Annotated in this window: 37 protein-coding genes (1 of these 37 running past the window's edge); 24 read left to right on the plus strand and 13 right to left on the minus strand. The window is 67.9% G+C overall.

What is annotated here, in order from left to right; all coding sequences use genetic code 11:
* Positions 1-150: 150 nt before the first annotated feature.
* Positions 151-1,752, plus strand: a complete 1,602-nt coding sequence (locus KF833_18785; protein MBX3747361.1) for a DUF11 domain-containing protein — start codon at positions 151-153, stop codon at positions 1,750-1,752.
* Between the two features lie 377 nt (positions 1,753-2,129).
* Complete coding sequence (locus tag KF833_18790) at positions 2,130-4,352, plus strand: response regulator (protein ID MBX3747362.1); 2,223 nt, start codon at positions 2,130-2,132, stop codon at positions 4,350-4,352.
* A 54-nt stretch (positions 4,353-4,406) separates the two neighbouring features.
* Here KF833_18790 and KF833_18795 read toward each other — a convergent pair whose 3' ends face one another.
* A complete protein-coding gene (locus KF833_18795) occupies positions 4,407-6,167 on the minus strand; it encodes an amidohydrolase family protein (protein ID MBX3747363.1) in 1,761 nt (586 codons plus the stop codon).
* A 184-nt stretch (positions 6,168-6,351) separates the two neighbouring features.
* Here KF833_18795 and KF833_18800 point away from each other — a divergent pair, with 184 nt between their 5' ends.
* The 3 genes from KF833_18800 (at position 6,352) to KF833_18810 (ending at position 7,921) form a co-directional block, all read left to right on the plus strand.
* On the plus strand, positions 6,352-6,606 hold the full coding sequence (locus KF833_18800) for a DUF2191 domain-containing protein (GenBank protein MBX3747364.1): 255 nt from the start codon (positions 6,352-6,354) through the stop codon (positions 6,604-6,606).
* On the plus strand, positions 6,603-7,034 hold the full coding sequence (locus KF833_18805) for a PIN domain-containing protein (protein ID MBX3747365.1): 432 nt from the start codon (positions 6,603-6,605) through the stop codon (positions 7,032-7,034). The genes KF833_18800 and KF833_18805 overlap by 4 nt, the downstream gene beginning before the upstream one ends.
* Positions 7,035-7,411: 377 nt before the next feature.
* On the plus strand, positions 7,412-7,921 hold the full coding sequence (locus tag KF833_18810) for a methyltransferase domain-containing protein (protein ID MBX3747366.1): 510 nt from the start codon (positions 7,412-7,414) through the stop codon (positions 7,919-7,921).
* 31 nt (positions 7,922-7,952) lie between these two features.
* Here KF833_18810 and KF833_18815 read toward each other — a convergent pair whose 3' ends face one another.
* Positions 7,953-9,875, minus strand: a complete 1,923-nt coding sequence (locus KF833_18815; protein MBX3747367.1) for a YjhG/YagF family D-xylonate dehydratase — start codon at positions 9,873-9,875, stop codon at positions 7,953-7,955.
* A 218-nt stretch (positions 9,876-10,093) separates the two neighbouring features.
* On the opposite strand from KF833_18815, the gene KF833_18820 reads away from it, so the two are divergent.
* Positions 10,094-11,440, plus strand: a complete 1,347-nt coding sequence (locus KF833_18820; GenBank protein MBX3747368.1) for an arylsulfatase — start codon at positions 10,094-10,096, stop codon at positions 11,438-11,440.
* Positions 11,441-11,450: 10 nt separating this feature from the next.
* On the opposite strand, the gene KF833_18825 is transcribed toward KF833_18820, so the two are convergent.
* A complete protein-coding gene (locus tag KF833_18825; GenBank protein ID MBX3747369.1) occupies positions 11,451-12,386 on the minus strand; it encodes a metalloregulator ArsR/SmtB family transcription factor in 936 nt (311 codons plus the stop codon).
* Positions 12,387-12,496: 110 nt separating this feature from the next.
* Between KF833_18825 and metK the strand changes: the two genes are divergently transcribed.
* Together metK and ahcY are read left to right on the plus strand one after the other, a co-directional pair.
* Positions 12,497-13,678: a methionine adenosyltransferase gene (gene metK, locus KF833_18830; protein ID MBX3747370.1), complete on the plus strand. Its 1,182-nt coding sequence runs from the start codon at positions 12,497-12,499 to the stop codon at positions 13,676-13,678.
* 54 nt (positions 13,679-13,732) lie between these two features.
* Entirely contained in the window at positions 13,733-15,241 is a 1,509-nt protein-coding gene (gene ahcY / locus KF833_18835) for an adenosylhomocysteinase (GenBank protein ID MBX3747371.1), read from the plus strand.
* A gap of 183 nt (positions 15,242-15,424) precedes the next feature.
* On the opposite strand, the gene KF833_18840 is transcribed toward ahcY, so the two are convergent.
* Complete coding sequence (locus KF833_18840; GenBank protein MBX3747372.1) at positions 15,425-17,200, minus strand: DUF262 domain-containing protein; 1,776 nt, start codon at positions 17,198-17,200, stop codon at positions 15,425-15,427.
* Positions 17,201-17,261: 61 nt separating this feature from the next.
* Between KF833_18840 and KF833_18845 the strand changes: the two genes are divergently transcribed.
* Together KF833_18845 and KF833_18850 are read left to right on the plus strand one after the other, a co-directional pair.
* Positions 17,262-19,226, plus strand: a complete 1,965-nt coding sequence (locus KF833_18845) for a DUF1592 domain-containing protein (protein MBX3747373.1) — start codon at positions 17,262-17,264, stop codon at positions 19,224-19,226.
* A gap of 1 nt (position 19,227) precedes the next feature.
* The gene (locus KF833_18850) at positions 19,228-20,619 is read left to right on the plus strand and encodes a DUF1552 domain-containing protein (GenBank protein MBX3747374.1); all 1,392 of its coding nucleotides are present in this window, start codon (positions 19,228-19,230) and stop codon (positions 20,617-20,619) included.
* A 103-nt stretch (positions 20,620-20,722) separates the two neighbouring features.
* Here KF833_18850 and KF833_18855 read toward each other — a convergent pair whose 3' ends face one another.
* Complete coding sequence (locus KF833_18855; protein ID MBX3747375.1) at positions 20,723-21,289, minus strand: response regulator transcription factor; 567 nt, start codon at positions 21,287-21,289, stop codon at positions 20,723-20,725.
* Between the two features lie 137 nt (positions 21,290-21,426).
* On the minus strand, positions 21,427-22,668 hold the full coding sequence (locus KF833_18860) for an aldose 1-epimerase family protein (GenBank protein ID MBX3747376.1): 1,242 nt from the start codon (positions 22,666-22,668) through the stop codon (positions 21,427-21,429).
* A 287-nt stretch (positions 22,669-22,955) separates the two neighbouring features.
* On the opposite strand from KF833_18860, the gene KF833_18865 reads away from it, so the two are divergent.
* The 8 genes from KF833_18865 (at position 22,956) to KF833_18900 (ending at position 32,093) form a co-directional block, all read left to right on the plus strand.
* Positions 22,956-23,936, plus strand: a complete 981-nt coding sequence (locus tag KF833_18865) for a transposase (GenBank protein MBX3747377.1) — start codon at positions 22,956-22,958, stop codon at positions 23,934-23,936.
* A 342-nt stretch (positions 23,937-24,278) separates the two neighbouring features.
* Positions 24,279-25,868, plus strand: coding sequence for a glucose-6-phosphate isomerase (locus KF833_18870; GenBank protein MBX3747378.1), 1,590 nt, complete (start codon positions 24,279-24,281; stop codon positions 25,866-25,868).
* A 1-nt stretch (position 25,869) separates the two neighbouring features.
* Positions 25,870-26,367 carry an NUDIX domain-containing protein gene (locus tag KF833_18875; GenBank protein ID MBX3747379.1) on the plus strand — a complete coding sequence of 166 codons (498 nt, stop codon included), beginning with the start codon at positions 25,870-25,872 and terminating at the stop codon, positions 26,365-26,367.
* Positions 26,368-26,493: 126 nt separating this feature from the next.
* Positions 26,494-26,991, plus strand: coding sequence for a tRNA adenosine(34) deaminase TadA (gene tadA, locus KF833_18880; protein MBX3747380.1), 498 nt, complete (start codon positions 26,494-26,496; stop codon positions 26,989-26,991).
* 18 nt (positions 26,992-27,009) lie between these two features.
* Positions 27,010-27,471: a cyclic pyranopterin monophosphate synthase MoaC gene (moaC, locus tag KF833_18885; protein ID MBX3747381.1), complete on the plus strand. Its 462-nt coding sequence runs from the start codon at positions 27,010-27,012 to the stop codon at positions 27,469-27,471.
* 232 nt (positions 27,472-27,703) lie between these two features.
* Positions 27,704-28,450 (plus strand): ABC transporter ATP-binding protein, encoded by a 747-nt coding sequence (locus KF833_18890; GenBank protein MBX3747382.1) that lies wholly within the window; start codon positions 27,704-27,706, stop codon positions 28,448-28,450.
* A 50-nt stretch (positions 28,451-28,500) separates the two neighbouring features.
* A complete protein-coding gene (locus tag KF833_18895) occupies positions 28,501-31,002 on the plus strand; it encodes an FtsX-like permease family protein (protein MBX3747383.1) in 2,502 nt (833 codons plus the stop codon).
* Complete coding sequence (locus KF833_18900) at positions 30,999-32,093, plus strand: alpha/beta hydrolase (GenBank protein ID MBX3747384.1); 1,095 nt, start codon at positions 30,999-31,001, stop codon at positions 32,091-32,093. Before KF833_18895 ends, KF833_18900 begins: the two co-directional genes overlap by 4 nt.
* Before the next feature lie 22 nt (positions 32,094-32,115).
* Here the strand turns inward: KF833_18900 and KF833_18905 are convergent, their stop codons facing one another.
* From KF833_18905 to dnaB, 3 genes are read right to left on the minus strand one after another with little or no spacing between them, the layout of a single operon-like run.
* Positions 32,116-32,712, minus strand: a complete 597-nt coding sequence (locus KF833_18905; GenBank protein MBX3747385.1) for an OmpH family outer membrane protein — start codon at positions 32,710-32,712, stop codon at positions 32,116-32,118.
* Positions 32,713-32,726: 14 nt separating this feature from the next.
* A complete protein-coding gene (gene bamA, locus KF833_18910; protein ID MBX3747386.1) occupies positions 32,727-35,237 on the minus strand; it encodes an outer membrane protein assembly factor BamA in 2,511 nt (836 codons plus the stop codon).
* The gene (gene dnaB, locus KF833_18915; GenBank protein ID MBX3747387.1) at positions 35,224-36,828 is read right to left on the minus strand and encodes a replicative DNA helicase; all 1,605 of its coding nucleotides are present in this window, start codon (positions 36,826-36,828) and stop codon (positions 35,224-35,226) included. Before dnaB ends, bamA begins: the two co-directional genes overlap by 14 nt.
* Here dnaB and KF833_18920 point away from each other — a divergent pair.
* A complete protein-coding gene (locus tag KF833_18920) occupies positions 36,827-37,678 on the plus strand; it encodes a methylated-DNA--[protein]-cysteine S-methyltransferase (protein ID MBX3747388.1) in 852 nt (283 codons plus the stop codon). The two genes, dnaB and KF833_18920, sit on opposite strands and share 2 nt — an antisense overlap.
* Positions 37,679-37,826: 148 nt before the next feature.
* On the opposite strand, the gene amrA is transcribed toward KF833_18920, so the two are convergent.
* From amrA to KF833_18935, 3 genes are all read right to left on the minus strand, one after another.
* The gene (gene amrA, locus KF833_18925; GenBank protein ID MBX3747389.1) at positions 37,827-38,396 is read right to left on the minus strand and encodes an AmmeMemoRadiSam system protein A; all 570 of its coding nucleotides are present in this window, start codon (positions 38,394-38,396) and stop codon (positions 37,827-37,829) included.
* A 13-nt stretch (positions 38,397-38,409) separates the two neighbouring features.
* Positions 38,410-39,666 (minus strand): FAD-dependent monooxygenase, encoded by a 1,257-nt coding sequence (locus KF833_18930; GenBank protein ID MBX3747390.1) that lies wholly within the window; start codon positions 39,664-39,666, stop codon positions 38,410-38,412.
* A gap of 96 nt (positions 39,667-39,762) precedes the next feature.
* Positions 39,763-41,139, minus strand: coding sequence for a Gfo/Idh/MocA family oxidoreductase (locus tag KF833_18935; protein MBX3747391.1), 1,377 nt, complete (start codon positions 41,137-41,139; stop codon positions 39,763-39,765).
* A gap of 435 nt (positions 41,140-41,574) precedes the next feature.
* Between KF833_18935 and KF833_18940 the strand changes: the two genes are divergently transcribed.
* Both KF833_18940 and KF833_18945 read left to right on the plus strand, forming a co-directional pair.
* Complete coding sequence (locus KF833_18940; protein MBX3747392.1) at positions 41,575-44,607, plus strand: dehydrogenase; 3,033 nt, start codon at positions 41,575-41,577, stop codon at positions 44,605-44,607.
* Positions 44,608-44,680: 73 nt separating this feature from the next.
* Positions 44,681-49,915, plus strand: coding sequence for a ThuA domain-containing protein (locus KF833_18945; GenBank protein ID MBX3747393.1), 5,235 nt, complete (start codon positions 44,681-44,683; stop codon positions 49,913-49,915).
* 468 nt (positions 49,916-50,383) lie between these two features.
* Here the strand turns inward: KF833_18945 and KF833_18950 are convergent, their stop codons facing one another.
* Positions 50,384-54,142 carry a VCBS repeat-containing protein gene (locus KF833_18950; protein MBX3747394.1) on the minus strand — a complete coding sequence of 1,253 codons (3,759 nt, stop codon included), beginning with the start codon at positions 54,140-54,142 and terminating at the stop codon, positions 50,384-50,386.
* 399 nt (positions 54,143-54,541) lie between these two features.
* On the opposite strand from KF833_18950, the gene KF833_18955 reads away from it, so the two are divergent.
* The 3 genes in view from KF833_18955 to KF833_18965 are tightly spaced (at most 4 nt apart) and all read left to right on the plus strand, a layout consistent with a single transcriptional unit that may run on beyond the window.
* On the plus strand, positions 54,542-55,792 hold the full coding sequence (locus KF833_18955; GenBank protein ID MBX3747395.1) for a Gfo/Idh/MocA family oxidoreductase: 1,251 nt from the start codon (positions 54,542-54,544) through the stop codon (positions 55,790-55,792).
* A gap of 4 nt (positions 55,793-55,796) precedes the next feature.
* Positions 55,797-57,053, plus strand: coding sequence for a mandelate racemase (locus tag KF833_18960; protein ID MBX3747396.1), 1,257 nt, complete (start codon positions 55,797-55,799; stop codon positions 57,051-57,053).
* Positions 57,050-57,671 carry the 5' portion of a PmoA family protein gene (locus tag KF833_18965; protein ID MBX3747397.1) on the plus strand. Its footprint extends 374 nt past the window's final position, so only the first 622 of its 996 coding nucleotides appear in the window; the start codon lies at positions 57,050-57,052; its stop codon lies beyond the right edge, outside the window. The genes KF833_18960 and KF833_18965 overlap by 4 nt, the downstream gene beginning before the upstream one ends.

The raw sequence follows: 57,671 nt of genomic DNA on the forward strand, positions 1-57,671 counted from the left end.
TTGAGCCATCCCAACGGCTTGACACCCGGCCCCGCGCGGACATAGTGCCCTCCGAGTTAACGGTCTCGGGCCCTCGTTTCAGGGCTGTTCATTCGTAGATCGAACCTTACCCAGCAACCTATGCAAGCGCATCTCAAGCCACTGTCCCTAATGGCGATGCTCACGGCAGCTCTGGTCATTACCGGATGCTGTTCCACGACCACCGCCAAGTCTCCCTCCACCCGGGCCCACACCTCCACGACACCCGCACCAGCGCCGCGTCCGGCCGCAACGGCGGAGCCAGCCCGGCCCGCACCGCCGCCCGCTGTCCGGCCGGCTGGCGGCTTCGGTCCGTCCCACAGCACCTTCGAGGAGGGCGGCATCCGCTACATCCGCGGCTCCATGGCCTTTCCCACCGGCGTGCGCGAAACCAGCGGCCTGCTCCTCGAAAAGGTGGTCCCCGCCGAAGTCATGCTCGGCCAGCCCTTCAGCTACGAGTACAAGGTCATCAACCTGACCGATTTCCCCCTGGCCGAAGTGACGGTCATGGACCAGGTGACGGACAATTTCCAGGCCAGTGACTCCTCCCCGCGCGCCGATTCCGTCGCCGGCGGCATTGCCACCTGGCGCATCGGCCAGCTCGGGCCCCGCGAGACCAAGACCATCAAGGTGACCGGTTCCGCCTCCACCGAAACCACCATCCGCACCTGCGGCTGGGCCACCTACAGCCCGATCCTCTGCGAGGAAATCCGCGTCGTGAAGCCCGCCATCGAACTCGCCAAGACGATGCCGGCCGAAGTCCTCCAGTGCGATCCCATCCCGGTTCGCCTCGTGGTCCGCAACTCCGGCAGCAGCACCCTCACCGGCGTGCGCGTGACCGACAGCCTGCCCTCGGGCCTGACCACCGACGCCGGCCAGTCCAACGTCTCGTTCGATGCCGGCACGCTCGCCCCCGGCCAGTCCCGAGAGTTCACCTTCAATGCCCGCGCTTCGCGCACCGGCAACTTCACCAACCCGGCCAAGGTCACCAGCGCCCAGAATGTCGAGGCGGAAGCCCAGGCCTCCGTCCGCGTCGTGAAGCCGGTCCTCACCATCGCCTGCGAGGCGCCTGACCGCGCCATCTTCGGCCGCAACTTCGACGTCTGCCTCACCGTCCGCAACACCGGTGACGCCCCGTCCGCCAATACCGTCGTGTCGCTCGCCCTGGGCGGCGCTCGCGTCGTCAGCGCCACCGACGGCGGTGCCGCCTCCGGCGCCAACGTGACCTGGAACCTCGGAACCCTGGCCGCCGGCGCCACCAAGCGCGTCTGCGTCACCCTGGTCTCCGACCCCGGCACCACCCTCAACTTCGCCGCCAACGCCCAGGGCGTTTGCGCCGATCCTGTCAGCACCACCTGCCGCACCGAGGTCGTCGGCGTCCCGGGTATCCTCCTCGAAGTGGTGGATGATCCCGATCCGATCCTCGTCGGCTCGACCACCACCTACTCCATCCGCGTCCTCAACCAGGGCAACTCGCCGATCACCAACGTCCGCATCGTCGGCCGCACGGATCCCGATTCCCAGGAAGCGGTCTCCGGCACCGGATCGACCCCGGTCAACCTCGTCCCCGGCGGGGTCGAAATGGGCAACGTCGCCATCCTCGGACCCAAACAGCAGGTCGAGTGGAAGGTCGTCGTCCGCGCCACCGCGGTCGAGAACGCCCTCTTCGAGGTGCGCCTGGTAAGCGACCAGCTCCGCGAGGTCATGGAACTCGAATCGACCAACCAGTACTAGGGTCGGTCGATCATTGACGGTCCGCGAGGCGGGCTGGCCGAAAGGTCAGCCCGCCTTTCTCTTGCCCCTCCCCGGTTCGAACGGTGCATCCGGGAGTTGTGGGTGGAGGCGCGAACTCCGCCAGGCCGCGCTTCGGAGGGCCGAGTTCCACGAGGCCGCAACGGCATGGAGCGTTGGGTTGAGGACTCGCAGAGCTCGTCCCTCCGATTCGCCGCCTTCTCACCCACAACTCCGGGATGCACCGCGATCCGAAGGGCAGACGATATCGGGATTGAGCTTTTCCAGCCGGACCGCTAGACCGCAGGAAGGTCGGTCCGGTTGGAAGCATCTCTCGCCCGTGGCCGGAAGCGCTTCGCCTGCCGAAGCCCGACTACGCCATGCCCGCCGATGTCATCGGGTCCGCGCCTCGCTCCGCCGCCTCCGGCGCGGATCATCCAGGCCATTCCCATCCGCAAGCACTCCTCCGCGATCGGGTTCGCCGCGCCGCCGAAGACAGCCTGGGTGCCTGCCTGCCCACCCTCTGGATCGTCCTGGCCGTCGTCTATGCCGCCTTTACGGCCGCCCACCTCTGGTTCCTTCCCGAGCCCATCCGGAGATACCTCGCACTCCTCGCCACGGCCACCTCGCTCGCCTTCGCCCTCGCCGCAACCCTGTCACGCCGCCGACCGCTGGCGCACCAGTGGATCACCCCTCTGGGCGGACTGACCGCCCTGATCCTCTGGTTCAACAGCTCGGTTCACCTCGGCCTGACCGGCCAGCCCCACGACACCACCAACCTCATCGTCGTCCTCATCGGGACCGCCATGGTCCTGCTCAACCGGCCCTGGTTCTTCATCATCGCCTCACTCAGTGCCGCCGCCTGGATCGCGGCCGCCCTCATCCATTCCGACCGCGAACTCTGGGCTCACTTCGGCTTCGCCCTCTTCTCTTCCGCAACCCTGGCGGTGGTCATGCTCTACGCCCGCCTCCGCGACCTCGAACGGATCGAAGGCCTGCGCTCCCTCGACGCCCGTCATCAGGCCAAGCTCGAACTCGCCCTCCAGGATACCCGGCACCAGCTCGCCTCCATCTGGCAGAACTCCCGCGATGGCATGGCCATCACCGACGCCACCGGCCACATCCTCTCCGTCAATCACGCCGCTGCCGCCGCCATCGGCCTCGATGAATCCCAACTCGCCGGCAAACCCTGGTACTCCGTCCTCCACCCGGCCCCGGAACCCGGCGCAGCCGCTCAGGCCTATGCCCGCCTGCTCGCCCAACCCACCGCCGCCCCCGCCGACGAATGCGAGATCTCCCTCCCCGAAGGTCGCCGCCTCTGGGTCAGCCTCAGTCACCTCGCCCTGCCCCAAAGCGACGGCCCCCCCCACCTGCTGACCCTCATCCGCAATGTGACCCGCCGCCGGCAGATCGAGGAGGAACGGCGCACCCTGGAACGGCGCATGGACGAAGCCCAGCGCCTCGAAAGCCTCGGCGTCCTCGCCGGCGGCATCGCCCACGACTTCAACAACCTCCTGACCGTCATCCTCGGCAGCCTCGATCTCATCCGCACCGAAACGACCTCCCCGCCCGTCCTCGCCCTCGTGGACCGCGCCCGCACCGCGACCCAACACGCCGCCTCCCTCTGCAGCCAGATGCTCGCCTACGCCGGTCGCGGCCGCATCGTGGTCCTCGATGCCGACCTCAATACCGCCGTCCGCGAAACCGTCTCCCTCGTCACCCCCTCCACCCCTAAATCCATCCGCTTCCACCTGGACCTCGCCCACGCCCTCCCCGCACTTCGCGCCGACATCTCCCAGCTTCGCCAGGTCCTCATGAACCTCGCGCTCAATGCCATCGAGGCCCTCGGCTCCCAGCCAGGCCTCATTCGCTGGACCACCCGCCTGGCCACACCCCCTGACTTCACCAACCTCTCCCAACCCCCTCCCCCATCCCCCTCCGGCGAATTCCTCTGCCTCGAAGTCACGGACAACGGCTGCGGCATGGATTCCAGCACCCTCGCCCGCATCTTCGATCCGTTCTTCACCACCAAGTTCACCGGACGCGGCCTCGGCCTCGCCGCCGTCCAGGGGATGGTCCGAAGCCATTCCGGCGCCCTCTGCGTCACCAGCCAGCCCGGTGTCGGCAGCACCTTCCGTCTCCTCTTCCCCGCCCTCCCCTCCGCCACTCCCACCGTCCCCCAGGTCTCCCCCGCACCCCAAGCCCCTTCCCCCAACCACCCTCCGCCCTCCCCGCCAACCATCCTGGTCGTCGATGACGAACCCTTCATCCGGGAACTCATCGCCCTCCAGTTGCGACGCATGCGTTGCCGCGTCCTCGATGCCCCCGAAGGCCAGGCCGCCCTCAACCTGCTGCGTCATCACCCCGACCCCATTCACCTCGTCCTGCTCGACCTCACCATGCCCGGCATGGACGGAGCCCAGACCCTCCGTGAACTCCGCCAGCTCCCCGACCCGCCCCCGGTCATCCTCATGAGCGGTTACACCGCGGACGAAATCCAGGGCCGCTTCGCCCAGGACGGCCTCGCCGGTTACCTCCACAAGCCATTCGCCTCCGACGACCTCGCCGCCCAGATCCGCCGTGCGCTGCCCTGCCTCTCCTAAGAGCCTGTCTGCAAACCGGAAGGGGCCCTGCGACGAGGGGTTTTCAGACAGGCTCTAATCCTCGAACTCAAGAATCCCGAACCGCTCCGGCACGTGAAACGTCCGCGCCAGTGTCGGACGCCACGCCAGAAATCCGTCGTTCGCGTAATCGCACCGGTACAGGTTGATCCGCCAGCGCGTCCCCCCCTCCGGCAACCGCTCCGCCAGCGACCGCAGCGGAATCCTCATCACCGCGGTCCACCGCTTCCCCGCCTCATCCACCCGCACTTCCGTCTCAAACCCGCTGCTCCATGCAAAATCCCGTTCCGGCAGGTTCAACCGCAGATCCAGCTTCATCCCGTTCGGCGCCACCTGAAACTCCGTGTAGCGCCGCGGTTCCGACGCGTCCGTGCCAATGAAGGCCTCCACCACGTCCCGCTCCCACAACCCGATCCGTTCGATCCCCGGCTCCGCCGGCTCAAACACGGTCAGGCGCGTGTACGGCGACTCGAACCGCAGATACAGGTCCTCCGATGTCCACAGGGCCCGCACCTCCGTGGACAGCTCCGCACGGGCTCCCGCATCCAGCGAGTTCTGATCCATCCATACCGCGCGGGCCTGCTCCCACGCCGCGTCCGTCGGTTTCCCGTCCCCGCCCGCTCCCCCCCGAAGCCGCCGCGCCCGCAGGACCGGCTCAGGCAGAAACCGCGCCAGCAGGCGCCGCGCATTGTCGAAGTACACCTTCCGCAGCACCTCCGGCGGCAACCCGATCCCGCTGATCGTCCAGTCCCCCTGGATCGGCGTCATGTGCGCGAAGTCCCGGTCCCACGTCTCCAGCCAGCGCCAGTGCTTCCCGAAAAAATCCACCGCATCGTCATCCGTCGGACGCTCGTCGTCCCCGCTGCTCCCCAGGATCAGCTTGTTGTGCACCTGGAAGTCCGTCGCGAACACGATCCGGTCCGCGTGCTTCCGAAACAGCCGGTGCACCCGCTCCGGCGGATGGCGCCCGATCTCGGGGATCCGCGCCGCCAGGTCCGCGAGCATGTTGGGTCGCGCATCCAGCTTCCGCTCCACCCAGTCCAGATCCTCCGCGTTGTTGGCGAAATGCACGCACACAAATGTCGTCCCCGGATGCCTCGCAATCACCCGGTCCAAAGCCTCCAGCAACGCCTCCCGTGGCGGATACACCGCCGCATCCCCGAACCACCACGGCCGGTGATCCCTCAACTCCTTCCACCGCTCGTTGGTCTCGTTGAACGGATCCCAGAAGGCCTTCGGGTCCGCCACGTGAATGCTCACCGGCATCCCCAGCTCCCCGCAACGCCGCCACACCGGGTCCAGCTTCGGATCGTCAATCCGGATCAATTCCCCCTTCCCATCCCTCAAATACAACCCCAGCCGCTTGAACTCCTTCAGCCCCGCCGCCCCCAACCGGTGCGCCTCCTCCACCTGCCGCGCCCCCCGTTCCCCGAAATCCGCCTCGTCCCATCCCGTGTAATCGAGCTGGAAGTACAGCACGAACCGCCCGGGAGCCAGCCGGTCGGCCAGGGCCTTGTTCCGCTCGAACGCCGACGCCCCCCCATCCCGCGGCGTCACCGTCCCACCCGACAGGTTCGCCGCCACTCCCACACCCACCCGGTCCAGAATCCGTACCGCACGCTCCAGGTGCTCGGGCGTGGACGTGACGTGCTGATGCAGATCCACCATACGCCCCGCAGCCCGCCACGCCTCCGCCTCGGGCCGGTTCGGCGACGCCGCCTCGCCATGCGCGGAAAGGGACCCGATCCAGGACAATGCCAGACCCGACACCGCCACGAGGCTCAACAAGGGATGCACCCCGCGAGCAAACCCCGGCCACCCCCCGGGGGCAAGCTCGCCGCCTCCTCACCCGAAACTCGGGGAGGCATCGGACCCAATGCCCGGCCCGCCCGTTGTCTGGCGACGTTTCACCCGGCGTGACGATGGTTGATGTCTTGACATCAATTAACCTGGCATCAGCTTTCCCGACATGCGTACCACCTTGACCCTCGACGATGATGTCGCCGCCATTCTCCGGCGCGAAGCCGATCGCAAGGGGCTTTCCTTCAAAGAGTTGGTCAATGCCGCTTTGCGTCGTGGTCTTGCCCCGGAGCACGACGACGCCGTCGCGCCGCGCGTGGTCACCCGGCCTCATGCCTTCGGCTTCAAGGCGGGGATCGACCTCGACAAGCTGAACCAGCTCGTGGACGAACTGGAGGCGGAAGACTTTGCCGCCCGCCAACGCCGGGCGCGATGATTCTTCCCGACATCAACCTGCTCATCCACGCCCACAACCTGGAGTCTCCCCGCCACGAGGGCGCACGGCAGTGGTGGGACGATGCTCTCGCGGGAACGGTGGGGATCGGTCTGGCTTGGGTCACCCTCCTGGGTTTCATCCGAATCTGCACCCACCGCGGCATCCTCCTCCGACCGATGACCCCGGCCGGGGCCTGTTCGCGGGTCCGCGAGTGGCTCACCCTGCCGCATGTGCATCTGGCGCTGCCCGCCCAGGGCCATTTCGAACGTCTGAGTGCCCACCTGTCCCAGCTCGGCACCGCCGGCAACCTGACCACCGACGCCCACCTGGCAACCCTGGCGATGGAACGCGGCTACGTGCTTTGCACCACCGACAGCGATTTCGTGCGCTTCCCGGGCCTGAAGTGGCGCAATCCCCTCGAACCCTGATCCAGGGTGACCACGCGTCTGCCGCATGGGTCGAACACCGCGATCGACCGCGCCAGGTGGGCGCCGGGCCCCAGAACCACACGCCTCGGCGGAGGGGGCCTGCCCCATGCGGTCCGCCATGGCCTTCCCAATCGATCGTTGCCGTGCGCGAGGCGTCCCAGGATGCCCATCGGTGCGGGGATCGGGATTGTTTCGGGTCCGACCCTCGATTATCACCGGGCCGTCGCCGACGCGATCCGCCGCCCGTGAATTCCCTCGCCTACCTCCGCGCTCCGACCAGCCGCCCCTTGGGAGGCCCCGGATGGTGGCGCTTCTTCCGGGATTGGTGGCTGTTCCTGCGCGAGGGCTGGTCGGACCCGCGATCGATCGGATCCGTGATGCCCAGTTCCCCGGTGCTGGCCCGACGCATGGCCGCCATGACGATCTGGGACGAACGGACGTGGATTCTCGAACTGGGGGCCGGGACGGGCGTGGTCACGCAAGCCCTCCTGGCGCGGGGCGCTCCGGCCCAACGACTGCTGGCGATCGAGCGATCCGAAGCCCTCGCCGTCCACCTCCGGCGTCGTTTCCCCCAGGTGCGCGTGGTCTGCGGGGATGCCGCGTCCCTGCGGCGACTCGTCCAGAAGGCCGCCCCCCGCGCCCACCGTTTCGCCGTCGTCTCGAGCCTCCCTTTCCGAAGCCTGCCGCCCCCGGTGGGCGAGGCCATTCGCGCCGAGATCGCCGCCCTGCTGGCGACGGGAGGCCAATGGACCCAGTTCACCTACGCCGTGACCCGCAGGGAGGTGCCGGCGGGTTTCATCCGGCAGTCCTCGAGCAAGGTCTGGATCAACGTGCCTCCCGCCCGCGTGGACGTCTTCGCCGCCCATCCCACTGTCCACCCCGCGTAGCCTTCCCCTCGCCGACCCACCGTCCCCCGGGTCAACCCAGCCGCGCGAGAATCGCCTCGGTATCGAAAACGCACCCGCCCCAGGTCCCGCCGCTGACCGCCTGCAGCGCCGCCCAAAGCCGTGTGTCGTCCGGCAGGAGCGGGTGCGGAGCCAGCTCGGGATGAGGCGACCGGCTTTCCAGTTCCACCGCCCCCCGCTCCGCGCCCCACCGTTCCGAACCCGACCCGACCAGATCCACCCGCCCGTCCATCGACGCGGTGTCCAGTTCCACCCGGACGATGTCGCCGTCGCGCAATTTCCCGATCGGGCCGCCGGCCAGGGCTTCCGGCCCGATATGGCCGAGGCAGGCCCCGGTGCTGACACCCGAAAATCGCGCGTCGGTGATCAACGCAATCCGGCGCCCGATGGGAAGGTGCTTGAGGGCGCTGGTCAGTTGGTAAGTCTCCTCCATCCCCGTTCCGATCGGGCCGCAACCGATCAGCGCCAGCACCTCGCCGGGCCGCAGCAATCCCTCCTTGATGGCGCGAATGGCGCTCCGTTCCGAGGTGAAGACCCGGGCCGGCCCTTCCAGAAGGTAACGACCCTGCCCATCAAACAACGACGGGTCGATGGCGGTGGCTTTCACCACCGACCCGTCCGGCGCCAGATTGCCCCGCGGAAACAACAGCGTGCTCACCAGCCCCGCGGCCCGTGCCCGCTCGGGCGGCAGAATGACATCATCGGGATCCACCCCATCCGCCTCCGCCAATCGATCCCGGAACCGACGCCGACGCTCGCTGCGTTCCCATGCGTCGAGCACGCAATCCCACGTGACGCCCTCGACGGTCAGGACACCCGTGTCCACGCAGCCGAGCCGCCGTAGATGCAGCATCACCTCCGGAACCCCGCCCGCGAGGAAGACCCGGACGGTCGGATGGTGAACGGGCCCGTTGGGAAGAACGCTGACCAGTCGGGGAACCCGTCGGTTGATCGCGATCCAGTCCCCAACGGTGGGACGCGGCAATCCCGCCGCGTGGGCGATCGCCGGCAGGTGCAGGAGCAGATTCGTGGATCCCCCAAACGCCGCATGCAACGCCATCGCATTGCGCAACCCACCCTCGGTGAGAATGTCGCGTCCCCGCAACCCGCGCCGTTCCAGCGCCACCACCAGACGGGCGGCCCGCGTCGCAAGGTCATACCATACCGGTTCCCCGGAAGGCGCCAGCGCACTGTGGGCCGGCGCGAGACCCAACCCCTCCGCCACCACCTGCGCCGTGGCGGCCGTCCCGAGAAACTGACACCCGCCCCCGGGCGATGCGCACGCGCGGCATCCCAGGTCGGACGCCTCTTCCAACGTGAGCGCCCCATGGACAAACCGCGCACCGATGGTCTGGATGGTGCCCGCATCCTCTCCCTGCTCCGGCGGCAATGTCACCCCACCGGGAACCAGCACCACCGGGAGTTCCCGCATCGCCGCCAGCGCCATCGTCATTGCCGGCAACCCCTTGTCGCAGGTCGCCACGCCGATCACCCCCGACCGCGTGGGCAACGAACGGATCAGCCTTCGGAACACCTGGGCCGCGTCGTTGCGATAGGCCAGACTGTCGAACATCCCCACCGTCCCCTGCGTGCGCCCGTCACAGGGATCCGAGCACGCCGCGGCGAACGGGATCGCCCCGCCCCGCCGAAGTTCCTCGGCCGCCGCCCGCACCTGCAGTCCGATCTCCCAGTGGCCCGTGTGGAACCCCAGCGCAATGGGCCGCCCATCCTCCCCCCGCAGCCCGCCCTGGGTGCTCAGAATCAGAAACTCCTTCCTCCCCAGTTCCCGCGGATCCCAGCCCATGCCCGCATCCTGACTCCACCCGAACAGATCCCCGCTGGGCCGTTCCCGCAGAAGTTCCGGAGTCAGCGGCAACGTCCCTCCCGGACCCGACGCCCGGGTGCGAACCTGGAAGAGATCGTCCCGCCCGGGCAGAAAGGGGTCGCCATGGTCGCTCACGCCGCCGACCCAACCAGATCCGTCCCCCCGACGAAACGCCGAAGTCCACACCCATCCTTGAGCCCGCCATCCCCTGCGTTAGCCTGCATCGCACCGCCCCCACTCCCATCGTGAAATCCCTCCTCCCACTCCTCGCATGCCTCGGCCTCGGCGGCCTTGCCCACGCCGCCGAACGCCCCAACCTGATCTGGATCATGGCCGACGACCTCGGGTACGGGGAACTCGGCTGCTACGGACAGGAACTCATCCGCACCCCCCGGCTCGACCGCATGGCCGCCGAAGGGATCCGCTTCACCCAGTTCTACGCGGGAGCCACCGTCTGCGCGCCGTCCCGCTCCGTGCTCATGACCGGCCAGCACCACGGGCGAACCCGCGTCCGCGGCAACGCGGGACGCGACAACCCCGAGGCCCAGGCCCTCCGCGCCGAAGATGTCACCGTCGCCGCCGCCCTGCGCCAGGCCGGTTACGCCACCGCCCTGATCGGCAAATGGGGCCTCGGCGATGTCGGAGCCGCCGATTCCGGACTGCCCGGCAAACAAGGCTTCGAGACCTTCTTCGGCTACCTCAACCAGCGCCACGCCCATAATCACTTCCCCGACTTCCTCTGGCGTGACGAGCAGCGGATCGCCCTGCCCAATGTCGTCACCCCCGTCGGAGGCGACGGCGCCGGCTACGCCACGGAGGCCGTCCTCTTCGCCGATGACCTGTTCGCCGACGAAGCCCTCAAGTTCGTCGCCCTCCACCCCAACCGCCCGTTCTTCCTCTACTGGAGTCTCATCACGCCCCACGCCAACAACGAGCGCACCCGGGAACTCGGAGACGGCGCCCACGTGCCCGACTACGGTCCCTACGCCCTCGAAGACTGGTCCCCCCAGGACCGCGGCCACGCCGCCATGATTACCCGCCTCGATTCCTACGTCGGCCGCCTCCTCGATCACCTCCGCCTCCTCGGCCTCGACCGCAATACCCTCGTCCTCTTCACCAGCGACAACGGCCCCCACAACGAAAGCCGCCACAATCCCGAACGCTTCCGCCCGTCAGGCCCCTTCTCCGGCCTCAAACGCAGCCTCACCGATGGCGGCATCCGCGTTCCCACCCTCGCCTGGTGGCCCGGCCGCATCCACCCCGGCACCGTCAGCGACCACGTCGCCTACTTCGGCGACTGGTTCGCCACCGCCGCCGAACTCGCAGGCGCCCCCGTCCCGGATGGACTCGACTCGATCAGCTTCGTCCCCACCCTGCTCGGCCGACCGGAACAGCAACGACGCCACGAATTCCTCTACTGGGAGTTCCACGAAGGCGGCTTCACCCAGGCCGCCCTTCACCAGGGCCGCTGGAAAGGCATCCGCTCCGACCACCCGGACGCCCCGGTCCGCGTCTTCGATCTCCACACCGACCCTGCCGAACGTACCGACGTCGGCGACCGGCACCCGCTCATTCGCGCCGCCCTCGACGCCTACCTGCGCTCCGCCCGCCTCGAATCCGACGACTGGCCCGCCCGCTGGCGCCGTCCCGCCCCGCCTTCCCTCCAGCCCGGTTGAAGCCCCGCCATCAAGGCCCCTTGACCCCTGAAGCCAGCAGCGTCTCGAAATGCGGCGCCTCCTCCTCCCGCGCCACCACCGAAACCTCCACCCCCGTGAACCCCGCCTCCTCCAGCCATCGGTTCAGATCGCTCTCCGCAAACCCCAGCCAGCGGTCCCCATACAGTTCGTGCGCCTGCTCGAACCCGTGCTGCCGCAGGTCGAGTATCATCGCCTGACCCCGCGGCCGCAGAATCCGGTGCGCCGACCGCAACGCCCGCTGCGGATCCCCGGCGTGATGCAACGCCTGACTCAGGACCACCAGGTCCACACTCGCCTCCGGGATCGGCGGATCCTCCAGATCCCCCAACCGAAACTCCAGATTCCGGATCCCCGCCTGCTGCGCCTTCGCCGCCCCAAACGCAATGATCCGCTCCGAGTTGTCCACCGCAATCACCCGCCGGCACCGCAACGCCAGCAGTTCGCTCAACAACCCCTCCCCCGCCCCCAGATCCGCCACCGTCAGCGGCGGCAGCAACCGAAGCAGCATCTGCCCGAACGCCTGCCACGACCGCCCCGGTCCGTAGCTCCGGTCGAACCGTCCCGCCACCTGGTTGAAAAACAACCGCGCCTGGTCCTCCCGCAATGCCAGCACCCGCCGCAGATTGATCAGGTCCGCCCCGTGCTCCCGCAACTCCCCCGCCCCCTGCAACGCCAGCTCCACCTGCACCCGCAGCGGCGTGCCCTCATGCCGCGCCAGTCGGTAAAACGCCCGCTTCCCTTCCCGGCGCGATTGCACCAGCCCCGCCTCCTGGAGCTGCGCCAGATGCGTCGAAATCCGCGACTGCACCAGCGTGGTGATCTCCTGCAATTCGTGCACCGACAGCTCGGCCCGCGACAGCACCGCCAGGATGCGCAATCGGGTCGGATCGGCGAGCGCCCGCAGGCTCTTCAGGGTGGGTCCCATGAACGGCAACTCAAAATCGCGTTTGACGCGTCGTTCAACTTTCGTATCGTCGCATCCGGATACGTTAATATGTCCTCCAAGCCCCGCGGTCAACGCCAACCCATTTCCGCATGAGCAAGCGCTTCATCTTTTCCTCCGAATCCGTCGGTGAAGGTCATCCCGACAAAGTCTGCGATACCATCTCCGATGCCGTCCTCGACGCTTGCCTCGCCCAGGATCGCTCCAGCCGCGTCGCCTGCGAAACCTTCGTCAAAAGCAATATCGTCGTCGTCGGCGGTGAAATCACCACCCGCGCCAAGTTCGATTACAACGCCGTCGTCCGCGACGCCATCCGCAGCATCGGCTACACCCACGACGACGACGTCTTCCACGCCGACCACGTCTTCCTCAACAACTACCTGACCCGCCAGAGCCCGGACATCTCCCAGGGCGTCGATGCCAAGGCGGCCAAGGGCAAGAAGAAGGCCGAGCAGGGCGCCGGCGACCAGGGCCTCATGTTTGGCTACGCCTGCGACGAGACCGACGAACTGATGCCTTCCCCCATCATGTTCGCCCATCGCCTCGGCCGGAAACTGACCGCCATCCGCAAGGCCGGCCGCCTCGCCCCCTGGCTCCGCCCCGACGCCAAAACCCAGGTCTCCGTCGTGTACGAGGACGACCGTCCGGTCGCCATCTCCAACGTCGTCATCTCCACCCAGCACGCCGCCAGCGTCGAGCACGGCGAGATCGAGGAGTTCTGCATCGAGGAGGTCATTCGCAAGGTCCTCCCCAAAGACCTGCTCACCCGCAACACCAGCTTCCTCATCAATCCCACCGGGCGCTTCGTCATCGGCGGTCCCCAGGGCGACAGCGGCCTGACCGGGCGCAAGATCATCGTGGACACCTACGGCGGCTGGGGCCGCCACGGCGGCGGCGCCTTCTCCGGCAAGGACCCCTCCAAGGTCGATCGCAGCGCCGCCTACATGGGCCGCTATGTCGCCAAGAACATCGTCGCCGCCGGCCTCGCCGCCCGCTGCGAAGTCCAGTTCGCCTACGCCATCGGCTATCCCGATCCCGTCAGCGTGTACGTCAACACCTTCGGCACCGCCAGGGATGGCCTCACCGATGAGGTCATCACCGAGGCCGTCCAGGAGGTCTTCAGCTTCAAACCGGCCGACATCGTCAAACACCTCAACCTCCTCCGGCCCATCTACAGCAAGACCACCAACTACGGTCACTTCGGCAAGGATGACCCCGATCTGACCTGGGAACGCACCGACAAGGTCAAGGCCCTCCAGAAGGCCGTCCGCTGATCCTTCGGGCGCTTCTCCATCCACACTCTGCCTGCTTCTCCGATCCCCACTCCCATGGCCAAGCCCAAATCCAAACTGAAACCCGCCGCCGCCGCCGCCCTCGCCGAGGTCGCCGCCGCCACCGAAAACCTCCGGCGCTATACGGCCCTCACCCCGTCCGGCTCCGACTACATCGTCAAGGACATCGCCCTCGCCGAATGGGGCCGCAAGGAGATCGCCGTCGCCGAACATGAAATGCCCGGCCTCATGGCGGTCCGGAAAAAGTACGCCCGCCAGAAACCCCTCAAGGGCGTCCGCGTCACCGGCTCCCTCCACATGACCATCCAGACCGCGGTGCTCATCCAGACGCTCACCGCACTGGGCGCCTCGGTCCGCTGGGCCTCCTGCAACATCTTCTCCACCCAGGACCACGCCGCCGCCGCGGTGGCCGACGACGGCGTGCCGGTCTTCGCCTGGAAGGGCGAGACCCTCGAGGAGTACTGGGAACTGACCCTCAAGGCGGTCCTGTTCCCCGGCGACAAGGGCCCGCAACTGGTGGTGGACGACGGCGGCGACGTCACCCTCCTCATCCACAAAGGCTACGAACTCGAACAGGGCAGCCGCTGGGCCTACGAACCCGCGGACAATCACGAGGTCTCCGTCGTCAAGGCCCTCCTCCGACGCGTGGCCGAGGAGAAGCCCGGCGTCTGGACCCGCATCGCCAAGGACTGGCGCGGCGTCTCCGAGGAAACCACCACCGGCGTCCATCGCCTCTACCAGCTCGCCGAACGCGGACAGCTCCTGGTCCCCGCCATCAACGTCAACGACTCGGTGACCAAGTCGAAGTTCGACAACCTCTACGGCTGCCGTGAATCCCTCGCCGACGGACTCAAGCGCGCCACCGACGTCATGATTGCCGGCAAGGTCGCCGTCGTCTGCGGCTACGGCGATGTCGGCAAGGGCAGCGCCCATTCCCTCCGCGCCTACGGCGCCCGCGTCATCGTCACCGAAATCGATCCCATCAACGCCCTCCAGGCCGCCATGGAAGGCTTCGAGGTCAATACCGTCGAATCCACCCTCGGCACCGGCGACATCTACGTCACCACCACCGGCAACCGCGACATCATCACCGTGGACCACATGCTCCGCATGAAGGACCAGGCGATCGTCTGCAACATCGGACACTTCGACAACGAGATCCAAGTGGACGCCCTCAAGCACCGCAAGGGGGTCCGGGTCGAGACCATCAAGCCCCAGTACGATCGCTACTGGCTGCCCAACGGACGCAGCCTCTACCTCCTCGCCGACGGCCGCCTGGTCAATCTCGGCTGCGCCACCGGGCATCCCAGCTTCGTGATGTCCAACTCGTTCACCAACCAGACCCTCGCCCAGATCGATCTCTGGGAGAACAAGGACAAGTACGAGCGGACCGTCTATCGCCTCCCCAAGAAACTCGACGAGGAGGTCGCCCGCCTTCACCTCGACAAGATCGGCGTCAAACTCACCCGCCTCAGCAAGGATCAGGCCGACTACCTGGGCGTTTCCGTGGACGGCCCCTACAAGCCCGAACACTACCGGTACTGACTGCACGCCGCCGCCCTCCGATTTCGCAGCCAAGGCTTCCCATTCCGGAGGGACGAGCTCCGCGAGTCCTCGTCCGATCGCACCACTCCCTTGCGGCCTCGTGGAACTCGGCCCTCCGATTCCGCAGCCAGGCTTCGCATTTCGGAGGGACGAGCTCCGCGAGTCCCCGCCTCGCCCCGGCCGTCACAGCCGCCAGACCGCCGTCGCCATCCGGGCCATCGCCGCCTGGCGACGCTCGATTGCCTCCGGGGTCCATTCGCCCTCCGCAAGATCCCGGGTCGAAGGATACCGGCTCTGGCGATAGATGCGGAGCTTGTCCGCGAACGGGCGATTCGCGCACTCCCGGGAGTTGAGGCGCGACTCCAGCAAGAGGTAGTTGCCCAGACGGTTGACATACCGTTCGTGCAGGTCTTCCGGGAAATCCTCCTGCCACTCTGGGGCCGGTTGATCCGGAAGCACATGCTCGACCGTCGAGGAACCCCCTTCCGCATCGTCCTCCCAGCCATGTGCGTGCCGCTCCAAGGCCAGCAGGATGTGGCGAACCAGTCGCGCCCTGCGGCCGGTCGGGATGGAACGTTTGGCGAATGCCTCCCTGAACTCATCGTCCGTCACGTAGATCCCCTGGAGGCCGTCCCGGATCTGCTCGGCACTCGTGAGCCGGCCTTCGTGAACGGCCAGAGCCACCGTGTTATAGACCTGCTCAAGACGGTTGGTGCTGCGCTGACTGATGGCGTTGTACCGAAACGAGATGATGCCGCAGTATCGAAGCACCTTGCCCAGCACCTCGCCGGGAAGCCTTCGCCAGACCGCAAACGCCAGGGGCCGGTACTGGAGCACCCCGTAGAGTCCCAGGTCATGCACGGGCTTCCTGCCCCCAGGTATCTCCTCCCACAGCGGGTGAGTCGAATCCTCCAGCGCCGCGCTCAGAAGTGCGGACCGCTGCAACTCGCGCAGAAGCTCGAACACATCGGGCGCCCGCGTCACCTCCGCCCGAATGGCCTGGTACACGCGCTGCTGGCGCACCATCGAACGGGTGCTGTTCACATGATGCCTCAGGAACTCGGCGATCTCCCGTGCAGGGATGCGCTCCGTGATCGCCTCCCATCCATGCCGGGCCTGCGTCACTCCGCCATCCCCCGCCGCATGAACGATCGAAAACAGGTAGTTCTTCACCAGGTCACCGGCCGTCAGTTCCAGACCCCGGGAATTGAGTGTTTCGAATACCGTGTAGGCCCCGACATCGTCCTGGACCAGAACCTGAATGAACAGCAGCCGCGGCCCGATCACCTCGTAAATGAAATTGGCCAGCCGGGCTCCGTCCCGACCCTCCAGCAACCAGACGCGCAACCGGTCCCGAAAGTAAACCATGGCGTTCCAGAGCGGCTTCTCCGTGGGCGGAAGCGCCGCGACGCTGGGAGGAGTCTGCAGCTCGAGCAAGGTGCCTTCGAAAAACCGACGATTGGCATGATTCAAAGTCAGCTTCGCCGTGGTCTGCAGCGTCACCGGATGCGCCGCTCCAAGGAACGCCGTTCTCAAGAGTCCCAGCCGCTGTTCATTGGCGTCCGCATCGACCCCCGCCAGAATGAGTTCCCTCAGACAATGTAGAGCTGCGACGACCAGCACGCTCAGCGTGGCCAGCCGTTGCTGGCCGTCGATCACCCTGAAATCGTCGGTTCGCTCTTCCTTCAGCACCAAGGCCCCCATGTAGTGCTGGCGACCGGTCGTCTCGACCTCGCACAAGTCGGCCCACAGGTCCTCCCACTGATCCTCGGTCCAGGAGTAATCCCTCTGATAGCATGGCACTTCGTAGCGTTTTCCGTTGGCCAGAAGCGTCCGCAGATTGATCGTGCTCGTTCCCAGCAGATCCCGTTGCAGCATGGCGGGAGAATACCCACCGCCCCATGCCCACGCACCCATTTCCACCGCGGCCTCCTCCACCCCGAAATCGATCGCCAACAAGGGTGGACAAACGGGCGCCGACGCGGTTTAACCTCCCCGGGTGATCCAGCCGCGCCAGACCATGACGCTCGGAGCCGTCCTCGGGACCCTGCTGTCCCTGGCGATCCCGGTCGTCGTGGTCGCGGATCAGGCGGAGACCTACACCAGGGAAATCCGGCCCATTCTCGAACGGCGCTGCTTCGACTGCCACGGGCCGGACAAGGCCACCGCGGACCTCAACCTCGCGGTGTTCGAGGATTACCCCTCGGTGATCGCCCTGCCCGAGGTCTGGCAGCATGTGTTCGAACGGGTCCAGGCCTTCGAAATGCCGCCCAAGCGGTCCGGCGAACTGCCCTTCCACGAGCATCAGAAGCTGATGGGCTGGCTGCGCCGCCTCCCCCGTCCCGAGGAGTTCGATTGCGATCAGATCGCCTCTGACCGAACCGCCAACTTCTACCGGGGCTACGTCATGAGCCGCCGGCTCAACCGCGACGAATACCTCAACACCCTGCGCGATCTGCTCGGGATCGAGGTCCCGGTCGGCCACCTGCTCCCCGCCGACGGCGGCGGGGGCGAGGGCTTCGATACCACGGGCAATGCCCTCTTCCTTTCCCCCATCCACATCGAACGCTACCTGCAGGCCGCGGAAGTCGCCCTCGCCACCCTCCTCCCCGACAGCCCCGCCCCCGGCGCCAGCCCGGTGGTCGCAAGCCCAGGGGTCGCCAGCCAGATCGACGAAGCCCGGCAGGCCCTGCTGGCACCGCATCCCGGTCTCGAACTCCTGCCCGCCCGCGCCGCGGCCCGCGAGATCGTGTCCTCCTTCGCCCGGCGCGCCTTCCGCCGCCCCGTGAACCCCGGGGAAGTCGATCGGCTCCTCACCCTTTTCGACCGCGTCTGGTCACGCGGCGAAGGCTATCTCCCCGCCGTCCGGCTCGCCCTGCAAGGCGTCCTGATCTCCCCCCACTTCCTCTTCCTCGCCGAACCCGAACCCCCGGGCGGCGGCGTCCATCCCCTCGACGCCGTCCCCCTCGCCAGCAAGCTTTCCTACTTCCTCTGGTCCTCCATGCCCGATGAGCGCCTCCTTTCCCTCGCGGAATCGGGGGCCCTCCTGGAAACCAATGCCTACCGCGCAGAAATCCACCGGATGCTGGCCGATCCCAGGTCCCGCGCGCTCGGCGAACGCTTCGCCCTCCAGTGGCTGGATGTGGACCGCCTCGGTCACGAGATCCGCCCCGATCCAACCCGGTACCCCGAATTCACCGACGCCCTCGCCGCGAGCATGCGCGGCGAAGTGGTGGCCTTCGTTCATCACCTGTTCCGGGAAAACCGCTCCCTCCTCGAATTGATCGACAGCGATTACACCCTCGCGGATGAACGTCTCGCCCGCCTCTATGGCCTCTCCGGCGTGGCCGGCGAGGAAATGCGTCCGGTCGCCCTCGAGGGTCGCGAACGCGGCGGCATCCTCGGCATGGCCGCCATTCATGCCCTCACTTCCTACCCGCTCCGTACCAGCCCGGTGCTGCGGGGCCGCTGGGTCCTCGAATCCCTCCTCGGCGACCGCGTGCCGCCCCCGCCCCCGGATGTCCCCGCCCTGGACGAACCAGACGAGGCCGGGACGACGGAGGCGGTCAGCATCCGCCAGCAACTCGAAGTCCACCGCGTGAAGGCCGAGTGCGCCGCCTGCCACGACAAGATGGATCCCCTGGGCTTCGGCCTCGAAAACTTCGACGTCCTCGGCCGCTGGCGCGAAACCGACCGCGGCCTGCCGGTGGACGCCCGGGGCACCCTCCCCAGTGGCGAGGAATACGACGGTCCGGCCGGTCTCCGCGAAGTCCTGATGGCCCGCAAGGACGCCATCCTCCGCCACCTCGCCCGCAAACTCACCGGGTTCGCCTACGGACGCGACCTCAACCGGTTCGATCAATGCGTCGTGGACCGCGCCATGGACGCCCTCGCCGCCAACGAATACCGCGCCGCAACCCTGGTGGAAGCCATCGCCTTCAGTTACCCCTTCCGAAATCGATTCTATCCCAAGGAGACCCCCTGACATGAACATCCTTCGTTCCTCCCTGATTCCCCGTCGGACCTTCCTGCGCGGCGCAGGCGTCGCCTTGGGGCTTCCCCTCCTCAATGCCATGGGGCGCCTCCTCCCCAACCCCTCGCCCACCGCCGCCGCCTCCGGCAGCGTCGCCCCCGCGGTGCGCGCCCCCGTCCGCATGGCCTGCATCTACTTCCCCAACGGCGTCTGGGAAAAGGACTGGTTCCCCGAGGCCGCCGGCCGCGACTACGCCATGACCGCCGCCCTCGAACCGCTGGCGGCGCACCGGGATCAACTCCTTGTCTTCTCCGGCCTCGACAAGAAACACAGCCACGGCGGCGACGGACACTACGCCAAGACGGCCAATTACCTCACCGGCCTCCACGTCCGCAAAACCGCCGGCAAGGACATCCATGTCGGCGGCGCCTCGATTGACCAGCTCTGCGCCCAGCGCCTGGGCCGCCTCACCCCCCTGCCGTCCATGGAACTCGCCGTGGACCCCGTGATCTCCGGCATCGATTCCGTGGTGGGCTACACCCGCCTTTACGGCAGCTACATCTCCTGGCGTTCCCCCAGCATGCCGGTCGCCCGCGAGATCAATCCCCGCCTCGCCTACGAACGCCTCTTCGGCGTCCTCCGCGCCCGGCAGGGCGCCGCCGATGCCCAACGCCAGGAAGACCGCAAGGCCCTTCTCGATCTGGTGCTCGAAGACGCCAGCACCCTCCGAGGCCGCCTCGGCCGCGACGATCAGCACAAGCTCGACGAGTATCTCGATGCCGTGCGCGATGTCGAACGGCGCCTCGACTTCTTCGCCCGCCCAGACCCGCGCGCCTGGCGGCCCGAGACCGAACCCGGCGAGGATATCGCGCCGCCCAAGGGCGCCCCGGGCGACCATCAGGAACACGTCCGCCTGATGCTCGACCTCATCGCCCTGGCCTTCTGGACCGATGCCACCCGCATCAGCACCTTCATGTTCGCCAACGATGTCTCGGGCAAGAACTTCGGCCAGCTCATCCCCGGCACCGGCGGCTCCCATCACGAGTTCAGTCATCACCAGTCCAAGGCCGACAAGTACGAGCCGTATTCGAAGATCAACCGCTGGCACAACGAGCAGCTCGCCTACCTGCTGGACAAGCTGGGCTCCATTCGCGAAGGCGAAAGCACCCTGCTCGACAACAGCATGGTGCTGTTCGGTTCCAGCATGTCCGACGGCAACCGGCACGACCCCTCCAATCTGCCCATCCTCCTCGCCGGCCGGGCCGGGGGACGCATCGACAGCGGACGTCACCTCGCCTTCCCCAAGGGAACCCCGCTCTGCAATCTCTACGTCTCCATGCTCGATCGCATGGGCACCCCCGTGGACGCCTTTGGTGACAGCACCGAAGCCATGAAGATCGGATAGGCGCCGCGCTCCGCGCCTCCACATCCTCCGGATCAGCCAGCTCACCGTCCCTCGTCACATCCCGGGGATCCGAAGCGGCGGACCTCAGGTTTCCGTCGCGATTTCAGAGGGCCCCGGATTCGGCATCGACGGACGTGGCATGGCCTCCGTTGTTGAACCTGTGTTCGACCAGCACGGATACCTCGATCGCCCGCACCGTCGGTAACGGGTTCATCGATGGCAGAGGCACCCCGATGTCCGACATCCCCGGCGCCCTCAAGAGTTCGGCCAGCCTGCAAGCCACCATCGGCGGAAAGAACCCCTCCCCCCGATGCACCGCGAAAATGCCCGCCGCCAGAGGTCCGTACCCTGCCCCCTTCAACGCGTACCCATCCAGCCCAGCGCCAATCGCCTCCCGTACCCGCTGGTCGTCATGGAACTCCGCAAAAGCCAGCACCCGGATGGCACGGTGCCGCAGCCTGACCACACGGATGAACTCGACGCCGCTCATGCCGCACAGGTTGAGATCGAGGACCACCACATCCGGCCGGTCCGCCGGCCACCGCGCCAGCGCCTCCTCACCCGTCCCGTAGGCCCCGGCCAGTCGAAGCTCCGCGGAACGTCGTATCATCCCAACCAGGGACGCCCGTGTGGAAATGTCGCCCTCGATGACGGTTACACGGATGCTCATGGAATTCCCAAGCCTAGGAAACCCCAACGCTCGCCGGGAATCGGGGAAATGACGTATAAACGTCGTATCCGAACCCGACGTGGCCTGCGAAGACGTCCGCCCGACAACCGCCGTTGCCAGGCCCCGTGCGGCCCCCTTTACGGCAGCCGGAACGGCTCCCGTTCGATAACCGGTTCGCGCCCCCCCTGAATCCGTCGCACCTCCCCGCTGGCCCGGGCCACGTCGTCCCGCGACAGCAGCACGGTCAGGTCGAATCCGAGGGTGCGGCTCTGCCCTGCCTTCAATCGCGGCACCCTGCCGGAAAGTCGTTCAATCCGCCGGTTGTATGGGTAACTCGTCCCCGGCTCGATCCCGGTCACATACCCTTCCTCCACCGCCGCAGTGTTCTTCCACAGGGTGAAATGCGGCAGCGCCTCGACCGAAAATGCCATCGCCACGCCACGGTCACCCCGGGCGTTCTGCAACATCACCAGCGATCGTCCCGTCGCATCCGCCGCCGGATCGAGGCAATACACCTCCTCCACAAACCCCCGCGTCGGCCCCGCGTACTCCGCATAGCCCTCCACCGCCTTCGCCGCGTGCGCGTTGAAGGGCGTCACCCGGCGCACCGCCCCTGAAAACCGCGCCCCCTTCTCCAGCAGGGGCGCCCCGAAATTGCAGTGGTAAATCATCTGGTACTCCTGGTCGTGCGCCCCACGGTTGGTCAGCGTGTCCTCGACCCGCAGCGACGGAATCCCCGGATCCGTGGCAATCTCGGTCCACAACTCGAGCTTGGGACCGTGAAACATCCGCTCATCCACCCGCCCCCGGACCCGGATCCGGTAGGGCGGAGCGGTATCGACCAGCACCTCCACCTCACTGGCCGGGATGTTGGCAATCCGCCCATGCAGCGTGAGCTGCATCTCCGCCCGGGCGCCGGTGTTGTCGACGAACTCGTCCCGCCCCGGATGTCCCGCCCACTCCACCCCGCAGCGGACCATCCATTCATTGAACCCCTCCAGCCAGCCCAACCCCCCGCGTTGCTCCAGATTGATATACTGGGGATGCACCACCTCACGAACCGGGGATTCCCAGCCCAACCGCACGTCTCCGGCCGTGGCTTCCAGAATCCCCATCCCCCGCGTTGGGACGACCGTGAACGTCAGGGCCCCGTTGTCCACCACGATGACCTCCACCCCGTCCTGACGCCCCCCCCTCAAGGTAAGCTTCCGGACGCTCCAGGGCGTCGGCGCCCCCAGGTCGCGATGGGTCATCGTCCAATGCTCCGTCCGGATCCCCCGGGCAACGCTGGTGATCACCTGACGGAACGGTTCCGCAGCGGAGGCACTGGGCGCGGCAAGGGCAGCAAGCATCGAAAGGAGGCAGAGTCGGTGTTTCATGACGGTGGCCGGCAATTCCCGGATCAGGGGGACCCGCCCATCCTGCCGACCCCTCGGGGCTCCTGCAACCCGGGCATCTCCTGGCAACCCCGCGCATCTTGGAGTTGCGGGGTGAGGAGTCAGCGAATCGGAGGGACGAACTCCGCGAATCCATAACCCGAAGCACCCCACCGTTGCGGCCTCAGGGAACTCGGCCCTCCGAGGCCACGCTTCTCAGCAGAAAGCGGCAGGTTCTTTCTGTTGACTATTGACGAAAGTCTAATAGCCAGTCACTTTTTGATTACACCATGAGAACTCCTCGCATCAAAGCCGATCCCTCCCTTCCTGCCGTGTATCACTGCATGTCCCGCGTCGCCGGCCGCCTCCCTCTCCTCGACGACTCCGCCAAGCACAAGCTCCTCAATATCCTCCACCACCTCGCCCGATTCTGCGACATCGACATCATCACCTTCTGCATGATGTCCAACCACTTCCACCTCCTCATCCGTGTCCCGCCCAAACCCCTCCCCGACTCCATCCCTGACCCGGTTCTCCTCGCCAAACTCGAGGACTTCTACGGCCCAAAGGCCACCCTTCCCTCCCTCGCCCGCGCCGCCCTCAACAAAGGCCAACCCATCCCCGACGACATCCGCCAGGCTGTCCTCTCCCGCATCGCCGACCTCTCCATCTTCCTTCAGGAGTTCAAACAACGCTTCTCCCGCTGGTACAACCGCCGTCACGACCGCTCCGGCTACCTCTGGGGCGAACGCTTCCGGAGTGTTCTGGTGGAAGACTGTCCCAGCACCCTCCGCGCCATCGCCGCCTACATCGACCTCAACCCCGTCCGCGCCGGCCTGGTCAACGATCCCAAGGACTACCGCTTCTGCGGCTACGCCGCCGCCCTCACCGGCGACAAGGTCATCCGCCGCGGAATCATGGGCTTTCTGGGCGCAACCGACTGGAGCGCGGCGTCAGCAGAATATCGCCTGGCGCTTTATGTGATTGGCGGGACGTCGGGGCGCAGCGACAAGCGGGTGCTGGACCCGGAGGCGATCCGGGCGGAGCTGGCGCGGGGCGGGGAGTTGCCGCTGGGTCAGATCCTGCGGTTGCGGATCCGGCACATGACGGACGGGGTGATCCTGGGCTCGAAGGAGTTCGTGAACCAGATGTGGGAGCGGCACCGGGACAAGTTCGGGAAGCGACGCAAGAGCGGCGCGCGGATCATTCGGGGCGCTCCGATCCCGGGGCTTCGAGTCTTGCGCGATCTCCGCGTGGATGCGATCGGGTGACTTGCCGAATCGGGGCGACTTACCAGGTGTGGCGATGGGCGCCCCAAGGAGCGTAGGGGGAGACGCACCGACGGTGCCCGTTTTCCTGGCGGGATCGCCCACGGCCCAACCCCCTGCATCCCGGAGTTGTGGGGAGGGGAGGGAACTTCGCCAAGCATCGCTTCGGAGGGCCGAGTTCCACGAGGCCGCAACGGTGTGGAGCGTTGGGTTGAGGACTCGCGGAGCTCGTCCCTCCGATTCGCTGCCTCCTCACCCACAACTCCGGGATGCACCGGGCTCAACCGGCCCGGCGCAACTCGGCGTGACCGCGCGGCCCCGTCCTGATAGCGTGCGACTCGCACGATGAAGCCGACGCCTTCGCAACGCTGGACCCGGTTCCAGGCGCGTTACCACGAGTTCCCCGCCTGCGGGTTGAGCGTGGACCTCAGCCGGTTGGATTTCGACGACGGCTTCCTGCCGCAAATGGCCCGGCCGATGACCAAGGCCATCGAGGCGATGCGGTGGCTGGAGGCCGGCGAAGAAGCCAATCCCGACGAGGGTCGCATGGTCGGCCATTACTGGCTGCGCCACCCTGCCCTCGCGCCCTCGCCCGAACTGCGCGAAGCCATCGCCGCCGCCATCGAGGACGTCGCCACCTTCGCCGAATCGATCCACGAGGAACGCCTCGTCGGCGAGCGCGGCTCGTTCCAGCAGGCACTCGTGATCGGCATCGGCGGCTCCGCGCTCGGCCCGCAATTCGTTGCGGGCGCCCTGGGCCACCCGATGCGCGACAAACTGGCCGTCCACTTCATGGACAACACCGACCCCGATGGCATCGACCGTCTTCTGGGCCGGCTCTTTCCCAGCCTTGGCCGCACCCTGGTGGTGGTGATTTCCAAGTCCGGCACCACCCCCGAGACGCGGAACGGCATGGTCGAGACCGAGGCTGCCTACCGCCGGGCCGGACTTGCCTTCGCCCGCCACGCCGTGGCCATCACCCTGTTCGACGAGGAGGCCAGCGCCCTCTACCGCAGGGCCCGCGCAGAACGATGGCTGGCCACCTTCCCCATGTGGGACTGGGTGGGCGGACGAACCAGCGTCACGTCCGCCGTCGGCCTCCTCCCGGCCGCCTTGCAGGGGATCGACACCGCCGGGCTCCTCGCCGGCGCCAAAGCCTGCGACGAAACCACCCGCGCCACCGATCCCCTCGCCAATCCCGCCGCACTCCTCGCGCTCGGCTGGTACCACGCCGGCGAGGGACGCGGCACGCGGGACATGGTGGTGCTTCCCTACAAGGACCGCCTCGAACTCTTCTCGCGCTACCTCCAGCAACTGGTCATGGAATCCCTCGGCAAGGAACTCGACCTCTCCGGACGCATCGTCCACCAGGGGATTGCCGTGTACGGCAACAAGGGCTCCACCGATCAGCACGCCTACATCCAGCAGTTGCGCGACGGGCCCAACGATTTCTTCGCCGTCTTCATCCGTGTCCTGCGCGCCCGCACCGGCGATTCGGTCGAAGTCGAACCCGGCGTCACCTCGGGGGATTATCTGAACGGTTTCCTCCTCGGCACCCGCTCGGCCCTCCACGAGCGCGAACGACAGTCCATCACCCTTTCCGTCCCCGAGCTGACGCCGTTCGCCGTCGGCGTGCTCATCGCCCTTTTCGAGCGCGCCGTCGGCCTCTACGCGCAACTGGTCCAGATCAACGCCTACCACCAACCCGGCGTGCAGGCGGGCAAGAAGGCCGCCGACACCGTCCTCAAACTTCAGGCCCGCATCCTCGCCCACCTGCGCCGCCATCCCGGCCAGGCCTTTGATGCCGGGGCCCTCGCTTCCGCCGCGGAGTCCGACGATCCGGAAACCGTCTTCCTCCTCGCCCAGCACCTCGCGGCCAATGTCCCGGGCATCCGCCGCACCGGCACCGGCACCTCGGCGACCTTCGCGGCCTGACATGGGCCTCCCCTACCGCGTCTCCACCCTCCTGTACGCATTCGATTCCGAAGACCGGGTCCTCCTTCTCGAACGGACCCGGGAACCGAACCGCGGCCTTTGGAGCCCGCCCGGGGGCAAGGTCGAGATCGATCGTGGCGAATCCCCCTTCGCCGGTGCCTGCCGCGAAGCGCGTGAGGAACTGGGCCTTCACCTCCAGCCTTCCGACCTCCACCTCACCGGCATCGTCAGCGAGGCCGGCTACGAGGGCACCGCCCACTGGCTGATGTTCCTGTTCGAAATCCGTCCCCGACTCCAACGCCAGCCCCCCGACTTCGCGGAAGGCCGTTTCGCCCTCCACCCCTTCTCCGCCCTCGCCGAACTTCCCCTGCCCGTCACCGACCGCGAGGCCCTCTGGCCATGGTTCCTTGCCCACCGCGGCGGCTTCTTCGCCGCCCACTGCCGCTGCAACGCCGACGGCCGTCACCACTGGCGCCTCGAGGACTCCCGGTCTCCCTGAACGGGAAGCGGGGTCAGATCTCTGAATTTGACATTTCATCGAGCGCCGCCCCGCCCTGCGGCCAATTGTCAAATTCAGAGATGTGACCCCGTTGCTTCGGTTTCCCCGGTCGTTTCTGCTGGCGGGGTGCCGTCCGAGCCCATCATCGATCTGGAGAGCGACCATTACCTGATGGGGGAGGCGTTGCGTCAGGCCATGAAGGCCTTCGAGGCCGGTGAAGTGCCGGTCGGGGCGGTGATCGTTCGCGACGGGCGCATCGTGGGCCGCGCGTTCAACCAGGTGGAACTGCTCAAGGATGCGACCGCCCACGCGGAGATGCTGGCCATCACCCAGGCCGAAGCCGCGGTGGGCGACTGGCGCCTCAACGACTGCACGCTCTACGTGACCAAGGAACCCTGCCCGATGTGCGCCGGGGCCATGGTCCACGCACGGCTCGGCCGCGTGGTTTTCGGCGCTCCCGATCCCAAGGGCGGATGCGCCGGCGGGGTCATCGATCTCCTCCGGTTTCCGTCCTTCAACCATCGCTGCGTCGTCACCGCGGAGGTCCGCGCCGACGAGTGCCGGGCCCTGCTGCGCGAGTTCTTCCTCCAGCGGCGCGCCCTGAAGGACGCCGGAGCCGGCTGACCCCCCCCTTCCGATCCCATGAGCGAATTCTCCCATCTCGACGCCGAGGGCCAGGTCCGCATGGTGGACATCTCCGAAAAGCCGCCCGTGCGCCGCGAAGCCGTCGCGACCGGCGCCATCCGGTTGTGCCCCGAGACCCTGGCACGAATCGAGTCCCATGACGTGGCCAAGGGAAACGTGCTCGCCACGGCCCGCATCGCCGGCATCCAGGCCGCCAAACGCACCAGCGAACTGATCCCGCTCTGTCATCCGCTCTCCCTCACCCACTGCGATCTCGCCTTCGAAATCCCGCCCTCCCGCGACCGTATTGCCATTACGGCCACCACCCGGACCACCGGCCGGACCGGGGTGGAAATGGAAGCCCTGACCGCCGTGGCGGTGGCGGCGCTGACCGTGTACGACATGTGCAAGGCCGTGGATCCCGCCATGACCATCGGCGACATCCGCCTCCTCGAAAAATCCAAGCGCCAGGTCGCGTGATCATCGCCGGTGCATCCCGAAGTTGTGGGTAAGGTGCGGACTTCGCGAAGCGTCGCTCCGGAGGGCCGAGTTCCATGAGGCCACAACGGTGTGGGACGTTGGGTTGAGGACTCGCGGAGCTCGTCCCTCCGATGTGCTGCCTCCTCATCCACGACTCCGGGATGCACGTGATCATCGCCTGCGGGTGGATGGGGGTTTGACCGTGGATTGGAGTTCTTCATCTTGGCGGCCCATGAAGGACCGGGACGGGGAATGGATTCTCGAGGCGGAGGGGTTGACCAAGACCTATCGGAGTGGCGAACGGTCGCTGGATGTGTTGCGGGAGGTGAGTTTCCGGCTGGGGGCGGGCGAGACGATGGCGATCGTGGGGCCTTCGGGGTCGGGGAAGACCACGCTGCTCGGATTGTGCGCGGGGCTGGATGCGCCGACGCGGGGGCGGGTTCGGCTGGCCGGGATGGACCTGGGATCGTTGGACGAGGACGGCCGGGCGCGGGCGCGCAATCTGAATACCGGCTTCGTGTTTCAGAGCTTCCAGCTCATTCCCACACTGACGGCGTTGGAGAACGTGATGGTTCCGATGGAACTGCGGGGGGAGCGGGGCGGGGAGAAGGCGGCCCGGCGGTGGCTGGAGGAGGTCGGCCTGGGCGAGCGGTTGCAGCATTATCCCGCGCAATTGTCGGGCGGGGAACAGCAGCGGGTGGCGATCGCCCGGGCGTTTGTCACGCGGCCGAAGGTGCTGTTTGCCGACGAACCGACCGGCAATCTGGACACCGACACCGGACACCGGATCGTCGAGCGGCTGTTCGACCTGAACACGGCGGCCGGGACGGCCCTGGTGCTGGTGACCCACGATCTGGAACTGGCGGGCCGGACACGGCGCATCCTGCGCCTGCGCGGCGGGGAGGTGGTGGAGGACACGGCACGCGTGGCGGCGGCGGGGGACGGGAGGGGTGACATGACGAAAGGGGTGGCGGTTTGAGCCAGGCGACAGGCCGGGGCGGGGGGGTGGGATGGGCGTTCGTGCTGCGGATGGCGTGGCGGGACAGCCGGGCGAGCCGGCGCCGGTTGCTGCTCTTCACGCTGTGCATGGTGGTGGGGATCGCGGGCCTGGTGGCGGTGGGGTCGTTCGGGCGTTCGCTGGAACGGTCGGTGGAGGAACAGGCGAAGGCGCTGCTGGGGGCGGACCTGGCCCTGGGATCCCGGATTCGGTTCGGCGAGGATCACGAGGCGTTCTTCGCAACCGTGGGGGGCGAACAGTCCCGGGAGGTCACGTTCACGACCATGGTGGTCTTCCCGGGAGCCGGGACCCGGCTGGCGCAGGTGCGGGCTGTCCAGGGGGAGTTCCCGTTTTATGGCCGTCTGGAAACCGAGCCGGAGGCGGCGGCATCCCGGTTTCGCGAAGCGGGCGGCGGAGTGCTGGTCGAGGAGTCGCTCCTGCTCCAATTCGGGGTCGGGGTGGGGGACGAGGTGCGGATCGGGGAATGGCGGACGCGGGTGGCGGGGGCGTTGCAGCGGGTGCCGGGGGAGACGGTGGTCTTCGCGACGATTGCGCCGCGGGTGTACCTGCGGATGGAGGATCTCGAGGCGACGGGGTTGCTGCAGACCGGGAGCCTGGCGCGGTACCGGGTGCATTTCCGGCTTCCGGAGAATTTCGATGTGCCGGCCTGGGTTGAAGGGGCGCGGGACCGGATCGACGCGCTGCGGTTGAGCGTGGCGACAGTGGAGGAGCGCAAGGAGGACCTTGGGCGCTCGATGCGGAACCTGGAGGGATTTCTGAGTCTGGTGGGATTTGTGGCGTTGCTGCTGGGCGGGGTGGGCATGGCCAGCGCGATCCAGACGCATGTGCGCCAGAAGCTGCCGACGGTGGCGATCCTGCGGTGCCTGGGATGCCCGGTGTGGACGGCGTTTGCGGTGTATCTGCTCCAGGGGCTCGGGGTGGGCCTGCTGGGGGCCGGCCTGGGGGCGGGGCTGGGCACGGCGATCCAGCATGCGCTGCCGTGGGCGGTGGCCGACTGGGTCCCCTTCGAGGTGAACGTCCGGACGTCGTGGGTGGCGGTGGGCGAGGCGACGGCGATGGGCTTCGTGGTGTGCCTGTTGTTCGCGCTCCTGCCGCTGGCGGCGGTGCGCCGGGTGTCACCGCTGGCGGTCCTGCGGGTGGCATTCGAGACGCGACGGGGCCGGGATGGCTTGCAGTGGGGGGTGCTGGGCCTGCTGGGGTTGGCGGTGGTGCTGTTTTCACTGGCCCACACGCCGCGCTGGCAGGAGGGGTTGGGATTTGCGGGAGGGCTGGCGGTGGCGTTCGGAACGCTGGCCCTGGCGGCCCGGGGGGTGGTGGCCTGGGCGCGACGCTGGCGCCTGGCACGATGGCCGTTCGTGGTGCGTCAAGGGCTGGCGAGCATCCATCGTCCCAACAACCGGACGCCCCTGCTGGTGATGTCGCTTGGGCTGGGGACGTTCCTGCTGCTGACGCTGCACCTGGCCCAGGCCAATCTGCTGCGGGAGCTGGTGTCGGGCACGGAGGACGGGCGGGCCAATGCGATCCTGTTCGATGTGCAGTCCGACCAGGTCGAGGGGGTTTCGGGGCTGGTGCGGGAACTGGGATTGCCGGTGATCGACGAGGCGCCGATCGTGACCATGCGGTTGCGGACGATTGCGGGGAGGCCCGTGGACGAGATCCTGGCCGACCCCGGGACTTCAGCCCCGCGATGGGCCTTGCGGCGGGAGTTTCGGAGCACGCGTGCCGACCGGTTGCGGGAAAGCGAGCGGGTGGTGGCGGGGGAGTGGGTGGCGACGGCGGATCCGCTGGCGGAACCGGTGCCGGTGTCGGTGGAAGCCGGCATTGCCAAGGAACTGGGGGTGGGCCTGGGTGACGAGCTGGAGTGGGACATCCAGGGGGTGCCGATGCGCACGCGGGTGGCGAGCCTGCGGGAGGTGGACTGGCGGCGGGTGCAGCCGAATTTCTTCGTGGTGTTCCCGCACGGGCCGCTGGACGAGGCCCCGGCGTTCCATGTGCTGGTGACGCGCGTCGAGACCGCCGAGGCATCGGCACGACTGCAGCGGACGGTGGTGGAACGGTATCCGAACGTGTCGGCGATCGACATCACCCTGGTGCTGCGGACGCTCGACCAGGTGCTCGACAAGATCGCCTTTGCCATCCGGTTCATGGCGTTGTTCACGGTGGTGACGGGTCTTCTGGTGCTGGTGGCGACGGTGTTGAGCGGGCGTTACCAGCGGGCGCGGGAGAGCATCCTGCTGCGGGTGCTGGGGGCGTCGCGCCGGCAGATCCAGCGGGTGTTGTGGGTGGAGTACGCGGCGTTGGGATTGCTGGCTTCGCTGACGGGGGTGGTGCTGGCGCTGGCGGGGTCGGCAGCCCTGGCGTGGTGGGTGTTCCGCGTGCCGTTCTCGCCCTCCCCGTGGGCGACCCTGGCGACGGTGGGCATTGTGGTGGGATTGACGGTGCTGACCGGATTGCTGGCGAGCCGGGGTGTCACCACGCATCCGCCGCTGGAGATCCTGCGAGATGAAGGATGAAGGCGCCGGCCGGAGGACAGGGATGGCGGGGATGGGTGGGACTGGGGCTGGCGGCGTGGGCCGGGGCGGGGTGCAGTCCGTCAGGAATTCTCGCCCGACAGATGGTGAAGGCGCCGAACCGGGTGCCGGAGTGGGTGAAGCCGGAGGGGCGGGTGGGCCTGCGCTGGCCGGCGGGGACGATGGGGCGGTTTCCCTCGGGGACGGCGGTGGTGGGTGAGCCGGCGGTGGCATTGCACTGGCGGATGGTGGAGCCCGCGGACTACGGGTTGGAGGTGGTTCCGGAGGCGAGGAAGCCGGGGGATCCTCCGGCGGATGACTTCACGATACGCTTGCGGTTGCCGGGAGGGGGATTGCCAGCCGCCCGGGAGGCCATCGGGACGGCCTTTGTGGTGCACGGGTACGGGGTGGATTCGGCCTCGATGTTTCCCTGGGCCCTGGCCCTGGCGGAGGCGGGGTGGAGGACGGTGCTGGTTGATCTGCGGGGGCACGGCCGATCCGGAGGGCGACGGGTGTACCTGGGCACCCTCGAGGCGGAGGACCTGCGGGGGCTGAGGCGGCACCTCGAGGCGGAGGGGCGGGTGACCGGGCCTTACGTGGTGGTCGGGCACTCGATGGGGGCCTCGATCGGACTGCGCTGGCAGGCGATCGATCCGGAGGTGCGGGCGACGGTCGCGTTCGGGCCCATGGCCGAGTTTGCGCCGTCCGCCGAGCGGGTGCGGGCGGAGTACGCCCAATGGGTGCCGCGCGGCTGGATGCGGCGGGCGACCGCGAAGTTGCCCGGGGTGCTGGGGATCGAGCCGGAGGTCCTGGACACGCTCCCGGCGGTGCGGAAAAGCGCGGTGCGCGCCTATCTGGTGGCGGGGGCCGGGGATGCGGTGACACCGCCGGAGGAAAGCGCACGACTACGTCCGTGGCTGGCGCCGGGCAGCGAGTTTCTGATCGTGGGACAGGTCACCCACGAGACCCTTCCGTACGCCTTCGACCAGCACGGGGCGCGGGTGCTCGCGTGGCTGGCGAAGTGGGGTGCCGGACCAGGGACAGGAACAGGACCAGGGACGGGGACGCGGGATGGGACCGCGGGACCGGAGTGACGGGCGGGAAACGGGGGACGGACTAACGGAGGGCGCCGGCGGGGGCGTTGGCGTTGAGCTGACGGAGAATCTCGTCGGTCATGTCGTTCTCGCCGCTGGTGTAGAGGACGATGGGCGTTTCGTTGCGGCTGATGGCGGCGGTGTCGAGGACGAGGGTGTAGCCGGCGGCCTTGGAGCGGGCGACGATGGTTTCGCGGATCTCCTTGAGGATCTGATCGCGCATGCGGGTGCGCTTCTCGATGAGCGATTCCTGGGACTGGCGCCGGTAGGTTTCGACCTGCTGTTCGAGCTGCTTGATCTCGATGAGCTTGTCCTCGGCGGCCTTGCGGCGGCGCTGACGCTCCTCGACGGAGATGGCGGCATCATTGGCGGCTTCCGAGCGCTGTTTGTAGTCCTCGTTGGCCTTCCGGTAGTCCTCGAGCATGTCGCGGACGTTCTTTTCCAGGCCCGCGGCGTCCTCCTTGATGCGCACGTCGGCCTCCTTGGTCTTGTAGTAGCCCTCGAAAACCTTTCGGAGATCGACGATGCCAAGGCGGAAGGCCTGGGCATGGACGACGGCGGGGACGGCGGCCAGAACGGCGGCGGCGAGGAGGAGGGACTTCAGGCGGTGCATCTTCACGGGGGATATTGCGGTCAGAATTCGCGGTGGTAGCCAACGCCAAACTGGAACCGGCCGCTGCCGCGGTCGTTGTAGTCTTCGGCGGTGAGGGGGAAGGCGTAATCGAGGCGGAGGGGCCCGATGGGAAGGTTGAGGCGGATGCCGATGCCCCAACTGTCGTTGTAAGCGTGCTTCGAGGGGGTGCGAAGGTCGAAGCTGTACGGGTCGTAATAGACCATGCCGATGTCGTAGAACGCGGCGAAGCGGACGCGTTCAATGACGGGGATGGAATATTCGACGGAACCGAACCAGTAGGTGCTGCCGCCGATGGGTTCGTTGTTTTCGTCCACGGGCCCGACATCGCGGTAGCGGAAGCCGCGGAGGGTGTAGAGGCCGCCGAGGAAGAACCGGTCGAAGAGGGGAACGCGGGGACTGTCGCCGTAGGCTTCGGAGACGCCGATACGGCCGAGGATCTCGATGATGTGGCCCTCGTCGAAGCCGGGGAAGTACTGGGCGCCGCGCATCTCGAGGCGATAGAAATCGGTGTCGCCGCCGAAGACCCCGCCGGCGACTTCGCCGATGAGTTCGATGCGCTGGCCGCGATTGGCGAGGATGGCGCTGTTGCGGGTGTCGAAGACGAGTGAGCCGGTGACCTTGGAGACGAGGCGGCGGCCCTCCTCCTGGGCGAGTTCGGGGGAGACGCGGGGTCGCCCGGTGACGATGCTGGAGCCGTGGCCGGGGCCCTCCTCGCGGAACACGGGGGCGAGGAGATCGGCGTCGTTGAAGTCCAGCTTGACGCTTTCGATGGTGTAGGCGATGCCGGCGCGGAAGAACTCGCCATACCGGAAGAGGTCGCCGAGGCTCTTGGTGAGGCCGATGCGGGCGCCGGTGCGGGTTTCGTCGTAGAGGGAGCTGAGGAACTGGAAGTCGCGGTGGTACAGATCGACTTCGAGGGCGAGCCGCTGGTTGAGGAACCAGGGTTCGATGAAGGTGATGAGGTAATCCTGGCGCCGGGTGCCGACCTGGGCGCGGAGGCGGAGTTTCTGGCCGCCGCCGGTGAAATAGGGGGGATTGCCGATGTCGAAGTTGCCCTGGCTCATCTCGACGAAGCCGACGAGGTTATCGACCGAACTGAAGCCGGCGCCGATGCTGAAGTTGCCGGTGTTCTGTTCCTCGACCCCGATGACGAGATTGCGGCGGGTGGGGACCTCGGTGTCCTCGGGCCGGGCGTCCACCTTGGAGAAGTACTGGAGCTGGTAGAGGCGGTTGGTGCTGATCTTGACGCGGACGGTGTTGAAGATCTCGCCGGGAGCGACGGCCAGTTCGCGGCGGATGACGCGGTCCTTGGTCTTGGTGTTGCCCTTGATCTCGATCTTCTCGATGTAGGACTGGGTGCCTTCGGTGATGCGGTAGGCGAGGTCGATCGTATTGTCCGCGGTGTTGGGGATGCGGACGGCCTCGAGGGTGGAGGGGAACTGGACGTCGATGTAGCCGCGGGCGCCGTAGAAATCCTCGATCAGCTCGATGTCGCGCGTGTGTTCGCGGGGTTTGAAGGTCTCGCCCGGGGTGAGGTTGAGGCCGGTGAGGGAGCGGGTGCCTTCGCGGCGGCGGAGGCCCGAGAGGATGTCGTTGGTGGAGAAGAGCTGGTTGCCCTCGAAGGTGAGGCTGCCGACCTGGTAGGGGCGGCCCTCCTCGATGACGAAATCGACTTCGAGGCGTTTGGGGTCGATTTCACGGACATCGATGTCCTGGAGTTCGAAGTCGATGTAGCCCTCGTTGCGGTAGAAGTCGTTGAGCCGCTCGCGATCCTCCTCGATGACCTCCTCCTTGAGGCGCCCGCTGCCGGTGAGCCAGGAGAAGGCCCAGCGGCGACGGGTCTTCACGACCTTGCGGAGCTTTCGTTCCTTGAACTCGGCATGACCGGGGAACTGGACGCGGTGGATGCGCTGCTTGGGGCTCTCCTCGATCTCGAAGGTGACGGTCCCGCGTCCGGCGTTTTCGTCGATGTTGAGGACATGGCGGACCCGGGTCTTGAGGTAGCCGGACTTCTCGTAGGTCTTCTGGATTTCCTGGGCGTCGCGGAAGAGCTGGGCCTCGTCGAGGGGCTGGCCGACCTTGGAGAGGACCTTCTTGGAGACCTTCCTGGTGCTGAAGCGATCGTTCCCGTCGTAGCGGATGTCGCTGAGGGTGGGGCGGGCCTGGACGAAATAGACCAGGGCGACGCCGTCGCCTTCGGGGGTGATCGCCTGGGTGACGCGGATATTGAAGAAGTAGCCGGTGGCGTAGAGGTTCCGGACGTCGTCGTCGATGTTGAGCTTGGAGTAGGGGTCGCCGGCCTTGACGCGGATGTTGGCACGGACGAGGTCGTCACTGACGGCGCGGGGCCCCATGTGACGGACCTCGATGGATTGGATGGTGGGTTCGGGGGGGCGTTCGGCCTGTCGGTCAGCCTGACCCAAGGATGCGGGACCCAGCCACGCCGCTGCGAGGGACAGCGGCAGGCAGAGTAACGCGCGGCATTGCCCCAGCCAGCTACGAGGGAACATCGTCTGGGCCGACCTTGGCAGCGGGTTTGAAGCGAGTAAACCTTTTAAGGAACACGAGCGGAACGTCCCCGGTGGGGCCATTGCGCTGTTTGGCGACGAGGAGGGAGATGGGAACGCCGCCGGGTTCGTCCCGGGGGACACTTTCCTCCTCGTCATTGCCGCTGGGTTTGTAGAGGAGGCCGACGAGGTCGGCGTCCTGCTCGATGGCGCCGGATTCGCGGAGGTCGGAGAGCTTGGGTTTGCGGGCCTTGTCCTTCTCGATTTCGCGGTTGAGCTGGGCGAGGACGATGATGGGAATCTCGAGTTCCTTGGCGAGGGCCTTGATGCCGGAGGAGATCTCGGAGATTTCCTGCTGGCGGTTGTCCTTGCCGCGGCGGGTTTCGGAATTGAGGAGCTGGAGGTAATCGACGACGAGGAGTTTGATCTGGTGCTGCTGCCACATGCGGCGGGCGCGGGCGCGGAGCTGGAGGATGGAGAGGCCCGAGGTGTCGTCGATGACGAGGGGGGCGCCGGCGATCTCCCCGGCGGCCTGGGTGAGGCGGGGGAAGTCGCGTTCGGCGAGGAATCCTTCGCGGACATCGCGGAGGTTGACCTCGGCACGGGAGCACATCATGCGGAGGACGAGGGATTCGGCGGTCATTTCCAGGCTGAAGACGCCGACGGGGAGTTTGAGGTCGATGGCCACGTGCTCGGCCATGTTCATGGCGAGGGAGGTCTTGCCCATGCTGGGGCGGGCGGCGATGACGATCATTTCGCCGGGGTGCAGGCCGGACGTCATCTTGTCCAGGTCGGAGAATCCGGTTCCGACGCCGCTGAGCATGCCCTGGCGGGCGTGGAGTTCCTCGATGGTGTTGATGGCGGTGTTGACGAGGTCCTTGATGGCGCGGGTTTCGGGGCGTTCGCGTTCCTCGTTGATGCGGAGGATGTCGCGTTCGACCTCGTCGAGGAGGGCGGGGACATCGCCTTCGCATTCGTACACCCGGTTGATGACCGCGGTGCAGGTCTGGAGCATGCGGCGCAGGAGATGCTTCTCGAGGACGATTTCGAGGTAGTAGGCGAGGTTGGCGGCGGAAGGGACGGCGTCGGCGAGCTGGTTGAGGTAGGTGAGACCGCCGACGGCATCGAGCTGGCCGACATCGCGGAGGCGCTGCTGGACGGTGATGAGGTCGATGGGTTCCCGGTCGTCGTACATCTTCACCATGAGGGCGTAGATGGTCTGGTGACGGAGGTCGTAGAAGGCCTCGGCACCGGGCCGGAACGAGCGGAGGCATTCACCGAGGGCCTCGTTGGGGGCGAGGAAGATGCAGCCGAGGATGCCGCGTTCGGCGTCGGGGGCGTAGGGCGGCAGACGTTCCACCCGTGGGGGTTCGGAGCCCGGCCGGGTGCGGCGGGGGGCGCGGAGGTCGGGCGGAGGTTCGGGGTTGCGGGCGGGATCCACGGAGTCGAGCACGGGACAAGGAGGCAACCACGGTTGGGCGGGTTCGCCAATGCCGGGATACGGGAGGTTATCGAGAGGGGTGTGAATAAGTCGCGGAAGGGGCGGCAAGAATCGGGTGGGCGGGGGGTGGGCCCGGAGGCAGCCTGAGGGCATGAGTGCATACGAACGGATCGCCGGGGTGGTGCGGTACCTCGAGGCGAACCGGGCTGCCCAGCCCGACCTCGCCACCCTGGCGCGGGAGGCGGGGTTGAGTCCCTCGCGGTTCCACCGGCTGTTCGTGGCCTGGGCGGGGGTGACGCCGAAGGAGTTCCTGGAGTGCCTGACGGTGGCCGAGGTGAAGCGAAGGTTGCGGGCGGGAGAGGACGTCCTGCGGGCCGCGCTGGAATCGGGGATGTCGGGACCGGGCCGGGCGCACGACTTGTGCGTGCGGTTGGAGGCGGCGTCACCGGGGGAATGGAAATCGGGAGGGGCGGGTTGGACGGTGGTGGCGGGGATGGCGGAGAGTCCGTTCGGGCGGTGCCTGATCGCAGAGGGACCGCGAGGGGTATGCCATCTGACCTTCCCTGGACGGGAGGAGGAGGCTGGGGAATGGGCGCGGTTGGAGGCCACCTGGCCGGCGGCGAACGTGCTCCAGGACGACGGGGTGGCGTCGGGCTGGGTGGAGCGGATCTTCCGGCGGGAGGGGGATGGCCGTGCGGGGACGGCAGGCGTGCGGGCGTACGTCCGGGGCTCCGAGTTTCAGGTGCGGGTCTGGCGGGCGCTGCTGGAGATCCCGGCGGGGGCGCTGGTGACCTACGGGCAACTGGCAGCGCGGGTGGGCTGCGCGGGCGCGGCGCGGGCGGTGGGGAGTGCGGTGGGACGCAATCCGCTGGGCTATCTGATCCCGTGCCACCGGGTGATCCGCGGAACCGGGGTGGTGGGGGAATACCGGTGGGGCCGGGAACGCAAGGTGGCGATGCTGATGCGGGAGACGGGCGGCAGGCTTGGCGGAGTGGCGGGCTGAGAGGGAGGAGCTGCATGTCGATCTCCCGAGCTCCTCGACGTTCTTCGTGGGAAGGAAGCGGGTGAACGGGTTCAGCGGAACGCCGGGCCCACTCCGACCCTTTCCCAATCCGCGGCCGGAGGCGCACGCGATCCGAACGCGGCGGCGGCTATTCGGAGAATTTCTGGACGGTGAACCGCTGGATACGGGCGGGTTCCATGGCGCCGATGCCCCCTTTGCGACGGGCGATGGCGAGCTGGCGGTCCACCGTGTCGATGCCCTCGACGTCCGGCAGCAGGGCGCCGCGGCGTCCGTCCTCGGTGGACACCACGATGCCGAAGCGATGGGGATCGAGGATGGCGAGGTCGGACACGGGTTCGAGGGGTTGAAGGACGCTGACTTCGAACCGGAGATCGGGCATTTCGGCGAGGGTGACCGGGCTGAAGCGCGAGTCCGAGAAGGCGGCCTCCCGGGCCAGGCGCCAGGTTTCCTCGACGACATCCGGGCACCGGGCGCGAAGGGTGCCAATGCAACCGCGAAGGTTCCCATCGCGGGTGCGAATGGTCACGAAGACGGGCTGGGGATTGAGGAGCGAAGGCGCCATCGCCGAGGGGTCGGGACGGGGCGGCTGGGTGGGGCATCCGGTGAGGGCCGCGGCGACGGCGGTGCGGGCGACGTGGGTGAGAATACGCCCCGCCTCCCGGTCGCGGCTGTTGGGCGGTCGCGGAGGTAAGATCATCCGTGGGGGGGTGTCAGAGGGCGGCGAGTCCGAGTTGGGCGGCAAGGAGGCCGAGTTCGGGCCCTGACCCCGGCAGGCAGGGAAGCAGGCGGGCACGGTTCTCGGAGGTCCATGCCGGCGCTCCGGGGCGGGGGGTGAGACCGCTGCTGGCGCCGAGGAGAAAGCTCCATTCGGTGCGGCGTTCCTGCTGATACGACTCGAGCAGACTGGGGCTGGCGGCGTGGAGGAGGATGCGGGACAGGGCATCGGCAAGGCTCACCGCCTCGCGGAAGCCGATGTTGATGCCCTGAACGCCGACCGGGCCGGTCTGCCGGGCGGCATCGCCGGCGAGCCAGACACGGTCACGACCGAACTGGCGGGCGAGCTGGGGGGTGAAGACGACGTGGGCAACCCAGTCGATTTCCTGAACGCCGGCATCGTACCAGGGAGCGCGCCGGCGGATCCGATCGGTCCAAAGCCGGCGGAGCGGGCGTTCATGGGCATGATCGAGCCGGGCGAACAACTCGGCGCATTGGGGGTCGGACTCCGACTCGTTGGGTTCCCGCTGAAGGGTCCAGCGTCCCAGGCCGCCCGGAAGAGGCCAGAAGGCGTCGGTCGTTTGGGGGCTCCAGGCGACGCGGAACTCGGTGCCGGGGTCGGCGGCCGGGGTGAACTCGATGACATCGAAGGCCGCCGGGGGGCCGAGGACGTCCGTGGGGATGCCCAGGCATTGACGGACGTGGGAGTGGGCGCCATCGGCGCCGACGAGGTACTGGGCTCGGACGTCGAGGGAGTTCTCGACCATTTCCTCGGAGCGGGCGAAGGGATAGCCGACGGAGGTGACGCCGAGCTTCTCGACGCCGGCCGTGACGGCATTGTCGCCCGACTGGCAACGATCGAGCCGATGCCCCCACCGGATCTGGACACCGGCGGCCTGGAGGGCGTCGGCGAGGATCGCTTCGAGGCGATGCTGCGGCAGGACGAGGAGGTAGGGGAAGGCGGAGGGGATGGCTTCCCATCGCAGCTCCGCACGGCGGTGATGGCTTTCGTAGAAGGCGGCGACATCGACCCGGGCTCCCTGTTCCAGGGCGGCATGGTGAAGTCCAAGGCGGCTCAGGACTTCCATGGAGGACGGGTGCAGGGCACAGGCGTAGCTTTCGGCCGCGAAACGCCAGGCCCGGTCGATGATCTCGACCTGCACGCCGGCGCGTGCGAGTTCGAGTGCGGTGAGGAGGCCGACGGGCCCCGCCCCCACCACCAGGACATCCGTTGTTGGAGAGAGGGTAGCCATGGGGGGAGCGTCATGCCGGCTCCCCCGGGGTGCAACCGTTCGGTGGCGAACGGGCTGCCGAACAGGCGGGCGCTAAGGCGGGCGCTAAGGCGGGCGCTAGACGGTCACCGTCTGGCCGGGGACGGCGATGGGATAGAAGCCGTCGGCGTCGGGGTTGACGGGGGCTGGGGCATCCCAGGCATAGGTCTGGGGCATGACATCGATCTGGGAGTTGAAGGCGGCGTCCCAGGCAATTTCGCGGCCGGAATAGGTCGCCATGCGGCCGAGGACGGAGAGCATGGAGCTGTAGGCGCCGTAGAAGGCCTCATTGAACGGCAGATCGTTGCGGATGGCGTTGAAGAGATGATCGTGCTCCCGCTGGTAGGGATCGAAGCCTTCACGGACTTCACGGGGGGCGCGCCACGGGGTTTCGCCGGCGATGACACCGGCTCCGACGTTGCAGGAACCCTTGGTGCCGACGACGTGTTCCGAGACGCTGCTCCAGCAGCCGCGGATGTGGCGGCACTCGCTGAACATGGTGGAGCCATCCGGGTAATCGAACTGGACGGCGTGGTGATCGAAGATCTCGCCGTGTTCCCTGCCGTTGCGGACCTGTCGGCCGCCCATCCCGCGCGCGCGGACCGGATGGACGATCGGGGTGGCGCCGGTGGGATCGTAGGGGCGGCCCTGTTTGACCCACTGGATGACGTCGAGGTTGTGGATGTGCTGCTCGCAGATGTGATCGCCGGAAAGCCAGACGAAGTAGTACCAGTTGTACATCTGGTATTCCATTTCGGTGGGCGGGCGGCCGAGACGGCGGGCGAGGTCGGCGCGGGAGCGGACCCAGACGCCTCCATCGTTCCAAAAGGCGCGCATGGAAACGATGTCGCCGATGGCGCCCTCATGGAGGCGCTTGACGGTCTCGGTGTAGATCGGCTGGTGATGGCGTTGAAGCCCGACGCCCACCTTGAGGTTCTTGCGGTTGGCCTCCTGGGCGGCGGCGATGACCTTGCGGACGCCGGGGGCATCGACGGCCACCGGCTTCTCCATGAACACGTGCTTGCCCTGGCGGACGGCCTCTTCGAAGTGGATGGGGCGGAAGCCGGGCGGGGTGGCGAGGATGACGACATCGGCGAGGGCGATGGCCTGCTTGTAGGCGTCGAAGCCGACGAAGCGGTGATCCTCGGGGACATCGACCTTGTCCTTGTGCCGGTTCGCAAGGTGGTTGTAGGTGCCGTCCAGTCGGTCGCGGAAGGCGTCAGCCAGGGCGACGAGCCGGGTGCTTCCGGTGGTCTGGAGGGCCTGGTCGGCGGCGCCCCCACCGCGACCGCCGCAACCGACGAGGGCGACCTTGACGGTGTCGCCGGGCGAAGCGCCGAGGGCAAAGCGTTCGGTGGCGAGTTGGGCGAGGGCCACTGCACCGACAGCCGTGGTGGAGTTCCTGAGGAAGCTGCGGCGGCTGACCGGAGAGCGGGGAGCGGAGGATGGCGTCATGGCAACGTTGACTATGGATGGCTGCCTTCCCTGAAGCCCGCCGACGGGCGGCCCAAGGGAGGATGCGTTGCGGTTAGACAATCAAGTCGCGGCCGGCGTGTCCACGATTTCGTCGGGAAGCGGAGGCGTCCCCGCGTTTAATGCGATCAGATCGTCCCCGGCGGCCCAATGGGATTGTCGATCGATGGGGGTACCGGGCGGTAACGCGGGATCAACAATTATGTGCCTGACTTGCTGAATGATCGTGGCGTCAACAACAACAACCAGGTGCCTGACCATTTGTCTTGGCGTGGATCTGGGGCGATCCGGGAAGGATGGGCCCCAGGGAGAGGACGACGCTTCGAACAGATTCCGGGGATTGGGATTGGGGTCGGGGTTGGGCGCTTGGCAAGGGCGTGGGGTGTCGGGTAATTCCCGGTGGTGCAATCCCCATACATGAAGCGCCTCTGGCTCGGGGCGTGGGCCATTCTGGCAGCTCTGACGGCGAAGGCCGAGGACCCGTTGCCGCACGTGGAACGGCTGACCACCAGTCCGGTGCTGCGGCATCTCCGACCCAATCCGGTTCCGCGTGCGACGGGGGCGGTCGGGGAGGAGACCCTGCGGCAGATGTACGTCGCCGACGGATTCCGGGTGGAGCTGATCGCGGCGGAACCGGCGGTGCGGCAGCCGGTCGCGTTCACCTTCGACGAGCGGGGCCGGATCTGGGTGGCGGAGGCGCACAGCTACCCGAGCCGACGTCCCGAGGGGGAGGGCCTCGACCGGCTGGTGATCCTCGAGGACACGAACGGCGACGGGCGGTTCGACACGCGAAAGGTCTTCATCGAGGGGTTGAACCTGGTGAGCGGGTTCGAGCTGGGGTTTGGCGGGGTCTGGGTGGGGGCGGCGCCGTATCTTCTCTTTGTGGCGGACCGCAACGGGGACGATGTGCCGGACGGGCCGCCCGAGGTGCTGCTGGAAGGGTTCGGGTTCCAGGACACGCACGAGTGCCTGAACAATTTCCACTGGGGACCGGACGGCTGGCTCTACGGAATCCAGGGGGTGTTCAACTACGCGCGGATCGGGAAACCCGGGGCGGCGGATGAGGACCGGACGGAGCTGCGGGCGGGGGTGTGGCGGTACCATCCGGTGCGGCACGAATTCGAGGTGTTCGCCCATGGGGGGAGCAATCCGTGGGGGCTGGATCATGACGAGCGGGGGCAGCTCTTCATGACCCATTGCCGGAGCTACTGGGGGCGGGGCGGGACGACCCACGTGATCCAGGGCGGGCAGTTCTGGAACCAGGCCAACGCGAACTACGCGCCCTTCATCGTGGCCAATCCGCCGTCGGACTTCCTGCACTACCGCAACTATCTGCTGGCCTCGGCCCGGTACGACCATGGCGCGGGCGGGGCGGGGGCGCCGGGGAGCGACGCGATCTACGGAGGGCATTCGCACGTGGGGACGATGATCTACCTGGGGGACAACTGGCCCGACGAGTACCGGGGCCGGCTGTTCACCCACAACCTGCACGGCCACCAGATCAACCAGCAGGTGAACCGCCGGTGGGGCTCCGGGTTCGATACTGTCCATGCCGGCCGGGACCACTTCTTCTGCACCGATCCGAAATACATCGCGATCGACCTCAAGTACGGACCGGACGGCGCGGTGTACATCATCGACTGGTACGACCAGCAGCATTGTCACAATCCCAACGACGAACGGTGGGAACGCGGTGACGGGCGGGTGTACCGGCTGCAGCACGAGGCGACCTTCCGTCCGCGCCAGGTGAACCTCGCGAACCACACCGACGCGGCGCTGGTCGGGCTCCTCGGTCATCGCAACGAATGGTACGTCCGCACGGCGCGGCGGCTGTTGCACGAGCGGGCGACCCGGCGGGCGCTGGCACCGGATGCCATGGCGGCGCTGGCGGGGTTGTTCGACCGGCACACGGACCCGGTGATGCGGTTGCGCGCGCTGTGGACCGCCCATGCCGTGGGCTCGCTGACCCCGACCGTGGCGGCTCGTGCGCTGGGGGACCCTGACGAGACCGTGCGGGCGTGGGCGATCCAGCTTGCGGCTGAGCGCGGCACGGTCCCGCCCGAAATCGGGGCCGCCCTGGTGCGCCTGGCGCAGTCCGACGCGTCGCCGGTGGTCCGGCTGTATCTCGCCTCGGCGGCGCAGCGGTTGCCGGACGCGCTGGCGTGGCCGGTGTTCGAGGCGCTGGCGGGTCATGGGGCCGACCTCGAGGACCGGAACATTCCCAAACTGGTCTGGCACGGCCTGGCGCCGCGGGTCGCCGGGAATGTGGATCGGGCGTTGCGGCTGGCTTCGACCACCCTGTGGCCGCCGCTGGCGGACTGGATCCACTGGTACCTCGGCACCCTGGACGGCGCACCGCTCGACCTGGCGGTGCGCGAAGTGTCGAAGACCGAGGGAGACACCCTGCGCCGGCGGATGGCGGGGTTGTGGCTCGCGCTCGAACCGCAGGCGAACCTGCCGATGCCCGGGGCGTGGCGCGAACTGGCGCCCCGGCTTCTGGGCCATGACGATGTCCGGATCCGCCAGACGGCCGAACGGGTGGCCGCGTCGTTCGGGGACACCTCGATGATGCCCCGGTTGCGGGGCGTTCTGGCCGACCGGAATGCGGAGCGGCCGGCCCGGCAGCACGCCTTCGCGGTGTTGTCGCGGGCCAACGACCCGGCTTCGCTGCCGGTGCTGCTCGGGTTGCTCGATGACGCGGCCTTCCGGGGACCGGCCCTCAATCTGCTGGCCCGGTACGACTCGATGGAGGTGCCGGCGGCATTGCTGCGGCGTCTCGACGCCTTCAGCGCGGCGGAGCGATCGGTGGCATTCCTGACCCTGACGCGCCGGGCATCGTTCGCGGGGGCGCTGCTGGACGCGGTGGCGGACGGCCGGGTGCCGCGGGAGCAGTTGACGGCCTTTCATGTGCGGCAGATGGCCGACCTGCGGAATGCGGACATCGATGAGCGGGTGGCGGCGACGTGGGGGCGCATCCAGCCCAACGCGGCGGAGAAGCAGGAACTGATCGACCGGCTGGAAGGCCTGTACAACGAGGCGCCGTTGTGGGCCTACGACACGAGGGCGGGGCGCGAGCTCTATGTGAGATTGTGCGCGTCCTGCCATGTGCTCGGGCGCGACGGCGTGCGGATCGGGCCTGAACTGACAGGCGCCGGGCGCAACGGGATCCGGTATTACCTCGAGAACATCATCGACCCGAACGCGGTGGTGGGATCGGACTTCCAGCTCACCACCATCGAGACCCGCGGCGGGGATGTGGTGTCGGGATTGAAACTGCACGAGACCGCCAGCGCGGTGACCTTGCGGACGACCACGGATGAGCAGGTCATTGCGAAAAGCGACATCCTCGAGGAGAGCACCAGCGAGATGTCGCTGATGCCTGAAGGGTTGATCGAGGCGCTGGAGGAACGGGAGCAGATCGAGCTGCTGAAGTACCTGATGCACCACTGAACGTCGCCCACATGGACTTGCAGTTCCGGGCGATTTGGGTCGTCATCCGCGGAGTCTCTCGACACCACCAGCCATGCCACTTGCCATTCGACTTCTCTGTGTCGTCGCCTTTGCGGCGGCGAGTTTGAGCGCCCCGGCGGCCGACCCGTTGCGGGTGTTCATCCGCGGCGGGATCAAGACGCACGGACCGAACCAGCACGATCATCCGCGGTTCCTTGGGGAATGGACGCGGCTGCTGGGGGAACGCGGGCTCCGGGTGGACGGCGCGATGACGTTTCCGACGGCCGGACAGTTGGAGCAGACCGATGTGCTGGTGATCTACGCGTCGGACGGCATGAAGATCGTCGGCGAGGAGCGGACGCGGTTCGAGGCGTTTCTGAGGCGGGGCGGCGGGGTGCTGGCGATCCACAGCGGCGTGGTGAGCGGCGACGAGCATGCGTGGTGCAAGGAGGTGATCGGCGGGGCCTGGCGCTGGGATCTGCCGCCGGAACGGCGGACGAAGTGGCTGGAGGGGGACGTGGGGATCTACTGGGTGGACACCGGGCATCCGATCTCGCGGGGGCTCTCGAACTTCGACTGGAAGGACGAGATTTACTACGACATGGACCTGGCTCCGGACATCGGGGTGCTGGCGACCAGCTTCCACACGGTGCACATCATCGCACCGCAGATCTGGACCTACGAGAAGACGTGGACGGGCGGAACCCGGCCCTACCGGGCGTTGGTGAGCCTGCCGGGGCACGAGTACGACGTGTTCGAGACGCCCCAGTACCGGACCGTGCTGCTGCGGGGGCTGGCCTGGCTGGGGCGGCAGGCCGACATCGACCGGTATTGTCTGCCCGAGGAACTGGCCTCGTTGCGGTACCCGCCGGGGGGCCCGCTGCCGGCGAAGGATTCGATGAAGACCTTTTCCGTCCATCCGGAGTTCACGGTGAGCCTGGCCGCGGATGAGAACGTGGCGCAGAAGATCATGTCGCTGGACTGGGATCCGCAGGGGCGGCTGTGGGTGGTGGAGACGCCGGAGTACCCGGGGGGGCGGGACATTCATGCGAACGACGAGCGGATCAGCCCGTGGCGTGCGCGGGAGCCGGACCGGTTTCCCGTGGGACAGAAGGAGCCGCGGCCCGGCCGCGACCGTGTGTCGATGCTGGAGGACACCAACGGGGACGGGGTGATGGACAAGCAGACGGTGTTTGCGGACGGGTTGGAACTGCCGACCTCGCTGGTCTTCTACAAGGACGGCGTGATCGTGACGCAGGCGCCGGACATCCTGTGGATCCGGGATACCAACGGGGACGGCAAGGCGGACCGGACGGAGGTGCTGTTCACGGGCTGGGGGACCTTCGACACCCATGCGGTGATGAGCAACCTGCGGTGGGGTCACGACGGATGGATCTACGGCTCGGTGGGATACAGCGCCGGGGAACCGCGGTCGGCGGACGGGTCGCGGCGGTTCGGACGGATCACCGCGGGGATCTTCCGGTTCCGGCCGGACGGTTCGGCGCTGGAGCAGGTGGCGGCGGGTTCGTGCAACACCTGGGGATGCGAGATTGCACCGGACGGCGAGATCTTCTTCAGCACGGCGACGTGCGGGGAACCGATCCTGCACGTGGTGCTGCCCGAGCGGGTGCTGAGCCGGGCGGGCGTGCCGCGGGTGCGGGCGGCCCGGCCGATCATCGAGGAGAACAAGGTGTTTCCGCCGCGGCAGGAGACGCGGCAGCCGTATGTGCAGATCGACTGGGTCGGGGCCTGGACCTCGGCATCCGGGGCATGTGTGTATGATGGGGGAGCGTGGCCGGGACACTGGCAGGGTCCGTCATGGTCGTTCTTCATCAGCGAGCCGACGGTGTGGCTGTTCCACCACGAATTCCTGGATCCGGTCGGGGTTTCGTACCGGGGCCGGCGGGAGGCCTCGCGGCGCGACACGCATTTTCTGACCAGCACGGATTACTGGTTCAAGCCGATCCACAGCCGGGTGGGGCCGGACGGGGCGATGTACCTGGTGGACTTCTACAATCAGATCGCGGTGCACAACGACACGCGCGGGCCGGCCCACGGGGCGCGCAACGCGGCGACGCGACCGGACCGGGACCATGAGTTCACGCGGCTGTACCGGATCCAGCACAAGGAGGCGCTGACGCTGCCGCCCTTCCGGCTGGACCCGAGGGAACCGGCGGCGCTGGTGTCGATGCTGGACCATCCGAACGGGTGGGTGCGGGTGTCGGCCAACCGGCTGTTGAGCGAGGGCGCCGGGCGCCGGGTGCTGGCGGGGTTGGAGGCCAAGGCCGCCGGGGCGCAGACGGGTTACGGGCGGATGCATGCGCTCTGGGTGCTGCACAATCTCGATGCGCTGGATCCGGAACTGTTGCTGACGTCCGCCGGGGACATGGATCCGCTGATCCGGCGGACCGCGATGCGGATTGCGGGGGAACGGGACTTCTCGGACGAGGACGTGCCGCTGGACCTGGCGGAGGCGCGGTTGAACGACTCGGATCCCCGAACCCGGCTGGCGGCGCTGGTGGCAGGGGCGAATCTCACGCCGACGCGTCCGCTGGCGGACCTGGTGGTCAAGGCCTGGCCAACCTTGCGCGATCCGCACCTGGAGACGGCGGCGATGGCCATGGCGGCGGCGGATCCGATGCTCTACATCGAGGCGGCGTTTGCAGCGGCCGAACCGTCTTCGGTGGCCGGGATGGTGCCGCATCTGGCGCGGCAGATCGCCCAGCGGAACCGGGCCTCGGATGCCCGCGCGCTGGTCCTGTTGCTGGCCCGGCAACCGGCGGCGACGGCGTCGTTGCAGGCGGCGGCGCTGGAATCGCTGGCGGCGAATCTGAGGGCCGACGTGAAGCCGACGGCGGACGAGCGTTTGGGGAACGCGCTTCGGGGATTGCTGGGTTCCGAGGTGACCGCTCCGGCGGTGCTGCCGTTCATCGCCCGGTGGGATTTTGCGCGGCAGGTCGGCGACGCGACTCGTGCGGCGGTGGTCCGGGCCGAGGCGCGCCTGGCGGACCGGTCGTTGTCGGACGACGAGCGGGGCCAGATGGCGGTCAACCTGCTCGGGGTGCGGAGTCTGGATCCGACGATTGTGCCGGCGGTGGCGGCGCTGGTGGGAGGACAGGAGAGCGCGCGGTTGCAGCGGCGGGTGATCGATGCCCTGGGCGGCACGGGGGATGCGGTTGCCGGACGGGCCCTGCTAGAGGCGATGCCGCGGCTGGAGTTCGATCTGCGCGAGGCGGCGTTCGGGCAGTTGGTGCAGCGGGTGGACTGGTCCGGGATGGTGGTGGAGGCGATGGCCGACGGGCGCGTGGCGCCGGTGCTGCTCGGGCCGTCGAACCTGCACCGGCTGCGGACCCATGCGGACCGGCAGGTGGCGGCACGGGCGCGCTCGGTCCTGGACGAACTGCGGGGGCCCGAACAGAAGGAGAAGGAGGCGCTGATCGCGCGGTTGCTGCCGGAGGTGATCAAGCCGGGCAACGCCGCGCGCGGGGCGGAGGTACATGTGCAGAACTGCGCGCCGTGCCATGAGTACAAGGGAATTGGCGCCAACTTCGCCCCGAGCCTCACCGGAATGGGTGCGCATGGCCGCGAGGAGTTGCTGGTGCACATCCTCGATCCGAACCGGGTGGTGGAACCGAACTACATGTCGGTGAGCATCGAGACGAAGGACGACCTGACGTACGACGGCATCGTGTTGCGCGAGAACAACGCGGTGGTGGTGATCCGCAACCAGACGGCGGAGACGGAGATCCGGAAGGACAACATCGCCTCCCGTCACGACACCGGGCGGTCGCTGATGCCGGAGGGTTACGAGGAACTCGGCGTCGAGGCGCTGCGGGACCTGCTGACCTATCTGACCGAGGACGACCAGCGGTACCGGATTCTGGATCTGACCGAGGCGTTCACGGCCAACACCTCGCGAGGCATCTACAATTCCCTCCAGTCGCGGGACGAGTCGCTTCGATTCCGAAGGTGGGGGGCCCTGCGGCACCGGGACGTGCCGTTCGACATCGTCAGCCCGCAGCGGAGTCCGACCGGCAACAATGTGATCGTGTTGCAGGGCGGCGGCGGCATGTCGCGGAGCTATCCGCGCGAGGTGGAGATCCGGGTCGGGTTGCCGGTGGCGAAGCTCCATTTCCTCGGCGGCGTGGCAGGCTGGGGTTATCCGCTGGGCGAAGAAAACAAGCCGGTGGTGCGCGTCGTGGTCCACTTTGCCGGGGGCGCGACGGAAGAGTTCGTGCTGCGGAACGGAGTCGAGTTCGCCGACTACATCCGTCGCGTCGATGTGCCGGGTTCGGAGGCGCTGGAGAACCTGGATCAACTGCTGATGCAGGGGCGGCAACTGCGTTACTTCGCCAGGACGCTGTCGCGTCCCGGGCGGGTCGAGCGCATCACGCTGGCCAGCTACAACAACGAGGTGGCGCCCACCTTCGTCGCGCTGACGGTCGAGTTGCAGGAGGGAACCGGGTCCGGGCATGCCGCTGCGCCCGCACCGGCAACGACGGAGCCGGGTCCGGAGCCGGCCTCCTCGCCGGTGGCCGTGGCTGAGACGCGGCCGGCACCGGCCCGTGAGGGACGGGTGCGCCCGGCCTTCCGGTGGGGTGCCGGGCTGAACACGCTGCTGGTCGGGGGTGGCGCGGCGCACGACTACACCCGCTGGTTCAATCTGGTGGACGTCTCGATGCTGAACGCCGCGGGCGGCATTTCGGCGGGATATGTCGAACCGCAGGATCTGAGCGCGGGCCTGGTGCGCGAGACGGATGTTCTGGTCATCAGCGCCAACAAGCCATTTCCTGACGCCCGGGTGCGTCAGGCCATCTTCGACCATGTCGAGGCGGGCAAGGGCCTGGTGCTGGTGCATGCGGGGGTCTGGTACAACTGGCCCGACTGGCCCGAGTTCAACCGGGTGCTGGCCGGCGGGGGTTCCCGCGGACATGACCGCCTTGGGGAGTTCGAGGTGATCCTGACCGGCGGGGCCCATCCGCTGCTGGAGGGGGTGCCGGACCGGTTCCGCATCGTGGACGAGCTTTACTGGTTCGAACCCGATGCGGAAGGGACGCCCATCAAGGTGCTGGCCACCGCCTTCTCCGAGCAGAAGCAGAAGGCCTATCCGCAGGTGTTCGTGGTGGAGCACGAAAAGGCCAGGATCGTCGGACTGACCCTCGGTCATGACGGCCGGGCCCACAGTCACGAGGCCTACCGGACCCTGCTGGTCAACTCGGTGCGCTGGGTCGCCCAGACGGAGCCGGTCCACAGCGAATCGGTCCGCGCGACCTCTGCCGAGGTGGCGGAGACGGAGACGGAGGACTGATCGGGAAATCGCTCGGCGGATAGCCAGTCAGGATCATCGCAGAGACCACGGATCACGCACGGGCGGGTCCGTGGTCTTTTGCGTTCCGCGCATCCCGGATTTGTGGGGGGAGTGCAAACCTCGCGAAGCGTCGCCTCGGAGGGCCGAGTTCCACGAGGCCGCAAGGGTGTGGAGCGCTGGGTTGTGGACTCGCGGAGCTCGTCCCTCCGATTGGCTCCCTCCTCACCCACAACTTCGGGATGCACTGATCGGGGCGCTGAGGCATGCGAGGTACTCGCCGAACTCGGTCGTACTTTGAAAATGCGCACCTCGCGGCTCGGGCACGCAGAGTGGTGAGCCCTGCCCGCGGTTCGCGACCAGGCCGGGCGTGCGGACAGGGCTGTCCGCGCTCCGCAGGAAATTCGATGCCAACAAGGGGAGGAGTCGGGAGCCCGATTCGCCATTCGCCATTCGCCATTCGCGACATCCTCAACGCAGAGGTCGAATGTGGCCGTCGTGGGTGAGCATCACGCCCGGGAGATCGGCGGGGACGGGGTACTCCAGGGGTGTGCGACTCCCGGGCCAGAAGACATGCAGCCGGGTGGCGCCCGGGGGGCGGGCAAGGACATGGGTCAGGCTCGAGTGGCTGAGCCAGCCGGAGCCCGCATGGACTTCGCGCATGGGGACGGGGCCCGGGGCGTCGCTCCATCGATAGCGCGCGCCGATGCCGGCGGGATTGGCGGGCGGTCCCGCGAGGCGAAGGCGCAGGCCGGGCACGGCCCCAACGTTGCGATAGACATGCGTCTCAGCGCTGTTTTGTCCGACCGCCAGGTCCACCCGACCGTCGCCATCGAAATCCGCGGCCGCCGCTCCGCGCTGTTCGCCCGGCAATCGAACCCCGCTGTGGTGGGCGGGCACGGGCTGGAAGCGACCCGTGCCGTCGCCGGCCAGCCAGAGGCCGAGTCCGCCGTCGTAGCGCGGCAGGTGCGGGCGCACGGCGAAGAAGTTCTGGGCAAGGAACAAGTCCTCGTGCCCGTCGCCATTGGCATCGGCCACGACGATGCCGAAGACCGGGGCCAGTTGGGCGGGAAGCGGGAGTGGATGGGCCTCGAAGCGGTCGCCGCGATTGAGGAAGACGGTGGACTCGAGCCAGCGCGCCTCGACGAAGGCGGTGCGGGCGAGGGCCTGACCCAGGAGGGCGGGCAGGGTGGCTTCGCCAAAAGCGCGATGGGTCGGGAAGGCCCTGGGCAGACCGGGGAGAGCGCCTTCGAGGGCGGCTCGCTGCCGCAGCGGCACATACTCGCCGGGCCCCGGATGCCAGTACGCCTCGATGAGGTCATGGACCCCGTTGCGATTGAAGTCGCCATGGTACACGCGGAGCGGCGCGGGAACGTCGGAACCGGGGCGGTGCCTGCCGAACTGGTAGGGCGTATTGCGACCCCAGTTGCCGGCGACGAGATCCATGCGGCCGTCGTTGTCGAAGTCGCCGGCCGCGACGGCGGTCCACCCGCCGGTGTGGTCGGCCAGGCCAAGGTCGGCGGTGATCTCGGTGAAGCCGGTGGCATTTCGGCGGAAGACGCGAAGGGGCCCCCATTCGCAGGCGAGCACCAGTTCCGCGACGCCATCGCCGTCGAGGTCGGTGAACACCGCCCCGGTGACCAGCCCGACGTTCTCGAGGACACGGCTGCGAACGGGATCGGGGATGAAACGACCGTTGTCGTGGCGGAGGAATCGGGACGAGGCCGCGGCCGGCCAGCGACCGGGCAACACCCGTCCGCCCACGAAGAGGTCGGGCTGGCCATCCCCGTCGATGTCTCCGACGGCCAGCGGGCCGACACTCGAGGCATCGGCGGAAGCGAGTTCGTCGAGGGCGGGGCGGGCGGGATCCCAGGCCACGACCGCGGCGCCGAGTGCGGCGCCATCCTCGTAGTGGGACAGTGCCGCCAGGAGAAGCGGGGCACCGGAAGCGCGGGGCCAGGGCACCAGGCCGGTCACGTCGCGCGCCATGGGGGTGCGCCATGCCGGGCTGTCCCAGGGGATGAAGCCGTCCGGACCCGCATTGCGAAAGACGCCGGGCGTGCCGCCGCGACCGGCGCCGATCACCAGGTCATCGGCACCATCGCCGTCGAGGTCGATCCAGGCGATACCCGGGCCCGGTTGACTCAGTGCGTGGGGGAGGAGCGGCTGACGGGCCAGGTCGTCGAAGGGGGCGTCGGCATGATGGTGGTCGAGGCGCACCCTTTCGAAGCGGATGGGCGGAAATGGGGCGTCAGGTTCGGGATCCACGGCCCGGGCGGGTGCCGCGGTGGACGAACTTCCAGGTGCGGATGTGGGCTGGTGCAGTTCGACCAGGCTGTTGGCGGGGAGGCCGGTCCATTCCGAACGGGTGCCGTCGGGCCAGCGGACGCGCACCGTGAGGCGGTCGGCGGTGCCGGCGGCGAAGGTGCGGACCGGATCGTCGCTGGAGAGATAGCGACCGCCGGCGATCATTTCCTGGGACTGGCGAACGGGACCGCCAAGGACCTCGATGCGGGAACCGATGGCGCGGGTGTTGGGCGGGGTGCCGCGCAGGCGCACGGCGAGGCGTGGGGCCGGAGTGCGGTTGCGGTAGAGGGCGACGGGTTCGTTGAGGTTGCCGACCACGACGTCGAGCGCGCCGTCGTTGTCGAGATCGGCGAGGATCAGTCCGTGGGACACCGCGGCGAGGTCGAAGCCCCATTCCTTGCTGGCATCGACGAAGGTCAGGTCGCCCCGGTTGCGGAAGGCGAGATTGGGCGTGGCCAGGCGGGGGAAGGCGCGCCGGCTGGCGAACACCTCGGTGGGGGTGGGGCGACGCCCGGCGCGGCCGGCGCGGATTTGTTCGACAGCGTCGAGGTCGCGACCGGCCCGTTCCATGCCGTTGACGACGAGCAGATCCTCCCAGCCGTCGAGATCGACATCGAGGAAGACACAGCCCCACGCCCATTCGGTCGCCTCGAGCCCGCTGAGCTGGGCGATCTCGGTCCAGGTCCCGTCGCCGCGCCCGAGGAAGAGCGTGTTCTGTTCGATCTGCGGACGATCGGTGTAGAGCCCGGGGGTGGGCCGGTGGGGAAACGTTTCGTGGACCCAGCGCATGCGCAGTCCGTGATCGCGGCTGCGCATGTCCAGGACGAGGAAGTCGTCGATCCCGTCGCGATCGAGATCCGCGAAGTCCACCGCCATGGAGGAGAGACTGGTCCGGCGCAGGGCCAGCGGTGGGGCGAGACGGAAACGTCCGTCGCCCTGATTGAGCCAGAGGCGGTCCGGGGACTGAAAATCGTTGCAGACGTAGAGGTCCGGGCGTCCGTCGCCGGTGAGGTCACGGAACATGGCGGCGAGGCCCCAATCCAGTGGGGGCGCCGTGAGGGAATTGCCGTTCTCGTCGAGGAAATGGCCTTCGGTCCATGGGATCGCGACGAACCGGGTACCGCCCACATTGCGGTAGAGGACATCGGGTTCGCCGTTTTCCTCGATGCCTCCGGCGGCATTGACGACGAAGCGATTGCGGAACTCGGGATCGGTGGCCGGCCGTCCATCGACGGTGTCCACGACGGTGCGCGGCCCCTCGCGGCGGAAGGTCATCCGGGTGTTGGGCATGTCCATCAGGGCGCGGGTCCGGTAGTTGACCAGATAGAGATCCAGGAAGCCGTCGCCATCGAAGTCGGCGACGGCGATGGACATGGCGCCGCGGCCGGGATTGAGGACGAGAGGGGAGCGGGTGAAGCGGCCCTGGCCATCGTTGAACAGGAGGTGGGTTCCCTGACCGAGCGTGTTCACGATCAGGTCGAGGGCTCCGTTGCCGCTGAGATCGGCGAGGGCGATGCCGGTGCATTGAAGTTCCGGCAGGTCGATTCCCGCCGCCTGGCCGATCTCCTCGAAACGCCAGCCCCCGAGGTTCCGGTAGAGGGCATTGGGATTGTCGAAACCCGCGAAGACCAGGTCGGTCAGCCCGTCGCCATCCACGTCTCCGGCGGCGATACCCGAACCATTCAGAAACACCTGGTTGGTGAGGTGTCGGGATTCGGCGATGCGGTTGGCGAAGTCGATCCCGGTGGCCGACGGTTCGAGGCGGACGAAACCGGGCGAGCCCTGTTCAGGGACGGCCAGGGGCGCGATCCGGTAATCGTTGTGGGCGATCCAGGACGGTGCGGCGGCCGGGACAGCCAGCGATGTCGCGGCGAAGGCCAGCGCGGCGAGCGCGGACTGTTGGGCGGGGCTCGGTAGGGGCACGGGGTGCGTCCGAGGGTGGGGAAGCGATTCCGGGTGGCAAGGAATCTCCGTGGAAGCGCACGTTTGTTGGCGTGGCCAAGTCGCGGATAGGAACGGGGGACAACGTCATCCTTGGGTCCGGCTACCCGTTCCTTTCGAAGGGGAGGGAAGGCATCGATTTCGATTTCGATTTCGACACCGATGCGGGCTGACGCTGGAGCCGGGGGGATGGGGACTGTCCCATTCGCCCCACGACCCTTGGCGGGATGAGGGCTTCGGTGCTGAATCCGGTTCAGCTTGTTCCTGCGGGGACGAGGCTGGCACCGTATCGCGCAAGATTTCCAACCTCAGCGGATGCCACGATTGCGCGTGCGGACGGCAGCCCCGCGGCAGGCATCATGGCCTACAATGAAATCCGAGGTGATTCCCACGAAATCGGGCCCGGCGCTGACGCGACGGGCGTTTCTGGCGGGCGGCACGGCGACGGCGCTGGCGACCGCCGGCTGGATGGCGGCAGTTCCCCGCGGGGCGCGTGCGGCGGCATCGCCCAACGAGACGATCGGCGTCGGGCTGATCGGGTGCGGCGATCGCGGGCGTGCGTTGATGGCGGAACTTCTGACGGTGGGCGGCCGGCATAACGTGCGGATGGCCGCGGTCTGCGATGTCTGGCGTCCGAACCTCGATCGGGCGGCGGGGGAAATGGCCCGGCGTCAGGACGCCTCCCCGGCGCGAACCACCCGGTTTCGCGAGTTGCTGGCCCGAACGGATGTCGATGCGGTCATCATCGCCACGCCGGACTTCAGTCACGGGGCGGTGCTGGTGGCCGCGCTCGAGGCGGGGAAGGACGTGTACATCGAGAAGCCGATGACCCTCGATCTGGTGTCGGCCAACCGGGCGGTGGATCTCGCGCTGACCCGGGAGCGGATCGTGCAGGTCGGCACCCAGCGGCGAAGCGAGGGGCGGTTCCGGGCGGCGGCGCGCTGGGTGGAGGAGGGGGCGATGGGACGGATCAGCCGGGTGACGGCGGAGATCAATTTCAATCATGCGCGCTGGTTGCGGCCGATCGAGGATTGCGTGGAGGCGGATGTGGATTGGGAAGCGTACCTCCTGGGGTTGCCGGGCCGCCCGTTCGATCCGGCGCTGCTGCGGCGCTGGCAGTTGTTCCGGGAGACCTCGAACGGGATTCCCGGGTTGTGGATGACCCACTACGCCGATGCCGTGCACATGCTGACCGGGGCGACGTATCCCTCGGCGGCGGTGGCCCTCGGGGGCATCCATGTGTGGAGGGATGGGCGTGAGCATGCGGACACCTTCCGGGCGGCGCTGGAGTATCCGGAGGGGTTCCTGTTCACCTGGGGCATGGGCCTCGGCAACGCCCACGGCGTCCAGTTCACGATTCACGGGCTCCGGGCCACGCTCGACGTGGAATCGTGGCGGGTCATTCCCGAACGCGGCGTGGCGGACGCCCCCGAAGCGCGGACCCTCGCGGGCGAACCCGGGCGCGGGCATGTGGAGGATTGGGTGGCCTGCCTGCGGTCGCGCGGGCCCACCCGGGCGCCGATCGGGACGGGACACCAGCACGTGGTGGCGACGGTGATGGCCGCGCAAGCCCTGGAGACGGGGCGACGTCAGCGTTATGACACGTCACGACGGACCATCTTCGAGGGCTGATGCCATGGCACGAACGACAGCGTCGGGTGCGATGGACGGCGGCATGTCACGCCGGCGGTTCCTGGCGGGTATGGCAGGCGGGGCGGCCGGTCTGGCCTGGGCCGCGTCGTCGGGAGGAGCGCCGGTGAAGGGATTGCGCATCGCACGGATCGAGACCTTCCCGCTGGTTTATCCCATGCGGGGACACTTCAAGTTCTTCGAGGCGGCGGGCGGACGACCGGCCGGGCGTCCGGCGGTCCTGGTGAAGATCACGGCGGACGACGGCACGGTGGGCTGGGGCCAGAGTGTGCCCATCCCGAGGTGGAGTTACGAGACGCTGGAAAGCGTGGTGACCACTGTCGACCGGTACCTGGCGCCCGAGTTGTCGGGACTGGATCCCTTCGACAGCGAGGCGGTGGAGGCGGCGATGAACCGGGCCATTGCCCCGTCGTTCTCGACCGGGCAGCCCATTGCCAAGGCGGGCGTGGACCTGGCGCTGTTCGACCTGACGGGGCGACGGCTGGGTCAGGACGCCACGGCGCGCTGGAAGCGGCGCGGACGGGACCGCCTCACCCTGAGCTGGACCCTGAATCCACGGACGCTCGACGAGGTGGAGGGACTGGTGGCGGAGGGACAGGCGCAGGGATACCGCCATTTCAACGTCAAGGTGGCACCCGACCCGGCGTTCGATGTCGAGCTGTGCCGCCTGGTGAAGCGGTTGGTTCCGGACGGATTCCTGTGGGCGGATGCCAATGGCGGGTACGACGAGGCAACGGCCCTGGCCGTGGCGCCGCGCCTGGCCCGGCTCGGGGTGCCCGTGCTGGAACAGCCGCTGCCGCCGAACCGCATCCACGGCTATCGAAGGCTCAAGCGCCAGGGGGCCATCCCGATCATCATGGACGAGGGGATCGTGTCCCATGTCGAGCTGCGCGAGTTCATCCGGCTGCGCATGCTGGACGGCGTCGCCATGAAACCCGCCCGGTGCGGCGGCATCGTCGAGGCGCGGCGCCAGATCGAGATGGTCCTGGATGCAGGGATGATGTTTCTGGGCAGCGGGCTGACCGATCCGGATGTTTCCCTCGCCGCGTCGCTGGCGCTGTACGGGGCCTACGACCTGAAGTATCCCGCCGCCCTGAATGGTCCCCAGTTCCTCGGGCACAAATCCGTGCTGCGCGCTCCGTTCGAGGTGCGCGGGGGTGAACTCGAGGTGCCTCGCGGCCCGGGCCTGGGGGTCGAGGTCGATGAGGCGCGGATTCCCGAACTCATGGTTGTCGCGTTATGAAAAAATGGTTGTCGCGAACTGCCCGCGGCGGGGCCGTCGGCCGTGCGACGGTATGGGGCGGTCTCCTTGCTCTCGGACTCGGCGTGACCCGCTCGGCGACGGCGGATGACGCGCCCGACGCGGCGCGGGACGGCTTCCGTTGGGAGGAGTCCTCCCCGACCTCGCTCGGACTGTGGGAAGGGCAACACCCGGTGCTGGTGTACAACCACGGGGTGATCCGCGACCCGCGCGCCCCGGCGGACAGGGCCCGCAGTTCCTACATCCATCCGTTGTACGGGCTGGATGGCGAGGTCCTGACCGATGACTTCCCCGAGGACCACTGGCATCACCGCGGCGTATTCTGGGCGTGGCCCCATGTCGAAGTGGATGGGCGTCCCCACGACCTGTGGATGCTGCGCGGCATCCGGCACGAGTTTGAGCGGTGGGGCGTGCGGGAGGCCGGCCGCGATCGCGCGGTCCTCGAGGTGCACAATGCCTGGAAGACCGCCCGCAGGAAGGTCCTCTCCGAGACCGTGCGGATCGTGGCCCATCCGGCTCGACCGGACGGGCGCTGGGTGGATCTCGAGTTCACCTGGGCGCCCGAGGGGGAACCGCTGCGGTTGGTGGGTGCCGAGGACA

Source organism: Verrucomicrobiia bacterium (genome assembly GCA_019634625.1).
GTDB lineage: Bacteria > Verrucomicrobiota > Verrucomicrobiia > Limisphaerales > CAIMTB01 > CAIMTB01.

Excerpts from the sequence above, each read along its gene's own strand:
- KF833_18850 (MBX3747374.1), top strand. The coding sequence starts at position 19,228 with ATGAACATCCTTCGTTCCTCCCTGATTCCCCGTCGGACCTTCCTGCGC.
- KF833_18810 (MBX3747366.1), top strand. The coding sequence starts at position 7,412 with ATGCCCAGTTCCCCGGTGCTGGCCCGACGCATGGCCGCCATGACGATC.
- KF833_18790 (MBX3747362.1), top strand. The coding sequence starts at position 2,130 with ATGCCCGCCGATGTCATCGGGTCCGCGCCTCGCTCCGCCGCCTCCGGC.
- moaC (MBX3747381.1), top strand. The coding sequence starts at position 27,010 with ATGAGCGAATTCTCCCATCTCGACGCCGAGGGCCAGGTCCGCATGGTG.
- metK (MBX3747370.1), top strand. The coding sequence starts at position 12,497 with ATGAGCAAGCGCTTCATCTTTTCCTCCGAATCCGTCGGTGAAGGTCAT.
- KF833_18930 (MBX3747390.1), bottom strand. The coding sequence starts at position 39,666 with ATGGCTACCCTCTCTCCAACAACGGATGTCCTGGTGGTGGGGGCGGGG.
- KF833_18960 (MBX3747396.1), top strand. The coding sequence starts at position 55,797 with ATGGCACGAACGACAGCGTCGGGTGCGATGGACGGCGGCATGTCACGC.
- dnaB (MBX3747387.1), bottom strand. The coding sequence starts at position 36,828 with ATGCCCTCAGGCTGCCTCCGGGCCCACCCCCCGCCCACCCGATTCTTG.
- KF833_18865 (MBX3747377.1), top strand. The coding sequence starts at position 22,956 with ATGAGAACTCCTCGCATCAAAGCCGATCCCTCCCTTCCTGCCGTGTAT.
- KF833_18870 (MBX3747378.1), top strand. The coding sequence starts at position 24,279 with ATGAAGCCGACGCCTTCGCAACGCTGGACCCGGTTCCAGGCGCGTTAC.
- KF833_18820 (MBX3747368.1), top strand. The coding sequence starts at position 10,094 with ATGGCCGACGACCTCGGGTACGGGGAACTCGGCTGCTACGGACAGGAA.
- KF833_18860 (MBX3747376.1), bottom strand. The coding sequence starts at position 22,668 with ATGAAACACCGACTCTGCCTCCTTTCGATGCTTGCTGCCCTTGCCGCG.
- KF833_18895 (MBX3747383.1), top strand. The coding sequence starts at position 28,501 with ATGGCGTGGCGGGACAGCCGGGCGAGCCGGCGCCGGTTGCTGCTCTTC.
- bamA (MBX3747386.1), bottom strand. The coding sequence starts at position 35,237 with ATGTTCCCTCGTAGCTGGCTGGGGCAATGCCGCGCGTTACTCTGCCTG.
- KF833_18875 (MBX3747379.1), top strand. The coding sequence starts at position 25,870 with ATGGGCCTCCCCTACCGCGTCTCCACCCTCCTGTACGCATTCGATTCC.
- amrA (MBX3747389.1), bottom strand. The coding sequence starts at position 38,396 with ATGATCTTACCTCCGCGACCGCCCAACAGCCGCGACCGGGAGGCGGGG.
- KF833_18845 (MBX3747373.1), top strand. The coding sequence starts at position 17,262 with ATGACGCTCGGAGCCGTCCTCGGGACCCTGCTGTCCCTGGCGATCCCG.
- ahcY (MBX3747371.1), top strand. The coding sequence starts at position 13,733 with ATGGCCAAGCCCAAATCCAAACTGAAACCCGCCGCCGCCGCCGCCCTC.
- KF833_18825 (MBX3747369.1), bottom strand. The coding sequence starts at position 12,386 with ATGGGACCCACCCTGAAGAGCCTGCGGGCGCTCGCCGATCCGACCCGA.
- KF833_18900 (MBX3747384.1), top strand. The coding sequence starts at position 30,999 with ATGAAGGCGCCGGCCGGAGGACAGGGATGGCGGGGATGGGTGGGACTG.
- KF833_18890 (MBX3747382.1), top strand. The coding sequence starts at position 27,704 with ATGAAGGACCGGGACGGGGAATGGATTCTCGAGGCGGAGGGGTTGACC.
- KF833_18855 (MBX3747375.1), bottom strand. The coding sequence starts at position 21,289 with ATGAGCATCCGTGTAACCGTCATCGAGGGCGACATTTCCACACGGGCG.
- KF833_18935 (MBX3747391.1), bottom strand. The coding sequence starts at position 41,139 with ATGACGCCATCCTCCGCTCCCCGCTCTCCGGTCAGCCGCCGCAGCTTC.
- KF833_18940 (MBX3747392.1), top strand. The coding sequence starts at position 41,575 with ATGAAGCGCCTCTGGCTCGGGGCGTGGGCCATTCTGGCAGCTCTGACG.
- KF833_18920 (MBX3747388.1), top strand. The coding sequence starts at position 36,827 with ATGAGTGCATACGAACGGATCGCCGGGGTGGTGCGGTACCTCGAGGCG.
- KF833_18805 (MBX3747365.1), top strand. The coding sequence starts at position 6,603 with ATGATTCTTCCCGACATCAACCTGCTCATCCACGCCCACAACCTGGAG.
- KF833_18785 (MBX3747361.1), top strand. The coding sequence starts at position 151 with ATGGCGATGCTCACGGCAGCTCTGGTCATTACCGGATGCTGTTCCACG.
- KF833_18945 (MBX3747393.1), top strand. The coding sequence starts at position 44,681 with ATGCCACTTGCCATTCGACTTCTCTGTGTCGTCGCCTTTGCGGCGGCG.